Below are 57,671 nucleotides of genomic sequence, written 5' to 3' on the forward strand. Positions count from 1 at the left end.
ACGGTCCGCTGCCGCTCCAGTTCGTCGCCGGGCAGCGCGTCCAGCAGCTCGCAGTAGGTCCGCTTGAAGGCGGCCGGGTTGGGGATCTCCTCGAAGACGTAGAAGCGGACACCGGCGCCCTTCTTCGGGAAACCCCACGTCTTCTCGGCCGTGTCCCGGATGATCTGCCCGCCGGAGAGGTCGCCCATGTAGCGGGTGTAGTGGTGGGCGACGTACCCGGCCGGCCAGCTGCGGGCGCACACGCCGATCCGCTCCGCGTACTCCAGGGTGGCCGGCAGCGCACTGACCGTCGTCCGCCAGCCGGGGCCGCGCAGATGCTCCAGGTCCCGCTCCAGCGCCGCCACGCGGAACAGCTCCGGGCGGACGAAGGGGCCGGCCACCGGGTCCGCGGCCAGGTGCCGGGCGCCGGACTCCAGCGCCCCGTACACGAACCACAGCTGCTCCGTGTAGCGCGCGAACGCTTCCACCCCCAGTTTGCGCCCCAGCAGGTCGCCGATGAAGGACGAGCCCCTGACCTCCTCGTGCTGCTCGCGGGAAGCCGTCCGAAGAAGCGTCGAGAAGGATTCCATGGGCCCACTTTTCCCGACGGGCTGTCGGTAAAAACCCCACGCCGAAAACAAGGGCGGCCCGCCCTCGAAGGAGAGCGGGCCGTGCGGGAGCGTGCCTGGGTGCGGCTACGGGAGGGTGAGGATCTCCGCACCCGAGTCCGTGACCACCAGCGTGTGCTCGAACTGGGCCGTTCGCTTCCGGTCCTTCGTGACGACCGTCCAGCCGTCGTCCCACATGTCGTACTCGTGGGTGCCGAGCGTCAGCATCGGCTCGATCGTGAAGGTCATGCCGGGCTGGATGACCGTCGTCGCGTGCGGGCTGTCGTAGTGCGGGATGATCAGGCCCGAGTGGAAGGACGAGTTGATGCCGTGCCCGGTGAAGTCCCGGACCACCCCGTAGCCGAAGCGCTTGGCGTACGACTCGATGACCCGCCCGATGATGTTGATCTGCCGGCCCGGCTTGACCGCCTTGATCGCCCGCTCCAGCGACTCCCGGGTCCGCTCGACCAGCAGCCGCGACTCCTCGTCGACGTCACCCACCAGGTAGGTGGCGTTGTTGTCGCCGTGCACCCCGCCGATGTACGCCGTCACGTCGAGGTTGACGATGTCGCCGTCGCGCAGGACCGTCGAGTCCGGGATGCCGTGGCAGATGACCTCGTTGACGCTCGTGCACAGCGACTTCGGGAAGCCGCGATAGCCCAGCGTCGAGGGGTAGGCGCCGTGGTCGCACATGTACTCGTGCGCCACCTTGTCCAGCTCGTCCGTGGTCACCCCGGGCGCGATCAGCCTCGCCGCCTCCGCCATCGCCCGGGCCGCGATCCGGCCGGCGACCCGCATCGCCTCGATCGTCTCGGGCGTCTGCACCTCCGGTCCGGTGTACGGCGTCGGCGCGGGCTTGCCGACGTACTCGGGGCGGCGGATGTTTCCGGGCACGGAACGGATGGGGGACAGCTCCCCCGGTACGAGCAGCGACTGGCCAGACATGCCAGCGAGTCTAACCAGCGGCCATGGGGGAACATGACGATGGCGAGAGGAGCTGGTCATGGCCCTGTTCAAGAAGCGCACGGTCGGCAAACCGGGTGAGTGGTACTACTGCCTGGAGCACAAGAAGGTCGAAGAGGGGCCGGAGTGCCCCAACAAGGACCGGTTCGGGCCGTACGCCTCCCGCACGGAGGCCGAACACGCGATGGCGACCGCCCGCGAGCGCAACCTCCAGTGGGAGAACGATCCCAAGTGGCACGACGCTCCGGCGGGCAGCCGGGACGAGGAGAGCTGATCGCCACGGATGCCCCGGGCCGCGACCGTGCGGCCCGGGGCATCCGTGGCGTCCGGGAGCCTGCGTTCACGACCGAACGGCCCGGTGTCACCAGCGGGCCGGTGGCGGGGCCGTCAGGTGCTCCGCCAGCCGCGCCACCCGGTCCCGCAGCCGGCGCCGCCCCCGCGGGGTCGGCAGGAAGTTCTCCCCGGCCGCCGCGCTGACCAGGTGCTGCACCGTGTCGAGGTCCAGTTCCGAGCCGTCGGGGACGGCCAGGGTCTCGTGCGCCATGGACGGCAGCTCGCCCTCGCCCGGGCCGAGGGCCAGGACCGTCGCTCCCGCGCGCCGGGCGTCGGACACCCGTTCCAGGAGTGGCGCCGCGGGCCCCTCGGGGGCGACCACCAGCAGCGTCTCGCCGCGCCGGGCCGCCTCCAGCCGGCCCAGGCCGACCGCCAGATGCGCCGGATCGGAGGGACGCGCGTCGTGCCGTACCAGCGTCGGGGCCAGCTCCGGCGTGCCCGACCACGCGGCCTCGTCCACCAGATGCGCGGCCAGGTGCCACGGCTCGTACTCCCGCGTGCCGACGAGCAGCAGTCCGCCGCCGTGTGACACCGCCGAGCCGCGCAGCGCCCCGGCGAACCGCCGTGTGGCCCCCAGCCACTCCGTCCCGGCGAGCACTTCCCGCAGCAGCGCGACCCGTACCGCATCCATGGGACCGCATCCTGCCCCGCGCGCTCCCCGGTGACGCGGGGTTCGCCGCGCGTTCGCCCGGCCCGGGGAGGCCGACCGGTCACCTGTGCCGCCGTCGAACGACCGGCCGATCCCGGCGCGGCGGCGCGGTCGTAGAGTCGGGGCCATGACCTCTACCGACAGTGCTGCCACCGACAACGCCCAGAAGGCGCCCGCAAAGGACCCCTGGGACCTGCCCGACGTCTCCGGACTCGTGGTCGGGGTGCTCGGCGGAACCGGGCCGCAGGGCAAGGGCCTGGCCTACCGGCTCGCCAAGGCCGGCCAGAAGGTGATCATCGGCTCGCGGGCGGCCGAGCGCGCGCAGGCCGCCGCGGAGGAACTCGGCCACGGAGTCGAGGGCGCCGACAACGCCGAGACCGCGCGCCGCAGCGACATCGTGATCGTCGCCGTGCCGTGGGACGGCCACGGCAAGACCCTCGAGTCCCTGCGCGAGGAACTGGCCGGCAAGCTCGTCGTCGACTGCGTCAACCCGCTCGGCTTCGACAAGAAGGGCGCCTACGCCCTCAAGCCGGAGGAGGGCAGCGCCGCCGAGCAGGCCGCCGCCCTGCTGCCGGACTCCCGGGTCACGGCCGCCTTCCACCACCTGTCGGCCGTCCTGCTCCAGGACCCGGAGATCGACGCGATCGACACCGATGTGATGGTGCTCGGCGAGGTCCGGGCGGACGTGGAGATCGTCCAGGCCCTGGCCGGCCGCATCCCCGGCATGCGCGGCGTCTTCGCCGGACGGCTGCGCAACGCCCACCAGGTGGAGTCGCTGGTGGCCAACCTGATCTCCGTGAACCGCCGGTACAAGGCGCACGCGGGACTCCGCGTCACCGACGTGTGAGCCGCTGAGACACATGGGGGACACTGGACGGCACCAGCAGTGCCAGCAGTGTCCCCCTGACAGGAGCCGACCCTCATGCCCCGCCTCGCCGTCTACGCCCTGATCGTCTGCGTCCTCTCCGTGGCCGCAGCCGTGGTCTCCTTCGTGCGCGGAAGCTTCCTGGGGGTCGTCTGGGTGCTGCTCGCCGGGCTGTCGTCGAACATGGCCTGGTACTACCTCAAGCGCGCCAAGGCGCAGAGGTCGGCCACGCCCTGACCGTTTCCGTCACGGTGCCGCCTGGCAGAACTCGTTCGAACCCTGCCAGAAGCGGTACAGCTCCTGACCGCAGTACGTCTCGAAGTCGCTGATCCCGAGAGACTTCAGGATCGTGTCGATCACGTCGAAGAAGACGCCGTTGACCGCCGGCAGCCACAGCAGCGCGAACACGAACAGCAGGCCGAACGGCGCGAACGGCTCCACCTGGCGCCGGATGTTGTACGACAGCCAGGGCTCGATCACGCCGTAGCCGTCCAGGCCCGGCACCGGCAGGAAGTTCAGCAGCGCGGCCGTCACCTGGAGCAGCGCGAGGAAGGCGAGGGCGAACCGGAAGTCGTCCGGCACGCCGTCCAGCGCGCCCAGCCAGAACGGGGCGGTGCAGACCACGGCGAACAGCACGTTCGTCAGCGGGCCCGCCGCCGAGATCAGGCTGTGCTTCCAGCGGCCCCGGATCCGTCCCCGCTCGATGAACACGGCACCGCCGGGCAGGCCGATGCCGCCCATGATCACGAAGATCACCGGGAGCACGATGCTGAGCAGCGCGTGCGTGTACTTCAGCGGGTTCAGGGTCAGATAGCCCTTCGCGCCGACCGAGATGTCGCCGCTGTGCAGGGCGGTGCGCGCGTGCGCGTACTCGTGCAGGCACAGGGAGACGATCCACGCCGCCGTCACGAACAGGAACACGGCGACGCCGGGCTGCTCGGCGAAGCCGGTCCAGGTCGCCCATCCCGTGACCGCCGTCACGGCGAGGATCCCGACGAACACGGAACTGATCCGCCGCTCGCTGTGGCGGGTGGTGGCGGTGGTCATGGGGCTCCCTGCACTCGTCGACACGGGGTGGGACGGCCCGACGGTACCGGGCGCAGGTGAAAAACGTCTCGCGCGGGGCGGCCGGTTCCGGGGAGGGTGGGGGAATGGGGCTGTGGCACGTGATCTACGAGGACTGGCAGATGGAGTGCTGCGGCACGCCGTTCTCGGTGGGGGACGAGGTGAGTTGGCCCCTGCTCCTGGAGGCCGCCGACCAGGTGTTCGGCGGCGGCTGGCACGACCAGCTCAGCAAGGTGTGCGGGCCGGTGGAGGACGTCGGCGGCGTCCGGGTCGTGCGGGAGGAGACCGACCTCACGGTCGCCCTGGGAGCGGACCCCGACGACGAGGAGGACCGGCGGCCGGAGCAGGGTGACCGGATCCGGTCGGTCGGGCTGCTGTCCGTCGAGCGGCACGGCGCGCGGTGGCACGAGGCCGGCGGCCGGGTGCGGGCCGTGCAGGTGCTCACGCAGGCCTACGCGGAGACCGCGCCCGGCTCGCGCACGTGGGAGCCGGTGCCGGGGGAACGGCGGCTGCGCCTGGTGGAGCGGTGCCCGAAGTGGTTCAGCGACGGGCCCGAGGAACAGGGGCGGCAGTGGAGGGAGTCGGGCGTGGTGGTGACCCTGGAGGTGCCTGGCACGGACTCCTGGCTCTCCCACGCCCTGCGCGAGGCCCGGGGCATCCCGCACCGGGGAGCCGCGCCCGGCACGGAGACGGAGGGTCTGCCCGCGGCGGAACTGGCGCTCCTGCTGGAGAAACTGAGCACGGCGGCGACCCCGCCGAAACACCGCGACCGGCCCAGGCGCCGACATGGGTGAACACGGTGGTCCCCCTTCTCCCGTCGGCCCTGTCGGCCTCACCGGCCGGGTCGCCCGCCCCCGTAGACCGGTCAGTGGTCGCCCGTCATCTACGCCGGAACACGGTGGTCCCCCTTCTCCCGTCGGCCCTGTCGGCCTCACCGGCCGGGTCGCCCGCCCCCGTAGACCGGTCAGTGGTCGCCCGTCGCCTACGCCGGAACACGGTGGCGCCCTCGTTCCCGTCGGTCCTGTCGGCCTCACCGGCCCGGCCCCGCACCCACAGGCCGGTCGACGGCGCCCGCTGCACACCCCCACCAGCCGTCGCCGCGGCGTGGGGCCGTCGTGACCGGCCTCATGCCACCGGAGACAATGGACCCCGTGCGCTACCGCATCCTCGGCACCACGCAAGCGCTCCGCAGTGACGGGACGGCCGTCCCGGTCGGCGGGGCGCGGTTGCGTGCGCTGCTGACCGTGCTCGCGCTGCGGGCCGGACGGACCGTGCCCGCGGCACTGCTCGTCGACGAGGTGTGGGGCGGGCAGCCGCCCGCCGACGCGCCGGGGGCGCTGCAAGCACTGGTCGGACGGCTGCGCAGGGCGCTCGGCGCCGACGCGGTCGCCTCCGTCGAGGGCGGGTACCGGCTCACCGCCGCGCCCGACGACGTCGACCTGCACCGGTTCGAGCGGCTGGCCGGCGAGGGGCTGCGGACGCTGGCGGACGGCGACCCCGCCAAGGCGGCCGAGGTCCTCGACGACGCCCTCGCCCTCTGGCACGGCCCGGTCCTCGCCGACCTGCCCGACCGCACCGCCGAGGCGGCCCGCCGGGATACCCGCCGCCTGGACGTGCTGCGCGCCCGTCACACCGCCGCCCTCGCCCTCGGCAAGGCCGAGCAGTCCCTGCCGGAACTGACCGCCCTGTGCGACATCCACCCCCTGGACGAGCCCCTCCAGACCCTGCGTCTGCGCGCCCTGCGGGACGCCGGCCGTACGGCGGAGGCGCTGGACGCCTACGAGGACGTGCGGCGCCTCCTCGCCGACCGTCTCGGCGCCGACCCGGGGCCGGAACTGCGCTCCCTGCACGCGGAGTTGCTCCGTCTCGGCGACACTCCCGCGCCTTCGCCCGCCGCCCGGAGGCGCAGCGGCCCCGCCGGGAACCTCCGTGCCCGCCTCACCTCGTTCATCGGCCGGGAGAGCGACATCGAGACCATCCGCGGGGACCTCGCGGCGGCCCGGCTGGTCACCCTGCTGGGGCCCGGCGGAGCCGGGAAGACCCGCCTGTCGCAGGAGGCCGCCGAGTCCGTGCGCGAGGCCATGCCCGGCGGCGTGTGGCTGGCCGAACTCGCCCCGGTCGACGACCCCGACGCCGTCCCCGAGGCCGTGCTCACCGCCCTCGGCGCCCGCGAGACCGTGCTGTACGGCGCCGGTGCCGACGGCATCCGCGCCGCCGTCGCCGACCGGCTGGACGACCCCGTCGAGCGGCTCGCCGAGCACTGCTCCCGGCCCCGCATGCTGCTGATCCTCGACAACTGTGAGCACGTCGCCGACGCCGCCGCCCGCCTCGCCGAGGAGCTGCTGGCGCGCTGCCCCGACCTCACCGTCCTGGCCACCAGCCGTGAACCCCTCGGCGTACCGGGGGAGTTGCTGCGCCCGGTGGAGCCGCTTCCCGAGCCGGTCGCGCTGCGGCTGCTCGCCGACCGGGGCGCGGCGGCCCGGCCCGGCTTCCGGACCGAGGAGGACCCGGGGGCGTGCGCCGAGATCTGCCGGCGTCTCGACGGCCTGCCGCTGGCCATCGAACTCGCCGCCGCCCGCCTGCGGATGCTCACCCCCCGCCAGATCGCCGACCGGCTCGACGACCGCTTCCGTCTCCTCACCTCCGGCAACCGCACCGTCCTGCCCCGTCAGCAGACCCTCAGAGCCGTCGTCGACTGGTCCTGGGACCTGCTCGACGAGGACGAACGGGACGTCCTGCGGCGGCTGTCGGTGTTCGCCGGCGGCTGCGACCTGCCCGCCGCCGAGGCCGTGTGCGGACCGACCGCCCTGGAGGCGCTCGGCTCCCTCGTCGACCGCTCCCTGGTCGTGGCCGCCCCGCCCCGCGAGTCCGCCGACGGGGAGATGCGCTACCGGCTCCTGGAGACCGTCGCCGAGTACGCCGCCGAACGGCTGGACGAGTCCGGGCAGCGCGCCGCCGCCGAGCGCGCCCACCTGACGTACTTCCGCGAACTCGCCCGCACCACCGACCCGTTGCTGCGCGGCCGGGACCAGCTCACCGCCATCCGCCGGCTGGAGCGCGAGTACGAGAACCTGCGCACCGCGCTGCGCCACGCCGTCGTCCTGCGCGACGAGCAGGAGGCGCTGTGCCTGGCGCTGTCCCTCGTCTGGTACTGGCAGATGCGCGACCTGCGCATCGAGGCCCGCAACTGGTGCGGCGAGGTCATGGCGCTCGGCCCGGACCCCTTCACCGAGCCCGTCCGCCCCGCCGCCGCGGTGTGGCAGCGCTGCACCGACGCCCCGCCCCCGATGACCGGCGAGGTCCTGCGGGAGGCCCGGCGCGGTATCCACCTGGCCCATCTGGCCTGCATGGACACCGAGCTGGACGCCTGGCAGAACGACCGGTCCCAGCAGAAGCTGCGGACCATCGCCGCCACGTACGAGCCCGGCCTGCCGCAGAACTGCCGCATGCCCGGCCTGCTCTGGTTCTTCGCCGTGATGCTGACCGGCGACATGGACCGGCTGCGCGTGATCATCGACGCGTCCATCCGCACCTGCCGGCAGACCCCGGGCTTCGACTGGGAGCTGGCCTCCGGCCTCCAGATGCGGGCCAACTTCCTCGCCAACCGCTCCGACTGGGCGGGCGACGCCGCCCGTGACGCCGACGAGGCGCTGGAGATCCACCGGCGCCTCGGCGACGCCTGGGGCACCGCCGAGGCGCTCTCCGCCCGTGCCGAGGCCCACGAACGCAAGGGCCACTACGCCCTGGCCGCCGCCGACTACGAGGCGGCCATCGCGCACGCCGAGCAGCTGGGCGCCCGCGCCCAGGCGGCGGTGCTCAGCGCCCGGCTGGGCAGCGCGCTGCTGGAAGCGGGTGAGGGCGAACGCGGTGAGCGGCTGCTGCGCGAGGTGATCGCCCAGCGCGAGGACTCGCACAGCGAGGCCATGCCCGCCGCCCGGCTGTTCCTCGCGGGGCGGCTCGGCATGACGGGCCGTGTCACCGAGGCGCGCGAGCAACTGCGGCGGCTGCGCCAGGACTTCCGTATCGCCCACTTCATCGTCTTCGACACGTTCATCCTGGCGACCGAGGCATGGCTGGACGCCGTGGAGGGACGGTACGAGGACTGCCTGGAGCGGATCCGCAAAGGGATCGAGCGGGCCACCGACCCGCTGTCCGAGGCCATCGCGCCCCATATGCGCTCGGGCTACCTGGTCATCGGAGCCTGGGCGCTGGCCGCCTCCGACGGCGGGCGGCGCGCCGCGGACGCGGCCCGTTGCCTGGGCGCCTTCGACGCCCTGCTGCCGCCCGGCCATGTCTCCCAGTCGCAGGAGCGCGAGACTCGCGAGCAGGCGGAGCGGCACACCAGGGCGTTGCTGGGCGACCAGGCGTACGAGACCGCGTACGCCGAGGGCGGCGGCCTGTCCATCGAGGAGGCCACCGCCCTGCTCTGACGCGGATCGGCCAGGTCCGGCCCGGTCAGCTCTTGGTCCGGAACTTGTGGATCGCGACGGGCGCCATCACCGCCGTGATGGCCACCGACCAGCCGAGCGTCACCCACAGGTCGTGGGCGACCGGCCCGCCCACCATCAGTCCGCGCGCGGCGTCCGCGAGCGTGGACAGCGGGTTGTAGTCGGTGAAGGTCTGCAGCCAGCCCGGCATCGACGTCGTCGGTGCGAAGATCGACGAGCCGAACTGGAGCGGGAACAGCACCAGGAAGCCCATCGCCTGAACGGACTGGGCGTTCTTCATCATCACGCCCAGGGTGAGGAACACCCACATGATCGACGAGGCGAACGCGGTGGACAGGGCCACGGCCGCGAACAGCCCGGGCCAGTCGGTGATGTCGTACCCGACCGCCACGGCGACGATCATCAGCACGGCGGTCGCGAACAGCATCCGCAGCAGTTCCACGGAGATCTTCGCGAACAGGACCGAGCCGCGCCCGATGGGCAGGGACCGGAAGCGGTCCATGACACCGGAGTTGAAGTCCTGGCTGAAGCCGGTGCCGACGCCCTGGGACAGCGTCATGCTCATCATCGCGATCATGCCGGGGATCACGTACTGCACGTAGCGGTCCTGCCCGCCGCCCAGCGCCTGCCCGATCGAGCCGCCGAAGACGAACACGAACAGCAGGGTGAAGATGACCGGCATCAGCAGCGCGTCGGCCATCGACTCCGGGTCCTGGCGGATCCACAGCAGGTTGCGGCGGACGAGGGCACCGGTGTGCCGCAGGTGCCCGCGCAGCGAGATGCGCGCGTCGTCGGTGGTCGCCGGGCTGGGAAGGGTGGTGGCGCTCATACGGCGACCTCCTCGCGGTCCTGGGTGGGCGTGGTGTCCTGCGGGGCACCGGCACGGTGGCCGGTGAGGGACAGGAACACCTCGTCCAGGCTGGGCAGTTCGGTGGTGACTGCGGCGAGCGTGATGCCGCGGGCCGTGACGGCGCCGACGGCGGCGGTCAGCTGCTCGTCGCTGAGGATCGGGACGAGGAGGGTGCCGGAGTCGGTGTCCACGGTGGTGGCCGCGAGTCCGGTGATGCCGAGATCGTCGAGGTGCGCGGCGAGCGGCCGCAGGTGGAGGGCGTCGGCCGGCCGGATCCGCAGGGTCCGCCCGCCGACCTTGGCCTTGAGCTCCTCGATGCCGCCGCCCGCGACGACTTTGCCCTTGTCCACGACCGTGAGCTCGGAGGCGAGCTGCTCGGCCTCCTCCATGTACTGCGTGGTCAGCAGGACGGTCACACCGTCGCCGACCATGGCCTTGACCTCGTCCCACACCTCGTTGCGGGTGCGCGGGTCGAGCCCGGTGGTCGGTTCGTCGAGGAACAGCACGTCGGGCCGCCCGATCATGGAGGCCGCCAGGTCGAGGCGGCGTCGCATGCCACCGGAGTAGGTGCTCGCGGGCCGCTTGGCGGCCTCGGTCAGGGAGAACCGCTCCAGCAGCTCGTCGGCCCGCGCGCGTGCCTCCTTGCGGGGCAGGTCGAGCAGCCGGCCGATCATGTACAGGTTCTCCCAGCCGGGCAGCTTCTCGTCGACGGAGGCGTACTGGCCGGTGAGCCCTATCACCCGCCGCAGCTGCCGCGGCTGCCGTACGACGTCGTACCCGGCCACCGTGGCCTGCCCCGCGTCGGGCGCGAGCAGTGTGGACAGGATCCGCACGAGGGTGGTCTTCCCGGCCCCGTTCGGCCCGAGCACCCCCATCACGGTGCCTTCCCGCACGTCCAGGTCGACCCCGTCCAGGGCCTTGGTCTCCCCGTAGTGCTTCACCAGCCCCCGCACGGTGACAGCGGCGCCGCCGGTTCGTGTGTCGATTCGCGTCATGACACAGACGCTCCCAGGCCCCACCGACAAATCACCGACAAGCCGCCGACAGCCCTCCGACGTACAACGCAACCGTCCGATGACGCACATGGCCACCGTTGATTGAGGAACCCCGACGGCGAGCAACCACCTCCGCGAGAACGGCGCCGGCTCAGGCGCGAAAAAGGACAGCCCGTCGGCTGGGGGAAGGCCGACGGGCTGTCGTGGTACCGCTGTGGCTCTCTAGTGGACGGAGTTCTCCTCCTGCGGGAACGTTCCGCCGACGACCTCGTCCGCGAACGCCTTCACCGCGTCGCCCATGACCTCACGCAGGTTGGCGTACTGCTTCACGAACTTCGGCACCCGCCCGCCGGTCAGGCCCAGCATGTCGGTCCACACCAGCACCTGCGCGTCGGTCTCGGGGCCCGCCCCGATGCCGACGGTCGGGATGTGCAGCACCCGCGTCACCTCGGCGGCCAGCTCCGCGGGAACCAGCTCCAGCACCACCGCGAACGCACCCGCGTCCTGCACGGCCTTCGCGTCCCGCAGCAGCTGCTGTGCGGCCTCCTCGCCCCGCCCCTGCACGCGGTAGCCCATGGCGTTGACCGACTGCGGGGTCAGCCCGATGTGGGCCATGACCGGGATGCCGGACTCGACGAGCAGCCGGATCTGCTCGTGTGACCGCTCGCCCCCCTCCAGCTTCACGGCCTGCACGCCCGCCTCCTTCACCAGCCGGGTCGCCGAGCGCAGCGCCTGCACCGGACCCTCCTGGTAGGAGCCGAAGGGCAGGTCGCCGACGATCAGGGCCCGGGAGGTGCCCCGTACGACCGCCGCCGACAGCATCGTCATCTCGTCGAGGGTGACGGGCACGGTCGTCTCGTACCCGAGGTGGCAGTTGCCCGCCGAGTCGCCGACGAGCATCACCGGGATCCCGGCCTCGTCGAACACGGAGGCGGTCATCGCGTCGTACGCGGTGAGCATGGGCCACTTCTCGCCGCGCTCCTTGGCGGCGGCGATGTCGCGCACGGTGATGCGACGGGTGCCCTTGCCCCCGTACAGCGCCTTGCCGCTGCCGGAGGACTTCTTCTGAGCAGTCTGGGCAGCCGGAAGCTGCGTCATTGCACGGCTCCTATCACGTCATCTCGAGGCGCCCTGACGGCGTCCCCGGACCACGTCCATGGTGGCACCTCGTGCCATCGAGGGCTAGGGGAGCCCCTGTGAGTTCCGCACCCGGGCGCCGACGGGCGGCATCCGGATCACGCCCCCGGGTGCCGCAGGGCGTGACCCGGGCCGCGGCCCCGCGAAGCCCGCACCGCATGAGCCGCGTAAGATCTCGGTAAGAGATTTCCGATACGAGACGGTCTCGTATCGAAAAGGTTCTAGGCTCGCCCCCATGACTACTCCTGCCGACCCGGCCGCCCCCACCGGCCCGCGCGTACCGGAAGCGGTGCACCGGCGCCGCTGGGCGATCCTCGGCGTGCTGATGCTGAGCCTGCTGATCGTCGTGCTCGACAACTCGATCCTGAACGTCGCCATCAAAACGATCTCCACCCCTGCCCCGACCGGCCTGGGCGCCACGCAGAGCGAACTGGAATGGGCGATCAACGCCTACACCCTCGTCTTCGCGGGCCTGCTGTTCACCGCCGGGCTGCTCGGTGACCGGCTGGGCCGCAAGAAGGTCCTGCTCGGCGGTCTCGCCGTGTTCGGCCTCGGTTCGGCTCTCGCCGCGTTCTCCGGCTCGCCGGGCGAGCTGATCACCTTCCGTGCGGTGATGGGCCTGGGCGCCGCGTTCGTGATGCCCGCCACCCTCGCCGTCCTCATGAACGTCTTCGAGCGCGACGAGCAGCCGAAGGCCATCGGTATCTGGGCGGGCGGCGTCGGACTCGCCATCGCCATCGGCCCGATCACCGGTGGCGTACTGCTCGACCATTTCTGGTGGGGCTCGGTCTTCCTCATCAACGTGCCGATCGTGCTGCTCGCGCTCGCGCTGATGCTCTGGCTGGTGCCCGACTCGCGCGACCCGCACCCCGGCCGGGTCGACCCCGTCGGCGTGGTGCTGTCGGTCGTCGGCCTGGTCCTGCTCGTCTACGGCATCATCAAGGGCGGCCAGCTCGCCGACTTCACCGACGCCACCGTGCTGTCCACCATCGGTGCCGGTCTCGCCGTGCTCGTCGCCTTCGTCGTCTTCGAGAAGCGCAGCGACCACCCGTCGATAGACGTCACGTACTTCAAGAACAAGGTCTTCTCGGCCGCCATCGCCGCCATCGCGCTGGTCTTTTTCGCCCTGATGGGCGTGACCTTCTTCTCCGTCTTCTACACCCAGAGCGTGCGCGGCTACTCGCCGCTGCAGACCGGTCTGCTGATGCTGCCGCTGGCCGCCGCCCAGATGATCTTCGCGCCGCGCGCCCGTCTGGTCGTCGACCGCTTCGGCAACAAGGCCACGACCACGGCCGGCCTGCTCGTCATCGCCGCCATGCTGGCCGCCTTCGCCGCCCTGGACGCGGACACCCCCATCTGGATCCTGGAAGTGATCTTCTTCCTGATGGGCGCCGGCATGGCCCACATCATGACGCCCGTCAGCGTCGTCATCATGCAGGCCCTGCCCCGCGAGAAGGCCGGCTCCGCCTCCGCGCTCAGCAACACGTTCCGGCAGGTCGGCGGCGCCCTCGGCATCGCCGTCCTCGGCTCGGTGCTGTCCACGGCGTACCGCACGGGCATCGAGGACGAGCTCGGCGCGCTCCCCCCGGCGCTGCGCCACACCGCGGGCGAGTCCATCGAGGCCACCCTCGGCATCGCGGACAAGCTGGGCCCGCGGGGCGCGTCCCTGGTCGCCCCGGCGCACGACGCGTTCCTGCACGCCATGCACGTCACGGCCCTGTGGGGCGCGGGCGTCGCCGTGCTCGGCGCGGTCGTCGTGGCGCTGTTCCTCCCGGGCAGGCCGCCGGCGGCCCAGGGGGCGCAGGACGGCCAGGAGTTGTCGCACACCAGGTCGTAGGCCTGGGGGACGATTGACGTCCCGCCCGTCAGAGACGGCCGAGACGGTTCAGGAAAGGAAGCAGCGACGTGAGCCTCGCCGAACGGCAGCCCCCGCACGACGGTCCCGCCAGGGGACGTCCCAGAAGCGAGGCCGTCGAGCGCGCCATCATCGAGGGCGTGATGAAGCTCCTGGAGGAGGGCGTGCCCCTCGCGGAGCTGTCCATCGAGCGCATCGCCCGCACCGCGGGCGTCGGCAAGGCCACCATCTACCGCCGCTGGAGCGGCAAGGAGGAACTCTTCGTCGACGTCGTGCGCGCCGCCGAGCCCCCGGACCCGCCGCTGCCCGGCACCTCCATGCGCGACGACCTGGTGGTCCTGCTGGAGCAGGTGCGCCGGCGCGGCCTGGCCAACCGCTCCTCGGCGATCCTGCACAGCGTCCAGGCCCAGATGAAGAGCAGCCCGAAACTCTGGGAGGCGTACCACGCCACCGTCGTCGCGCCGCGCCGGCGGCTCGGCCTGGAGATCCTCCGCCGCGGCCGGCAGAACGGCGAACTGCGCACGGACCTCGACCTGGAGCTGCTCAACGACCTGTTCGTCGGCCCGATGCTCGTGCGGGCCGTGCTGCGCACCGACGCCGACCTCCCCGACGACCTCGCCGAACAGGTCGTCGACACTCTGCTCGAAGGGCTGCGGCCGACCGGCTCACCCTCTGTCAGTTCGGCTCCGCACGGCTCCTAGTGCCGCGGCAGGCACCGTTCGCCATGCCTGCCGCGGCACCAGTGTGCGCGTTTCGTCACAGAGGGCGCTTTCGCCGGGGCTGATCGGAACTCGACGCGGGGACTCGAACGTCATCGCCCCCGTACGGCCGTCGAGGGACGGCAGGAACGGAACGGATCATCCCCTAGGGTCGTAAGGACACGGGGGCGATGGTGTGCACAGCAGGCAGTGAGGCGACGGTATGGCGCAGCAGGCGTACATGACGGAGACGGACAACGGCGGCTCGGGGCCCGAGCACCGGGGGACCCGGCTTCGGCGCCTGTTCGACCGGCTGGCGGGCCCCTGGCGGGGCGACCCACGGATCTGGCGGCGCGGACTGATCGTCGCGACGTGCGCGGTGCTGCTGGGCCTGGTCATGCTGGTGCACTCGCACATCCCGAACACCATCGGCAACCTGGGCAGCCTCACCGAGACGTTCCTGCCCTGGCTGGGCCTCCTCGTCCCGGTGCTGCTCGCCCTCGCCCTGGTGCGCAGGTCCGCGACCGCGCTGATCGCCGTGGTGCTGCCGTCCGTGGTCTGGCTGAACCTCTTCGGCGGCCAGCTCAGTGACAAGACCGCGGCCGGCGGCGACCTCACGGTGGTCACGCACAACGTCAACGCCGAGAACCCGGACCCGGCCGGCACCGCCCGTGACGTGGCCGCCTCCGGGGCGGACGTCCTGGCCCTGGAGGAGCTGACGCCGGCCGCGGTGCCCACCTACGAGAGGGCGCTGGCGTCGACGTACCGCTACCACTCGGTGCAGGGCACGGTCGGGGTGTGGAGCAAGTACCCGCTGACCGGGGTGCGGGACGTCGACCTCGACATGGGGTGGACGCGCGCGATGCGCGCCACCGTGACCGCCCCGGCCGGGCAGGTCGCCGTCTACGTCGCCCATCTGCCGTCGGTGCGCGTGAAGATGGAGGCCGGCTTCACGGCCCGGCAGCGCGACCGCAGCGCCGACTACCTCGGTGAGGCCATCGCCCGTGAACCGCTGAAGAACGTCGTCCTGCTCGGCGATCTGAACGGCACGATGAACGACCGCGCGCTCAACGCCGTCACCTCGCAGATGCGTTCCACGCAGGGCGCGGCCGGCAACGGCTTCGGCTTCAGCTGGCCGGCGTCGTTCCCGATGGCCCGCATCGACCAGATCATGGTGCGGGGCCTGAAGCCGGAGAGCTCGTGGAACCTCCCGCAGACGGGGAGCGACCATCTGCCGGTCGCGGCCCGTGTGAGTGTCACCACAAGCGGTTCCTGAAACCCCCTGGTCACAGCCCTGCCGCCAGAAATGCGCGCCGGAGGCGGCAGGGCGTGGAATAGTGCGCCTGAGAGACTTTGTTCCGTACTTGAACATACGCGTACGGATCTCCCAGCAAGTCTCGAAAGGCTCACTCATGCCCCTGGCCCTGCTCGCCCTTGCCGTGGGCGCCTTCGGCATCGGTACGACCGAGTTCGTGATGATGGGGCTGCTGCCCGACGTCGCGGACGACCTGAACATCTCGATACCCGGCGCCGGCCATCTGGTGTCGGCGTACGCGCTGGGCGTCGTCATCGGCGCCCCGCTGCTGGCCGCGGTCACCGCCAAGATGTCCCGGCGAACGGTCCTGATCGGCCTGATGGGCCTGTTCGTCGTGGGCAACGCCCTGTCGGCCCTCGCGCCCGACAACGGCTGGCTGCTGGCCGCCCGCTTCCTGAGCGGCCTGCCGCACGGCGCCTTCTTCGGCGTGGGCGCCGTCGTCGCGACGAACATGGTCGCCCCCGAACGCAAGGCGCGCTCGGTCTCGCTCATGTTCCTCGGCCTGACGGTCGCGAACGTCGCGGGTGTGCCGGTCGCGACCCTGATGGGCCAGCACCTCGGCTGGAGGGCGACCTTCCTCGGCGTCAGCGCCATCGGCCTGGCGGCCATCGCCGCGCTCGCGCTCCTCATCCCGCACGACCACGAGCACACCACCGCCAAGGGCCTGCGCGGTGAACTCGCCGCCCTGCGCTCGCTGCCGGTCTGGCTGTCGCTCGGCACGACCGTCGCGGGCTTCGGTGCCCTCTTCGCGGCCTACAGCTACATCACGCCGATGCTCACGGACGCCGCCGGTTACGCCGGCGCCAGCGTCACCCTGCTGCTGGCGCTGTTCGGCGTCGGCGCGACCGCGGGGAACCTGCTGGGCGGCCGCCTGGCCGACCACTCCCTGCGCGGCACGCTGTTCGGCGGACTCTCCTCGCTGGTGGCGGTCCTGGCGCTGTTCCCGCTGCTGATGCGCACGGAGATCACGGCCGCGGTGGCCGTGATCCTGCTCGGCATGGCGGCTTTCGCCACCGGCTCCCCGCTCCAGCTGATGGTCATGGAGAAGGCGTCCTCGGCCCCTTCCCTGGCCTCCTCGGCCAACCAGGCCGCCTTCAACCTGGCCAACGCGGGCGGCGCCTGGATCGGCGGCCTCGCCCTGGCCGCGGGCTTCGGCGTCACCTCCCCGGCCCTGGCCGGTGTGGCCCTGGCCGTCCTCGGCCTGGCCGTGGCGTCGCTCGCCTACGCGGTGGACCGGCGCCGTGCTCCCGTGGCCGGGCACGAGCGGATTGTGGCGAGCCATGTCCCGCAGGAGGCGGAGGCGGTGCGCCACTGACGCCTTCCGGCACGCGGCAGCCCGTGGGTCACCGACCCACGGGCTGCCGTTTGTCTTCTAGCGGGACCCCTGCCGCCGCGCCGCGACGACCGCCGAACTGGTGGGCGTGGTGAGGACTTCGGACGCGTCCAGCTCCGGATGGGTCAGGTGGAACGGGCGCAGCTCGTCCACCTCGCCCTCGAACCGGGGCGGCCACTCGGCCGAGGGGGTGAAGTCGTCCAGGACGAGGATCCCGCCGGGGGCGGGCAGTTCGACGACCCGGCGCGGACCGTCCCGCTTGCCGCCGCCGTCGCAGAAGAACACGTCGAAGGGGGCGTACTGTTCGAGCAGCCGCCAGTCCCCGGTCAGCATGCTGACGCGACCGTCGTCGGCGAAGAGCCCGGCCGCGCGACGGGCCGGCTCCTCGTCCCGCTCGACGGTCACCAGCCGCGCACCGTCCCCGAGGCCGCTGTGCAGCCAGGCGGTCCCCACCCCCGACCCGGTGCCGCTCTCTGCGACGACCCCACCGGGCTTGGCGGCGGCCGCCCTCCTCAGCAGCCTGCCGACCTCGGCGATGCAGCTCTTCTCGAACCCCGCCTCGGCGGCGAGGCGTTCGGCGGCGAGAACACGCGCCGGAACCACGCGCTCACTCATGAGCAACCCCCTGCACGGTGGGCCCGACGCTGTCCGATCATCCGTCAGTACGTCAGCGGATTGATGGCGTCCTGCGAAACCGCCGTGCCCGCGGCCTGCTCCCGGGGCTGGGTCGCGAGCTGGATCAGGTTGCCGCAGGTGTCGTCGAAGACGGCCGTGGTCACCGGGCCCATGTCCACGGGCTCCTGGGTGAAGCGGACGCCGAGGCCGCGCAGGCGCTGGTACTCCGCGCGGACGTCGTCGACGGCGAACTGGGCCACCGGGATGCCGTCGGCGGCGAGTGCGTCGCGGTAGGGCTTGACGGCCGGGTGTCCGGCGGGCTCCAGGAGCAGTTCCGTACCGCCGGGGTTCTCGGGGGAGACGACGGTCAGCCAGCGTTCCGTCTCGCCCACCGGGACGTCGTACTTCTTCACGAAGCCGAGGACCTCGGTGTAGAAGCGCAGGGCCTTGGCCTGGTCGTCGACGAAGACACTGGTCAGATGGATCCTCATGGCGGGCTCCCGGGTAGCGGTCGTGGAGGCCGGGTCCGGCGAGTCCGGCGGTCTCCCGCGCCTCACGGTGCGGGAGACCGCCGGACTCGCCGATGCCGGGCCGGGCCGTCCCTGACGACCCTGGCCCGTCAGAGCGACTCGCGCCACCCGTTCGTGATCGGCAGCCGCCGGTCCTTGCCGAAGCCCTTCGGGGAGATCTTCGTGCCCGGCGGGTACTGGCGCCGCTTGTACTCGGCCGTGTCGACCATGCGCAGCGTCTTCGCGACCAGCTCCGCGTCGAACCCGGCCGCCACGATCTCGTCGGCGCCGCGGTCCCGGTCGACGTACAGCTCCAGGATCGCGTCCAGCACCGGGTAGTCGGGCAGCGAGTCCGTGTCGACCTGGCCCGGGCGCAGTTCCGCGCTCGGGGGCTTGGTGATGGAGTTCTCCGGGATCGGCGGGGTCTGGCCACGTTCCCGGGCGGCCCGGTTGCGCCACTCGGAGAGGCGGAAGACCGACGTCTTGTACACGTCCTTGATGGGCCCGTACGCCCCGACCGAGTCGCCGTACAGCGTCGAGTAGCCGACCGCCAGTTCCGACTTGTTGCCCGGGGCCAGGACGATGTGGCCCTCCTGGTTGGAGATCGCCATGAGCAGCGTGCCGCGCAGGCGCGACTGGAGGTTCTCCTCCGCCAGCCCCGTCAGGCCCAGCGCGCCCATGTACGCGTCGAACATCGGCTCGATCGCCACGGTCCGGTAGTTCAGACCCGTACGGCGGGCCAGTTCGGCCGCGTCGTCCCGGGAGTGGTCCGAGGAGTACTTGGACGGCATCGACACGCCGTACACGTTCTGCGCGCCCACCGCGTCACACGCGATCGCGGCCACCAGCGAGGAGTCGATGCCGCCGGACAGGCCGATCAGGACCGACGAGAAGCCGTTCTTCGCGACGTACGCCCGCAGGCCGACGACCAGCGCCGAGTAGACCTCCTCGTCGTCGTCCAGCCGGTCCGCGTAGCCGCCCGTGAGCTCGGGTTCGTACGCGGGCAGCGGCTCCTCCGACAGCACCACGCGGTCGATGCGCAGCCCGTCGTCGACCACGCCGGTGGGGGCGTCCGGCGAGGCCGCCGGCAGGTCCAGGTCCAGGACCACGCAGCCCTCGGAGAACTGCGGGGCCCGCGCCACGACCTCGCCGTCCTTGTCGACCACGATCGAGTCGCCGTCGAACACCAGCTCGTCCTGGCCGCCGATCATGGCCAGGTACGCCGTGGTGCAGCCGGCCTCCTGGGCCCGCTTGCGGACCAGCTCCAGGCGTGTGTCGTCCTTGTTGCGCTCGTAGGGGGAGGCGTTGATCGAGACCAGCAGGCCCGCCTGCGCCGAACGGGCGGCGGGGACGCGGCCCCCGTCCTGCCAGAGGTCCTCGCAGATGGCCAGGGCGACGTCCACGCCGTGCACCCGCAGCACCGGCATGCTGTCGCCGGGCACGAAGTAGCGGAACTCGTCGAAGACGCCGTAGTTCGGCAGGTGGTGCTTGGCGAAGTTCAGGACCACCTCGCCGCGGTGGAGCACCGCCCCGGCGTTCTGCGGCGCGCCGGCCGGCTGGCCGTACTTCGGCTGAGCCGTGGCGCTGCGGTCGAGGTAGCCGACGATCACCGGCAGCTCTCCGAAGCCCTCCGCGGCCAGACGCGCGGCGAGAGCGCGCAGCGCCGCGCGGGAGGCCTCGACGAAGGACGACCTGAGCGCCAGGTCCTCGACGGGATACCCGGTCAGCACCATCTCCGGGAACGCCACGAGATGCGCTCCCTGTTCGGCGGAGTGCCGGGTCCAGCGGACGATCGACTCGGTGTTACCGGCGAGGTCGCCCACGCCGGCGTCGATCTGGTTCAGGGCGAGACGTAGTTGAGGCACGCCGCCCAGTGTAATCGTCAGTGCGACACAATGGGGTGGTGCGGGTCACCCCACACCACCCCATGTCCCCTTGCGGAGGTCAGCGGCGCCGGTACGACTCGACGTAGCCGTTCGCGGGCGAGCCCACGCCGGTGACGTCGTCATATCCCTTCACGGCCGCGAGCGAGCTGTCCTTGCCGAGGCTGCGCACGGACGTGGACAGACCGCCGGTGGCGTCGTAGCCGTTCACGAAGTCGACCCGGGCCACGGCGAGGCCGGAGCCCGTCGGGTTGTCGGTGACGTCGTGGTAGACCTTCGAGCCGTACTTCGCGTAGATCGCCGGGTCGGCGAAGCCGAGCGCCCTGCCCCGGGCCACCTGGGCCAGGGCCTGGACGGCCGCGATCGTCGGGGCCGCGAGCGAGGTGCCGCCGATGCGGTACTCGCTGTACGCCTGCGTCTTCCCGTCCGGCCCGGTCTGCGTCTGGCCGACCAGGAACCCGGTGTTCTGGTCGGCGATCGCCGCGATGTCCGGGACGACCCGGTTGCCGCCCGCGCTGTTGGCCTTCGCCAGCGCGTCCGGCACGACGCCCCGCTGGCAGGAGGGCTCGGCGACGGTCCTGCTGGTGCCGCCGCCCGCGCCGGAGGTGAAGGCGCCGGGGAAGTCGGTCCAGCTCCTGCCGTCGGCCGACAGGTTCGCCTTGTCGGTGCCCCAGCCGGTCTCCCACAGGTACGTGTCGTTCTTGCCGACGGCCAGCGAGGTGCCGCCGACCGCGGTGACCCACGCAGAGTTGGCGGGGGAGCCGACCTGCTTCGTCCCGGAGCTCGCGACCTCGTCGCCGTCGTCGCCGGAGGAGAAAGTAGAAGCCGATGCCCTCGACCGCGCCCAGCTGGAAGACCTGGTCGTAGGCGGCCGCGAGGTCGGGGGTCTGCGCGGCCTCGACCTCGCCCCACGAGTTGGAGACGATGTCGGCCAGGTGCTGGTCGACGACCTTGCCGAGCGCGGGAACCCCCTGTGCGGTTCGTCGCGAGTGGATCACTCGACGGTCGCCACTCTCGCGATGAACCGTTCATGCCAGGGAATGGCGCAGCCCAAGAACCGCCCCACGCAGGCCAAGAAGAGCCCAAGAAGACAAGCTCCAGGGCGATTTGAGGCTTACGCGCCGGGTGTCCCTAGGCCCGCGGTGCCGCGCCCCGCTCCTTGAGCATGTCCGCCATCAAGGAGATCTCCGACTGCTGCGCGTCCACCATGCCCTGGGCCAGCCGCTTCTCCACGCCGACCGTGCACCTGTCCACACACCCCTCGGCCATGTGGACGCCGCCCTGGTGATGGTCCGTCATCAACCGGAGGTAGAAGACCTCCGCCTGCTTCCCGCTGAGCTCGCCGAGCTTCTTCATCTCGGAGTCGGTCGCCATGCCCGGCATCAGCGCGCCGTCCTTGCCGGAGGCCATGCCGCCCATGTCCATCCAGGTCATCGGCGGTTTGGAGGACACCTTGGGCAGACCCCACAGGTCGAGCCAGCCGAGCAGCATGCCGCGCTGGTTGGCCTGCGTCTGCGCGATGTTGTACGCGAGACGCCGGACCGCCTCGTCCTTCGTGCGGTCGCGCACGATGTACGACATCTCCACGGCCTGCTGGTGGTGCACCGCCATGTCCCGCGCGAAACCGGCGTCCGCGGACTCGGCGGACGGCGTCCTGCCGCCGCCGTCGTCCCCCGCGACGGCGTAGGTGATCGCACCGGCGGCGACCAGCGCCGCCGCCGCGGCCCCGGCGATCAGGCCGACATGCCTCACTTGGACAGCCCGTTCGTACAGGCGGCCCCCGGCTCGGGGGTCTGCGCGCCCTGGACGAACTTCTCGAAGAACGCGTCCACGTTCGGGTCCTTCGCGCCCGTCACCGAGCGCTGGTGGCCCCAGGCCGACAGCATGATCGGGTCCTTCTGGTCGTCCATCGGGCTCATCAGCGTGTACGGCGTCTTCTTCACCTTCGCCGCGAGCGCGTCGACGTCGGCCTTCTTCGCCTCGGCGTTGTACGTCACCCACACCGCGCCGTGCTCCAGCGAGTGCACGGCGTTGGTGTTCTTCAGCGGCTCGGTGTAGACGTCGCCGTTGCAGTTCATCCAGACCGGGTTGTGGTCCCCGCCGACCGGCGGTTCGGAGGCGTACTTCACGGCCTTGGTGACGTGGTTGCGGGCCAGCTTGCCCTCCCACGTCCGCACGCCGTCCTTGCCCGTCACGAACTTGCCCTTGCCCGAGGAGTCGCTCGCCGCGGTGGCGCTGCCCTTGTCGTCCTGGGACCGCACGAGCACGACGCCGCCGGCCACGAGCCCGGCGACGACCACCACACTGGCCCCGACGACGAGGACCCGGTTGCGGCGCTCACGGGCCTGCTCGGCGCGCCGCATCTCCTCTATCCGCGCCTTGCGTGCCGTGCTGCTCTTGTTGGCAGAGCCCATGAGGTGTCCTTCGTGGGAAAAGTGACGGTCGGGTGAGCTGATCGTAATGGGGGAGACGGGGCGCCTCGTAGGGCAGGCGAGGAATGAGCCGAATCGATACGGCACCGACAGCGGGACGACAGCTTCGGCGGTCCCGGCGCCGGTCTGCGGCCCGATGGCCCGCTCCTGGATCAGCGATAATTTGAACCGCGCATTCGCATTACCTACGCTGCCCGTATGCGGCTGCTGCGCTCCACCGACCTCGCCCTGCGGGTCCTGATGCGGCTCGCCGTCGCGGGCGGGTCGAGTCCGACGACCCGGGACGTCGCGGACGGCATGCACGTGCCGTACACCCACCTGGCGAAGGTCGTCGCCGAGCTCCAGCACATGGGCCTGCTCGAGGCCCGCCGAGGACGCGGCGGCGGCCTCACGCTCACCGAGGAGGGCCGTACGACCTCGGTGGGCGCCGTGGTCCGCGCCTTCGAGGGCGGCGGCGACGTCGTCGACTGCGAGGGCCCGACGCCCTGCCCCCTCAACTCCGCCTGCCGCCTGCGCGGCGCCCTGCGCCGGGCCCAGGAGGCGTTCTTCACCTCACTGGACCCGGTCACGGTGGAGGACATCGTGGCGGAACCGACCGGTGCGCTGCTCCTGGGGATCTCCCGGGGCCCCGGTCGTCCCGCTCCCTAGTCCTGCCCCGCCAGCCACAGGTCCGGGCCGAACACCTCGTAGTGGATGTCGGCGGGGGCCACGCCCTTCGCGATCAGCTGGGTCCGTACCGCCCGCATGAAGGGGAGCGGGCCGCACAGATACGCGTGCGTGCCCGGGGCGACCGCGACGCCGGTGAGGTCGACCAGCCCGGAGTGCGCGTCCGCCGGGGCGTCGTGCTCGTACCAGAAGTGGACGGCCGCGTCGGGCAGCTTGCCGGCGTAGGCCTGGTGGTCGGTGCGCAGGGCGTGCGCGGCGGGTGAGCGGTCGCCGTGCACGACGGTGACCGGGGCGCGGTGCCCGGAGTCGGCCAGGTGCGCGAGCATCGCGGTCATCGGGGTCACGCCGATACCGGCCGAGGCCAGCAGCAGCGGCGTGCCGGACGCGGCGTCCAGGACCAGGTCGCCGTACGGCTCGGACAGCTCCAGGACGTCACCCACCCGCACGCGCGCGTGCAGGTGGTTCGAGACCTCGCCCGCGGGGGCGCCGGGCTCGCGTACGCGCTTGACGCTGATCTGCCGCAGGTCCGGGCCGGGCACTCCGGACAGGCTGTACTGCCGTATCTGGTGGGCGCCGTCGGCGAGGGCGACGCGGACGGAGACGTACTGGCCCGCGAGGAACTCGCGCACCGGGCCGCCGTCGGCCGGCCGCAGCCGGAACGTGGCGACGTCATCGGTCTCGGCGACCCGCTCGACGACCTCCCAGGTCCGCCAGGTGTGCCCGCCGCGCTCCTCGCGCAGCCGCTGCTCCACGGCGATCAGGGCGTTCGCCATCAGCCAGTAGACCTCGTCCCAGGCGGCGGCGACCTCGGGCGTGACGGCGTCCCCGAGCACCTCGGCGATCGCGGCGAACAGGTGCTCGTGGACGACGGCGTACTGCTCCGGCGTGACCCCGAGCGAGGCGTGCTTGTGGGCGATGCGCCGCAGCATCGCGTCCGGCCGCTGGCCGGGGTGCTCCAGCAGGTGGGTCGCGAACGCGGCGACGGATCCGGCGAGCGCCTGGCGCTGGGTGCCGGAGGCCTGGTTCCCCCGGTTGAACAGGTCCCGCAGCAGCTCCGGGTGGGCCGCGAACAGCCCGGCGTAGAAGCGCTCGGTGATCGTGCCGAGGGCAGCCCCTACGGCGGGGAGCGTGGCACGGACGGTGGCGGCGGACTGCTCGGACAGCATCAGGCCTCCTCAAGGCTCGGCTGCGCGCACGCTATTAAAACTTGCATATGAGATGCAAATTAAGTGGCCGGGCGACGCCGGGAACCGGCCGTTACGGATGTCGGTGCGAACAGGCACTATGGGCGTCAGAGCAGTTCACCCGCCGGACGTGAGGCGTTCGACCCCGGATCAGCCGGGCGATCATGGTCCGCAACGCGTTCGAAACGGTGGTGTGGTGGGATGCTCAGGTGCCCGACCGCCTCCCGTGGTACGGAAGACAGGCGGCCTGACCAGCAAGGATGGGGAAGCGGAAGATGGACAAGCAGCAGGAGTTCGTGCTCCGGACATTGGAGGAGCGCGACATCCGGTTCGTACGCCTGTGGTTCACGGACGTGCTGGGCTTCCTCAAGTCCGTCGCCGTGGCCCCGGCCGAGCTGGAGCAGGCCTTCGACGAGGGCATCGGCTTCGACGGCTCCGCGATCGAGGGCTTCGCCCGGGTCTACGAGTCCGACATGATCGCCAAGCCGGACCCGTCGACCTTCCAGATCCTGCCGTGGCGCGCGGAGGCCCCGGGCACGGCCCGGATGTTCTGCGACATCCTCATGCCGGACGGCTCCCCGTCCTTCGCGGACCCGCGCTACGTCCTGAAGCGCGCCCTGGCCCGCACGAGCGACCTGGGCTTCACCTTCTACACGCACCCGGAGATCGAGTTCTTCCTGCTGAAGGACCGGCCGCTCGACGGCAGCCGCCCGACGCCCGCGGACAACTCCGGCTACTTCGACCACACCCCGACCAACGTCGGCATGGACTTCCGCCGCCAGGCGATCACCATGCTGGAGTCGATGGGCATCTCGGTCGAGTTCTCCCACCACGAGGGCGCGCCGGGCCAGCAGGAGATCGACCTCCGCTACGCCGACGCGCTCTCCACGGCCGACAACGTCATGACGTTCCGCCTCGTCATGAAGCAGGTGGCCCTGGAGCAGGGCGTGCACGCCACGTTCATGCCGAAGCCCTTCTCCGAGCACCCGGGCAGCGGCATGCACACCCACCTCTCCCTCTTCGAGGGCGACCGCAACGCCTTCTACGAGTCGGGCTCGGAGTACCAGCTCTCCAAGGTGGGCCGCTCCTTCATCGCGGGCCTGCTGCGGCACGCGGCGGAGATCTCCGCGGTCACCAACCAGTGGGTGAACTCCTACAAGCGCATCTGGGGCGGCGCGGAGCGCACGGCGGGCGCGGGCGGCGAGGCCCCGTCCTACATCTGCTGGGGCCACAACAACCGCTCGGCGCTGGTCCGCGTCCCGATGTACAAGCCCGGCAAGACGGGCTCGGCCCGGGTCGAGGTCCGCTCCCTCGACTCCGGCGCGAACCCGTACCTCGCGTACGCGCTGCTGCTGGCGGCCGGCCTGAAGGGCATCGAGGAAGGCTACGAACTCCCTCCGGGTGCCGAGGACGACGTCTGGGCCCTCTCCGACGCGGAGCGCCGCGCGATGGGCATCGAACCCCTCCCGCAGAACCTGGGCGAGGCCCTGACCCTGATGGAACGCAGCGACCTGGTCGCCGAGACCCTCGGCGAGCACGTCTTCGACTTCTTCCTGCGCAACAAGCGGCAGGAGTGGGAGGAGTACCGGTCCGAGGTGACCGCGTTCGAGCTGCGGAAGAACCTGCCGGCGCTGTAGGCGCAGGTCGGAGCGGGTTTCCCGCTGACTCGGCGGACGGGGCCGACGGTCGTGGACCGTCGGCCCCATGGCGTTGCCGAGGAAAGCGCCCGGACAGGGGTGGTTCACCCAGCACGGCTGTCACTCGCTGCGGCACGCGTCCGAGGAGCCCCTTCCGGGCATGGCGCGGGATGCGGCCAACGTGCTCACGGCAGGTCCGCCCGGAGCGTACGTTCGTACCTTTCGGAGCGTACGATCGTACGCATGCCCGCCGACTACTTCGCCGACGACCCCCGGACCCACCTCGAGCGCATGCTCGCCGGTGATCTCTACATCGCCGGCGACCCCGAGATCGCCCGGCGGCAGCAGCGGGCGATGCGGCTTGCCGCGCGGTATCTGGCCGCCTACACCGAGGACGCCGAGTCGGCGCGCGCGATGCTGCACGAGCTGTTCGGTGCCGTGGGGGAGGGGGTCGACCTGCGGCCGCCGGTGTACGTCGACTACGGGAGCAACATCTCCATCGGGGCCCGGACCTTCGTCAACTACAACCTGACCGCGCTGGACGTCGCCCGGATCACCATCGGCGAGGACTGCCAGATCGGGCCCAACGTCCAACTCCTCACGCCCACCCACCCGGTGGAGCCGGAGCCCCGCCGGGACAAGCTGGAGGCGGCGCGGCCGATCGTGATCGGGGACAACGTCTGGCTGGGGGGCGGGGTCATCGTGTGCCCGGGCGTCACCATCGGCGACAACGCCGCCGTCGGCGCGGGCGCCGTCGTCACCAGGGACGTCCCCGCCAACGTCGTGGCCGTCGGCAATCCCGCCCGGCCCGTCCGCAACCTCTGACCCGCCGGAGTCGACCGCCATGGCCACCGGGCACGCCGATCCGCGGCGCCGCGAGCGCATCATCGCCGCCACGCTCGACCACATCGCGGACGAGGGAGTCGCCGGTGTCTCCCACCGCAGGATCGCCGCCCGGGCCGGGGTGCCGCTCGGCTCGATGACCTACCACTTCAGCGGCATCGACGAGCTGCTGCGGGAGGCCTTCACCCGGTTCGCCGATCACATTGTGGCCGAGTTCGGGCGCTACCTCGGCCGTGCCGAGACACCCGAGCAGGTCCGTGAAGCCGTCACGGACCTCGTCCACGCCCTGTCCGAGGGACCCCGGCGTGACCTCGTCCTCGCCCACGAGCTGTACACCCTGGCCGCCAGGCGGCCCGAGTACCGCGAGCTGACACAGGCCTGGATGCGCCGCAGCCGCCTGCTCCTGGAGCAGCACTTCGACCCGGTCACGGCACGTCAGCTGGACGCGCTGATCGAAGGGCTGACCCTGCACCGCTCCCTCGACGGCGAACCGCACAGCCGCGAGCTGACACGGCTGGCGGTGACCCGCCTGACGGCGGTGCCGTCCTAGGCCCGCCTCCGGTCACACCGACGCGCTCTCCGAAGCCGTCGTCCATGTGAAGCCGTCCGGGTCGGTGAACGGCCCGGTGTCGCCGCCGATGGTGAGGCGGTGGGAGCCCGTGCCGTCGGGGGCGACGCCGGCGACCTTGGCGAGGCCCCGGCGCTTGTACAGGGCCAGTTTGACGGGGCCGTCGGCGGCGAACTCCACGTACTTGGAGCCGAAGCTCTTGCCCACGGCCAAGCCGTGATCGACGTAGAACTGCTTGCTGGCCTTCACGTCCTCCACACCGAGCAGGAGCACGAAGTCGTCGACCTGCCCGGTCGCCGGGCCGGTGTTCTTCTTCGACGACGACGCCAGCTGCCAGATCGTGCCGTCGGGGGCCTGCACCACACCCCCGTAGCCCCACAGCGACTTGGCGGCGGGCTTCAGCGTCGTCGCCCCCGCCCGCACCGCCGCCTCCACGAGGGCGTCCACGTCGGCCGGCTGGGGGACCACGAGCGACAGCGTGAACCCGCGGAAGCCGGAGGTCGGTGCCTCCGACGCCCGCAGGTGCAGCCGGTCGCCCAGACCGAAGGCGGCGGAGTAGAAGCGGTCGGCGGCTGCGGGGTCGGCCACCTCGAGGGTGACGGATGCGATGGAAGTCATGACAACGACGCTAATCGCGCCCCGCGAGACGTGCTTCTTGATTCCTGACCGGGTTCTCTCCGGGCCCTCAGGCCTGCTTCCGCTTCAGGTCCGCCAGCAGCTGGTGCAGCGGCTCGGTGGCCCGGCGCCGGTACTCCTGCACCGCCCAGCCGTTGCCGTCCGGGTCCTGGAAGTGCATGAACGTGGCACCGTCGTCCGGGGAGTACTGGACCGGTTCCGATACGTCGAGGCCACGGGCGACCAGCTCCGCGTGGGCCGCCTTGATGTCGGCGACGCACAGCTGCAGGCCCTGGTAGGTACCGGGTGCCGGGGTGGGGCCGGGCGTCATCTCCCAGATCGACGCGCCCAGGGCGATCGAGCAGCCGGAACCCGGAGGGGTCAGCTGCACGATCCGCATCCCCGGCATGACCTCCTGGTCGATGTCCACGTGGAAGCCGACCTTGTCCCGGTAGAAGTCCCGGGCACGGTCGATGTCGGACACGGGCAGCGGGATGACTTCGAGGGTGATGTCCATGGCATGACTCCTTCGTCCGGCCTGATGAGAACCGCCACCTCGTCCGGCCGCAGCCGACTGACACCGGTTGAATCCGGGTCTCGCCGACCGACGCCGGACGGCAGATGGCGACCGACGCCGACCGAAGGCGACTGGCGCCGACCGAAGCCGGCTGAACGGCTCCCCCTCACCGAAGCCGAAAACACCCGGCGGCGCCACCGAGTAGACGGCCGCCGGACCCGTGCCGTGGCGGAAATGGCCCTCGCGTCCCCGCAAACGCCGCCAACCGCCGTACCCGCGCCCACCCCCGGCGGCCAGCCCGCGTAGCCACGCCCGTCCGCCCCCGGTGGTCAGCCTGCGTAGCCACGCCCGCCTGCCCCCGGGCGGCCAGCCCGTGCAGTCACGCCCGCCCGCCGCCGGCGGCCACCCCGTCCAGGTCGCCACCGCAGTCGCCGCCTCCGCAGCCTTCCCCGTCCTGCTGCCGGCCCTGGAACGCACCTGGCGTAGCCACGCCCCCCGGGCGGCCAGCCCGTGCAGTCACGCCCCCACCCCCCGGGCGGCCAGCCCGTGCAGTCACGCCCCCACCCCCCGGGCGGCCAGCCCGGGCGGCCACCCGCGTAACCACGCCCACCCGCTCACCCCCCCCGGGTGCCCGCCCCTGCAGCCACGCCCGTACACCCCCGCCCAAGACAGCCACGCCCCCACCCCGTCCACCCGCCGTATCCCCCGGCACCGCCCAGCCCGCGCGACCCGGCCCGCCCCCCGTCCGCCTGCCGAACTCCCCGGCGCTTCCCCCGGCCCGGGCGGTTAGGCTCAAAGCCGTACGACCTTGATCCGATGCATGTCCGAGGAACAGTGCGAGGGAGGCCCGGATGACGGCGGTGCCGGGGCGCAGGAGCAGCACCTTCACACGACTGCTGCGGCACGGCTTCACGGACGCCTCCGCCGCCGAGCGGCTCCTGGACAGTCCCGAGCTGGCCCCCCTGCGCGACGACCCGGTCCTGCTGGAGGCGCTGGGCGCCACCGCCGACCCCGATCTCGCCCTGCTCGGACTGGTCCGGCTCCTGGAGGCCCAGCAGGGCAACGGCGCCCGCCGGGAACTGCTCGACACGCTGATCTCCTCCAAGCCGCTGCGCGACCGCCTCCTCGGCGTCCTCGGCGCCTCCACCGCCCTGGCCGACCACCTCGCCCGGCACCCGGACGACTGGCAGGCCCTCGTCATGTACGAGGCGTACGACCTGCACCCCGGGGTGGAGGAGTTCGAGGCCGGACTCGCGGAGGCCACCGACCCGGTCTCCCTGCGCGTCGCCTACCGGCGCTGCCTGCTGTCCATCGCCGCCCGGGACGTGTGCGGCACCACCGGCGTCGCCGAATCCGCCGCCGAGCTGGCCGACCTCGCCACCGCCACGCTGCGCGCCGCCCTCGGGATCGCCGAGGCGGCCGCGCCCGAGGACGCCGCCCTGTGCCGCCTCGCGGTCATCGCCATGGGCAAGTGCGGCGGCCACGAGCTGAACTACGTCTCGGACGTGGACGTCATCTTCGTCGGGGAGGCCATCGAAGGGGCCGACGAGACCAAGGCCGTACGCGCCGCGACCCGGCTCGCCTCGCACATGATGCGGATCTGCTCGGAGACCACCGTCGAGGGCTCCATCTGGCCCGTCGACGCCAACCTCCGGCCCGAGGGCCGCAACGGCCCCCTCGTACGGACCCTCTCCAGCCACCTCGCCTACTACCAGCGCTGGGCCAAGACCTGGGAGTTCCAGGCGCTGCTCAAGGCCCGCCCGGTGGCCGGCGACCTCGACCTCGGCGAGGAGTACGTCGCCGCCGTCCAGCCCCTGGTGTGGAAGGCCGCCGAGCGCGAGAACTTCGTCCCCGACGTGCAGAAGATGCGCCGCCGGGTCGTGGAGAACATCCCCGCCGGCGAGGTCGACCGCCAGCTGAAGCTGGGACCGGGCGGCCTCAGGGACGTCGAGTTCGCCGTGCAGCTGCTCCAGCTGGTGCACGGCCGGGCCGACACCTCCCTGCGCAGCGGTACGACCCTGGACGCGCTCGAGGCCCTCGCCGCCGGGGGCTATGTCGGCCGGGCCGACGCGGCCCAGCTCGACGAGGCCTACCGGTTCCTGCGCTCGATGGAGCACCGCATCCAGCTGTTCCGGCTGCGCCGTACCCACCTCGTCCCCGAGGACGAGGCCGAGCTGCGCCGCATCGGCCGTTCCCTCGGCATGCGCAAGGACCCGGTCGCCGACCTGCACCGCGAGTGGCGGCGGCACGCGGGCGTCGTCCGCCGTCTGCACGAGAAGCTCTTCTACCGGCCGTTGCTCGACGCGGTCGCCCAGCTCGCCACCGGGGAGGCCCGGCTGAGCACCGAGGCGGCCCGGGAACGCATGGTCGCCCTCGGCTACGCCGACCCCGCCTCCGCCCTGCGCCACCTGGAGGCGCTGGCTTCCGGCGTCACCCGCAAGGCCGCCATCCAGCGCACCCTGCTCCCGGTGCTGCTCGGCTGGTTCGCCGACTCGGCCGACCCGGACGCGGGCCTGCTGGGCTTCCGCAAGGTCTCGGACGCGCTCGGCAAGACCCCCTGGTACCTGCGGCTGCTGCGGGACGAGGGCGCCGCCGCGCAGAACCTCGCGCGGGTGCTGTCCGCCGGCCGGCTCGCGCCCGACCTGCTGATGCGTGCCCCGGAGGCGGTCGCGCTGCTCGGCGACGGGGACGGCGGCGGGCTGGAGCCCCGGCCGCGCGACCACCTCGAGCAGGAGATACTCGCCGCGGTGCGGCGCGCCGACGGGGTCTCCCAGGCGGTCACGGCCGCCCGCGGTGTGCGCCGCCGCGAGCTGTTCCGCACGGCCGCAGCGGACATCGTCGGCTCCTACGGCACCGAGGAACAGCCCGCGGAGGCCGACCAGGGCGCCCTGGTGGACCGGGTCGGCGGCGCCGTGTCGGACCTGACCGCCGCGACCCTGGCCGGCACACTGCGCGCGGTCGTGCGGGACGGCTGGGGCGACGACCTGCCCACCCGGTTCGCGATCATCGGCATGGGCCGGTTCGGCGGCCACGAGCTGAGCTACGGCTCGGACGCGGACGTGCTGTTCGTGCACGAACCGCGCGACGGCGTCGACGAACGGGAAGCGTCCCGGGCTGCCAACAAGGTCGTCTCCGAGATGCGCCGCCTGCTGCAGATCCCCAGCGCCGACCCGCCCCTGCTCATCGACGCCGACCTGCGCCCCGAGGGCAAGTCCGGGGCGCTGGTGCGCACCCTCACCTCGTACGAGGCCTACTACCGCCGGTGGGCCCAGACCTGGGAGTCGCAGGCACTGCTGCGGGCCGAGCCCGTCGCCGGCGACGAGGACCTGGGCCGTCGCTTCATCGAGCTGATCGACCCGCTGCGCTACCCGGCGGCCGGGCTCGCCGACGAGGCCGTACGCGAGATCCGGCGGCTGAAGGCCCGCATGGAGTCCGAGCGGCTGCCGCGCGGCGCCGACCCCAAGCTGCACGCCAAGCTCGGGCCGGGCGGCCTGTCCGACGTGGAGTGGACCGTGCAGCTCATGCAGCTGCGGCACGGCTCGTCGGAGCCGGGCCTGCGCACCACCCGCACCCGTGAGGCCCTGGCCGCCGCCCGCGCCGCCGGGCTCATCACGGACGAGGACGCGGCGACCCTGGACGAGGCCTGGGTCCTCGCGACCCGGGTCCGTAACGCGGTGATGCTGGTCCGCGGCCGGGCCGGCGACACGTTCCCGACGGAGCCCCGGGAGCTGGCCGCCGTCGGCAGGTACCTGGGGTTCGGCCCGGGCCACGCGGGCGACATGCTGGACGCGTACCGGCGCACGGCCCGCCGGGCGCGGGGGGTGGTGGAGGAACTGTTCTACGGCATCACCGAGCGCTAGGGGGGTGTCCGCGAAGTCGCGCCGTTCGCCCGGCGGGGCAGGCGGGACTTCGCGGACACAGGCCCTCGGGGTGCCAGGGATCTATACCCCGGCCGGGGAACGGGACCTGCCGCGCCCGCGCTGCGGTGCCGTCCTCGGCAGCGCGTAAGGCTGCCGCCCGTACCAGAGCCGTGCGACCGCGAATCCGAAGGCCAGGCACAGCACGCCGCCCACCGCGTCCAGCCAGAAATGGTTGGCCGTCGCGACGATGACCACCAGCGTCAGCGCCGGGTACAGCAGGCCCAGCACCCGCACCCAGGGGACGGTGGCCAGAGCGAAGATCGTCAGCCCGCACCACACGGACCAGCCGATGTGCATCGACGGCATCGCGGCGTACTGGTTGGACATGTGCTTCAGATCGCCCGAAGCCATCGAGCCCCACGTCTGGTGGACCATGACCGTGTCGATGAAGTCGCCGCCGTTCATCAGCCGCGGGGGCGCCAGCGGATACAGGTAGTAGCCGAGCAGGGCGACCGCGGTCGTCGCGAACAGCACCAGGCGTGTCGCCGCGTAACGGCCGGGGTGGCGACGGAACAGCCACACCAGCACACCCAGCGTCACCACGAAGTGCAGCGTCGCGTAGTAGTAGTTCATCCCGACGATGACCCAATGCACCGAGTTCACCGTGTGGTTGACGGCCTCCTCGACGGCGATGCCCAGATGGTGCTCGACCCGCCAGATCCAGTCGGCGTTGCGCAGCGCCTCGGCCTTCTGTTCGGGGACTGCGTTGCGGACGAGCGAGTACGTCCAGTAACTCACCGCGATCAGCAGGATCTCGAACCAGAACCGGGGCCGGCGCGGGGTGCGCAGCCGGCGCAGCGGGCCGCGCCCCGCATCAGCCGCAACGGGGTCCGGGAGGGCCGCTTCCAGGCCCTCCGGCTTCGTTACGGTCGTTTCACCCATAGGCGCAAAGTCTGCCAGAAAAGGACTTACCCACCGATCATCCCGCGGCTCCGTCCGGGCCGCATGTCCTATGGCGACTTCAGGCCGAGGACTTCAGGAACGACCACGTTCCCCGGGGGCCGAAGCGGTCGATCCGCGCACCACCAGTTCGGGCATGAACACGAACTCGCTGTGCGGCGCGGGCGTCCCGCCGATCTCCTCCAGCAGCGTGCGCACGGCCGCCTGCCCCATGGCCGGGACCGGCTTGCGGATCGTGGTGAGGGGCGGGTCGGTGAAGGCGATCAGCGGGGAGTCGTCGAAGCCCACCACGGAGATGTCCTTCGGCACGTCCAGACCGAGCTGCCGGGCTGCCCGGATCGCGCCCAGCGCCATCATGTCGCTGGCGCACACCACGGCCGTGCAGCTGCGGTCGATCAACGCCGTGGCCGCCGCCTGACCGCCCTCAAGGGTGTACAGCGAGTGCTGCACCAGCTCCGACTCGACGGTCTCGGCGCGCAGACCCAGCTGGTCCTGCATCGTGCGCACGAACCCCTCGATCTTGCGCTGCACCGGCACGAACCGCTTGGGTCCGAGGGCCAGACCGATCCGGGTGTGCCCCAGGGACGCCAGATGCGTGACCGCCAGGCTCATCGCCGCACGGTCGTCGGGGGAGATGAACGGCGCCTGCACCTTCGGCGAGAAACCGTCGACCAGCACGTAGGGCACGCCCTGGGCGCGCAGCCGGTCGTAGCGCTGCATGTCGGCGGTGGTGTCGGCGTGCAGCCCGGAGACGTAGATGATGCCGGCGACCCCGCGGTCGACGAGCATCTCGGTGAGTTCGTCCTCGGTCGAGCCGCCCGGGGTCTGGGTGGCCAGCACCGGCGTGTAGCCCTGCCGTGTCAGCGCCTGGCCGATGACCTGCGCGAGGGCCGGGAAGATCGGGTTCTCCAGCTCCGGGGTGATCAGGCCGACCAGGCCCTCGCTGCGCTGGCGCAGGCGCACCGGGCGTTCGTAGCCCAGGACGTCGAGAGCGGCCAGTACGGACTGGCGGGTCGTGGCGGCGACGCCAGGCTTCCCGTTGAGGACGCGGCTGACGGTCGCTTCGCTCACCCCCGCCTGCAACGCGATGTCCGCAAGCCGTGTGGTCACAGCACTGGACTGTAGCGGCCGGGGTTCCCCTTGCACACCGACGGGACGCCTGATGCGCGCCGTCGCACGGCCCGCTGCGGGTGGCTTGGTCATCGCGGTCCCTCAAAACTCGTGGTCGGCGTCCGATCCGCAACGGATGATCCCCCCGGCGGATACGGATGGCAAGTGCTTGCAGAGTCTTGCACAACCGTCCGACTGCCCGCCTGGCAGGCGGATCAAGGCCTCGGGTCGATCGAGGGGAGGTCACGGCGGGATAACCATCCGCACCCCTTGCAACTTTTTGCTGCAAGGTCTTTCGCAACTCGTTGCAGCGCGGCTAATGTCACCGACGCCCGGCGGCCAACGGCGCAGTCGGCAGCACGAAACGGGCTTCACCCTCAAGGAGAACTCATGCGGCGTGGCATAGCGGCCACCGCGCTGGTGGCGTCCCTCGCCCTGGCAGCGACGGCGTGCGGCGGAAGCGACAGCGGCGACAAGGCCGACGGCCCCGTCACCATCACCTGGTGGGACACCTCCAACGCCACCAACGAGGCGCCGACCTACAAGGCCCTGGTCAAGGAGTTCGAGGCCGCCAACAAGGACGTCAAGGTCAAGTACGTCAACGTCCCCTTCGATCAGGCGCAGAACAAGTTCGACACCGCCGCCGGTTCCAAGGGTGCTCCCGACGTGCTGCGCTCCGAGGTCGGCTGGACGCCCGCCTTCGCCAAGAAGGGCTTCTTCCTGCCGCTGGACGGCACCGACGCCCTCGCCGAGCAGGACAAGTTCAAGCCGAACCTGATCAAGCAGGCCCAGTACGAGGGCAAGACCTACGGCGCGCCGTTCACCACGGACACCCTCGCCCTGGTCTACAACAAGGCCCTGTTCAAGAAGGCCGGCGTCGAGGCTCCCAAGACCTGGGACGACCTGAAGAAGGCCGCGGCCACCGTCAAGAGCAAGACCGGCGTCGACGGCTACTGGGGTTCGACCCAGTCCTACTACGCCCACTCCTTCCTCTACGGCGAAGGCGCCGACACCGTCGACGTCGACGCCAAGAAGATCACGGTCACCTCGCCCGCGGCCAAGAAGGCCTACGGCACCTGGCTGAGCCTGTTCAAGGGCAAGGGCCTGCACAAGGCCGACACCACCGCCGACGCCTACGCCCACATCCAGGAGGCGTTCGTCAGCGGCAAGGTGGCCTCGATCATCCAGGGTCCGTGGGAGATCACGAACTTCTACAAGGGCTCGGCGTTCAAGGACAAGGCCAACCTGGGCATCGCCACCGTCCCGGCCGGATCCTCCGGCAAGGCGGGCGCCCCGACCGGCGGCCACAACCTCTCGGTGTACGCGGGCTCGGACAAGGCCCACCAGGAGGCCTCGCTGAAGTTCGTGAAGTTCATGACCTCGGCCAAGGCCCAGGAGACCATCGCGCTGAAGAACAACACGCTGCCGACGCGCGACGACGCCTACACGGGCCAGGTCAAGGCGGACCCGGGCATCGCCGGCTACCAGGGCGTGCTCGCCGCCGCCCAGCCGCGGCCTGAGCTGCCCGAGTACAGCTCGCTGTGGACGCCCCTGGACGACGAGCTCCTCGCGATCGCCGGTGGCAAGAAGTCCCTGGACCAGGGGCTGAGCAGCGCCGAGACCTCCATCGCCAAGCTGCTCCCGGACTACAGCAAGTAGGCCCGTGTGGCCGCCGGATCCTCCAGTACAGAGGGGGAAGGATCCGGCGGCCATCGGCCTGTGTGCCGTACCCCCTGATCTCCAGCTGATCTCCAGTTCGTGAAGAAGGTTGTCGAACATGACAGTCGCCATCGACCGAGCGACCGGCAAGCGGAGCGGTGACCGCGGTCCCCGGTCCGGGCTGGGCCGGCGCCTCAAGCACAGCTACCAGAAGCACTGGTACGCCTACGCGATGATCGCGCCCGTGGCCGTCGTGCTCGGCGTCCTCGTGCTGTACCCCCTGGCCTACGGCCTCTACCTGACGCTGACCGACGCGACCAGCCTCAACACGGCCCGGACGATCGGCGTCAACGAGATCGAGGCCACCTACAAGTTCATCGGCTTCGACAACTACGCCGACATCCTGTGGGGGGAGACCGCCTACGACCGCTTCTGGTCGCACTTCATCTGGACGATCGTGTGGACGGCCCTGTGCGTCGCCCTGCACTACTCCATCGGCCTGGGGCTGGCGCTGCTGCTCAACCAGAAGCTGCGCGGGCGCACCTTCTACCGGCTGATCCTCATCCTGCCGTGGGCCGTGCCGACCTTCGTCACCGTCTTCGGCTGGCGCTTCATGCTCGCCGACTCCGGCATCATCAACTCCGCCCTGGAGATGCTGCACCTGCCGAGCCCGGCGTGGCTGGAGGACACCTTCTGGCAGCGCTTCGCCGCGATCATGGTCAACACCTGGTGCGGTGTGCCGTTCATGATGGTCTCGCTGCTGGGCGGCCTGCAGTCCATCGACTCCTCCCTCTACGAGGCCGCCGAGATGGACGGCGCCAGCCGCTGGCAGCAGTTCCGCTACGTCACGCTGCCGGGCCTGAGGTCGGTCAGCTCCACCGTGGTGCTGCTCGGCGTGATCTGGACGTTCAACCAGTTCGCCATCATCTTCCTGCTGTTCGGCAACACCGCCCCGGACGCGCAGATCCTCGTCACCTGGGCCTACCAGCTCGGCTTCGGACAGCAGCCGCGCGACTTCGCGCAGTCGGCCGCCTACGGCATCCTGCTGCTCGGCATCCTGATCGTCTTCACCTCCTTCTACCGCCGCTGGCTGAACCGCGATGAGCAGCAGCTCGCGATCTGAGGCAGGAGTCCCCATGAGCACCACGACCGTCCAGCAGTCCGCGGGCGGGGCGCCGGTCCCCGCGATCGCCTCCGTGTCCGCCCCCGCGCGCCGGCGCGGCCGGCGCGGCGCGGCCGGGAGCATCGTCTCCCACGGCCTGCTGATCCTCGCGAGCCTGATCGCGCTCTTCCCGATCGTCTGGCTGGTCTTCCTTTCCCTGGGGCCGGACAAGGACGACTACCTGCACCCCGGGCGCATCTGGTCGAAGATGACCCTGGACAACTACAGCTTCGTGCTCCAGGAGACCGCCTTCTTCCACTGGCTCCAGAGCACGCTGATCGTGTCCCTGGGAACCACGGTCGTCGGAGTGGTCATCGCCGCCACGACCGGGTACGCGGTGTCCCGCATGCGCTTCCCGGGCTACAAGAAGTTCATGTGGGTGCTGCTGTGCACCCAGATGTTCCCCATCGCCGTGCTGATCGTGCCGATGTACCAGATCCTTTCGAGCCTGCAGCTCGTCGACACCTACGTCGGTCTGATCCTGGTCTACTGCTCGACCGCGGTGCCCTACTGCGCCTGGCTGCTGAAGGGCTACTTCGACACCATCCCGTTCGAGATCGACGAGGCCGGCCGCGTCGACGGACTGACGCCCTTCGGCACGTTCTTCCGGCTGATTCTGCCGCTCGCCCGGCCGGGTCTGGCGGTGGCCGCCTTCTACAGTTTCATCACCGCCTTCGGCGAGGTCGCCTTCGCCACCGTTTTCATGCTGGACGACGAGAAGTACACCTTCGCCGTCGGCCTGCAGAGCTTCATCAGCGAGCACGACGCCCAGCGCAACCTGATGGCCGCGACCGCGGTGCTCATCGCCATACCCGTCTCCGCGTTCTTCTACCTCGTGCAGAAGAACCTGGTCACCGGGCTCACCGCCGGTGGCACGAAGGGGTGACCTTCGCCGAGCGATCGGCCGCGGCGCCGTCGTGGTCGCTCGCGTAGTTCCCCGCGCCCCTTCGGGGCGCGGGTGTGGCGGCCGTGGTGCCCATCCGACCCCGCTGTACCGCGGCCGCCCCCATCTCCCCACCCTCGCTTCCATGACCGACATCCTGTTACGCATCAAGGACGACATGAGCCAGCACTCAGCTGCACCTGCCCCCACCCCCGCGTCCGCCGTCACCGTCGCCAAGCGCCGCGACTGGTGGCGGGACGCGGTGATCTACCAGGTGTACCCGCGCAGCTTCGCCGACAGCAACGGCGACGGCATGGGCGACCTGGAGGGTGTCCGCACCCGTCTTCCGTACCTGCGCGACCTCGGCGTGGACGCCGTGTGGCTCAGCCCCTTCTACGCTTCGCCGCAGGCCGACGCCGGCTACGACGTCGCCGACTACCGTGCCGTCGACCCCATGTTCGGCAACCTCCTGGACGCCGACGCGCTGATCCGCGACGCCCACACGCTGGGCCTGCGCATCATCGTGGACCTGGTGCCCAACCACTCCTCCGACCAGCACGAGTGGTTCAAGCGGGCCGTCGCCGAGGGCCCGGGCTCCTCGCTGCGGGACCGCTACCACTTCCGCCCCGGCAAGGGCGAGAACGGCGAACTGCCGCCCAACGACTGGGAGTCGATCTTCGGCGGCCCGGCCTGGACCCGCGTCACCGAACCCGACGGCACGCCCGGCGAGTGGTACCTGCACCTCTTCGCCCCCGAGCAGCCCGACTTCAACTGGGAGCACCCGGCGGTCGGCGACGAGTTCCGCTCGATCCTGCGCTTCTGGCTGGACATGGGCGTCGACGGCTTCCGGATCGACGTCGCCCACGGCCTGGTGAAGGCGCAGGGGCTGCCCGACCTTGGATCTCACGACCAGGTGAAGCTGCTGGGCAACGATGTCATGCCGTTCTTCGATCAGGACGGCGTGCACGAGATCTACCGGCAGTGGCGGCTGATCCTCGACGAGTACGCGGGTGAGCGCATCTTCGTGGCGGAGGCCTGGACCCCGACGATCGAGCGCACCGCGAACTACGTCCGCCCCGACGAGCTGCACCAGGCCTTCAACTTCCAGTACCTCAGCACCCACTGGGACGCCGCGGAGATGCGCGAGGTCATCGACCGCACCCTGGAGGCCATGCGGCCCGTCGGCGCCCCCGCCACCTGGGTGCTGTCCAACCACGACGTGACCCGCCACGCCACCCGGTTCGCCAACCCGCCCGGCCTCGGCACCCAGATCCGCCTGGCCGGCGACCGTGCCCTGGGGCTGCGCAGGGCCCGGGCCGCGAGCCTGCTCATGCTGGCGCTGCCCGGCTCGGCGTACGTCTACCAGGGCGAGGAGCTCGGCCTGCCCGACGTCGTCGACCTGCCGGACGAGGTGCGCCAGGACCCGGCGTACTTCCGGGGCGCCGGTCAGGACGGCTTCCGCGACGGGTGCCGGGTGCCGATCCCCTGGACCCGTACGGGTACGTCGTACGGCTTCGGCGACGGTGGCAGCTGGCTGCCGCAGCCCGAGGGCTGGGGTGAGCTGAGCGTCGAGGCGCAGAGCGGCGAGGCCGGTTCGACCCTGGAGCTGTACCGGGCCGCGCTCCGCGTGCGGCGCGAGCAGCCCGACCTCGGCGCCGGCAGCGCCGTGGAGTGGCTGCGCGCGCCCGAGGGCGTGCTCGCCTTCCGCCGCGGGGAGTTCGTGTGCGTCGCCAACACCACCGGGGAGTCGGTGGCGATGCCGGCGTACGGCCGGGTGCTGGTCGCGAGCAGCGAGATCGTGCAGGTCGACGACGAGGCGAAGGTGCCGGCCGACACCACGGTGTGGTGGACCACGGTGAGCGCGGAGGCCCGCGCCTGATTTCCTTTGAATTTCGTACGGCCCGCTGCCCATTCGGGCGGCGGGCCTTTACTATCTGCGTCACCGCAAGGTTTCTGAACCTTGCAGCAAGAACCTTCAACGAAGAAGGAAACCCCACATGGCACGCAGATACCTCGCCACCGCCGTCGCGCTCGCAGCTTCGGTTGTCATGAACCCGACTGGTGCGCAGGCCTCCCCACCTGGCACCAAGGACGTCACCGCCGTCCTCTTCGAGTGGAACTTCGCCTCGGTCGCCCGCGAGTGCACCACCACCCTCGGACCCGCCGGGTACGGCTACGTCCAGGTCTCCCCGCCCGCCGAGCACATACAGGGTCCGCAGTGGTGGACCTCGTACCAGCCGGTCAGCTACAAGATCGCAGGGCGGCTCGGTGACCGATCGGCCTTCCAGAACATGGTGAACACCTGCCACGCGGCCGGGGTGAAGGTCGTCGTCGACACCGTCGTCAACCACATGGCGGCGGGCGGCGGCACCGGCACCGGCGGTTCGTCGTACAGCAAGTACACCTACCCCGGCCTGTACTCGTCGTCCGACTTCGACGACTGTACGAGCCAGATCAGCAACTACCAGGACCGCTGGAACGTCCAGCACTGCGAACTGGTCGGCCTCTCCGACCTCGACACCGGTGAGAGCTACGTCCGCGGCGCGATCGCCGGGTACATGAACGACCTGCTCTCCCTCGGTGCCGACGGTTTCCGCATCGACGCGGCCAAGCACATCGACGCGGCCGACCTGGCGAACATCAAGTCGCGGCTGTCGAACCCCTCGGTGTACTGGAAGCAGGAGGTCATCCACGGCGCCGGCGAAGCCGTCCAGCCCACCGAGTACACCGGCAACGGCGACGTCCAGGAGTTCCGCTACGCCTACGACCTCAAACGGGTCCTCAACAACGAGAACCTCGCCTACCTGAAGAACTACGGCGAGGGCTGGGGCTACATGAACAGCGGCGTCTCCGGCGTCTTCGTCGACAACCACGACACCGAGCGCAACGGCTCGACGCTCAGCTACAAGGACGGGGCCAACTACACGCTGGCCAACGTCTTCATGCTGGCCTGGCCCTACGGCGCCCCCGACATCAACTCCGGGTACGAGTTCAGCGACCACGACGCCGGGCCGCCCAACGGGGGCCGGGTGAACGCCTGCTGGCAGGACGGCTGGAAGTGCCAGCACAACTGGCCCGAGATCAAGTCCATGGTCGGCTTCCGCAACGCCACCCGGGGCCAGTCCGTCACCAACTGGTGGGACAACGGCGGCGACGCCATCGCCTTCGGCCGGGGCAGCAAGGGCTTCGTGGCCATCAACCACGAGTCCGGCTCACTGACCCGGACGTACCAGACCTCACTGCCCGCCGGGACGTACTGCAACGTGCAGAACAACACGCCGGTGACGGTGAACTCGAGCGGGCAGCTCACGGCCACCCTGGGCGCGAACACCGCCCTGGCGGTCCACGCGGGCAAGTCGGGCTGCTGAGCGGCTCGCTGAAAGTTTTTGCCGATGGTTTCAAGCCTCTTGCTGTAAGTGTTGCGGCGGCGATACGGTCGCGCGGGGTCGGACCCGAAGAGCCGTAATCGCAAGGAGCCCATCTGTGATACCGAGATGGCCGACGCCGTCGAGGCGCCGAACCACCCATGCCGGACGGGTCGCTGCGGTCACCGTGACCGCGCTGGCCGCAGCGCTCGTCCAGCCCCTCGCGGCGCGGGCCGACACACCGCCTCCGCCCCCCTCCGACGCCAAGCTGGCCACCCAGCCCGCCCGGCACGACGCCACCCGTGAGCAGTTCTACTTCGTCCTGCCGGACCGTTTCGCCAACGGCGACCCGCGCAACGACAAGGGCGGCCTGACCGGTTCACGCCTGTCGACCGGCTACGACCCGACCGACAAGGGCTTCTACCAGGGCGGCGACCTCAAGGGCCTGACCAAGCGGCTCGACTACATCAAGGGCCTGGGCACCACCGCCCTCTGGATGGCCCCCATCTTCAAGAACCAGCCCGTACAGGGCACCGGCGCCAACGCCTCGGCCGGCTACCACGGCTACTGGATCACCGACTTCACCCAGGTCGACCCGCACTTCGGCACCAACGAGGACCTCGAGACCCTCATCGACAAGGCCCACGACAAGGGCATGAAGGTCTTCTTCGACGTCATCACCAACCACACCGCCGACGTCGTCGACTACGAGGAGAAGTCCTACGACTACCTCTCCAAGGGCGCCTTCCCGTACCTGACGAAGGACGGCGTGCCCTTCGACGACGCCGACTACGCCGACGGGCGGCGCGGCTTCCCCGCGGTCGACCGGGACTCCTTCCCGCGCACACCGGTCGTCACCAGGAAGAACAAGGTGCCGTCGTGGCTCAACGACCCGACGATGTACCACAACCGCGGCGACTCCACCTTCGCCGGTGAGAGCTCCACCCACGGCGACTTCTCCGGACTCGACGACCTGTGGACCGAGCGGCCCGAGGTCGTCCACGGCATGGAGAAGATCTACCAGCGCTGGGTGCGGGACTTCGACGTCGACGGCTTCCGGATCGACACCGTGAAGCACGTCGACATGGAGTTCTGGACGCAGTGGGCCACCGCCCTCGACGCCTACGCCGCCAAGCGCGGCCGGGACGACTTCTTCATGTTCGGCGAGGTCTACTCGGCCGACACGAACATCACCGCCCCGTACGTCACCCGGGGCCGGCTCGACGCCACCCTCGACTTCCCCTTCCAGGAGGCGGCCCGCCAGTACGCCTCGCAGGGCGGCAGCGCCCGCAAGCTCGCCGGCGTCTTCGGGGACGACTACAAGTACACGACCGGCAAGGCCAACGCGTACGAGCAGGTCACCTTCCTCGGCAACCACGACATGGGCCGCATCGGGTCGTTCCTGAAGCAGGACGACCCCAAGGCCACCGACGCCGAGATCCTCGCCAAGGACGAGCTCGCCAACGAGCTGATGTTCCTCAGCCGCGGCAACCCCGTCGTCTACTACGGCGACGAGCAGGGCTTCACCGGCCCGGGCGGCGACAAGGACGCCCGGCAGAGCATGTTCGCCTCGCGCACCGCCGACTACCTCGACGACGACCGCATCGGCACCGACGCCACGCACGCCAAGGACGCCTACGACACCAAGGCGCCCCTCTACCGGCAGATCAGAGCCCTCGCCAAGCTCCGCAAGGCCAACCCGGCGCTCACCGACGGCGTCCAGCAGGAGCGGTACGCCGCCGACGGCCCGGGCGTCTACGCCTTCTCCCGCACGGACGCCAGGACCGGCACCGAGTACGTCGTCGCCTTCAACAACGCCGGCGAGAAGAAGTCCGCGACCTTCCCGACCGGCTCGGCCGGCATGACCTTCAAGGGCATCCACGGCACCGACGCGACCCTGAAGAGCGACAGCGACAAGAAGATCACGGTCACCGTCCCGGCCGGCTCGGCGATCGTCCTCAAGGCAGCCGGAAAGCCCGCCAAGCCCGCCACCGCGCCCACGCTCACCCTGAAGGCCCCGGCGGCCGGCGCGACCGGCACGGTCGAGGTCACCGCCGACGTCGACGGCGGGCAGCTCAACCGGGTCGTCTTCGCCGCCCAGACCGGCAACGGCAAGTGGCGGGTCCTCGGCTCCGCCGACCACGCCCCCTACAAGGTCACCCACGCCATCGGCAAGGACGTGGCACCGGGCACGGCCCTGCGCTACAAGGCCGTCGTGGTCGACTCGGCCGGCCGCACCGCGAGCGCCCTGGCCGCCTCCACCACCGGCACCCCGCCCGCCCCGGAGCCGCCCACCGCGTCCTCCCGCGACTACGCGATCGTCCACTACAAGCGCACGGACGGCGACTACGCCGACTGGGGCCTGTACGCCTGGGGCGACCTCGCCGAGGGCGAGGCCACCGAATGGCCCAAGAGCCACCCCTTCACCGGCCGGGACGCCTACGGCGCCTTCGCCTGGGTCAAGCTCAAGCCCGGCGCCTCGAACGTCGGCTTCCTCGTCATCGACAAGGACGGCACCAAGGACGTCGCCGCCGACCGCACGATCGACGTCACCAAGACCGGCGAGATCTGGATCGAGCAGGGCAAGGACACCGTCACCACCGAGCGGCCCGACTCTCCGGCGCCCGACAAGACCAAGGCGGTCCTGCACTACCTCCGGGCCGACGGGAACTACGACGGCTGGGGACTGCACGTCTGGACCGGCGCCGCGAACCCCACCGACTGGTCGAACCCCCTGAAGCCGGTCAAGACTGATGGCTATGGCGCAGTCTTCGAGGTACCGCTCACCGCCGGGGCCACCAGTCTCAGCTACATCCTCCACAAGGGCGACGAGAAGGACCTGCCCACCGACCAGTCGCTCGACCTCAAGGCGAACGGCCACGAGGTGTGGCTCGTGAACGGCCAGGAGAAGTACCTGCTCCCGCAGCCCGCGGGCAGTGCCGCCGCCCTGGACCTCACGACGTCGAAAGCGGTCTGGATCGACCGGAACACCCTCGCCTGGAACGGCTCCGACGCCGCCGCATCCACCCAGCTGCTGTACTCACGCGACGGCTCGATCAAAGCCGAGGACGGTGCCCTGACCGGCGACGCCAAGTGGCTGCGCCTGTCGAAGAACGAGCTCACCGACGCCCAGAAGGCGAAGTTCCCGCACCTCAAGACGTACGACGCCTGGACCGTCGACCCCCGCGACCGCGACCGGGTCCGTGAGGCCCTGCGCGGCCAGGTCGTCGCCACCCAGCACGCGGCCAACGGGGCCGTGCTCGCGGCGACCGGCGTCCAGATCGCCGGAGTCCTCGACGACCTGCACCCCGGCGCCACCAAGGCCGACCTCGGACCGACGTTCGCCAAGGGCCGCCCCACCCTGTCGGTGTGGGCGCCGACCGCGCAGTCCGTCGCCCTGGAGCTCGACGGCAAGGCCGTCCCCATGCGCCGCGACAGCGCCACCGGCGTCTGGTCCGTCACCGGCCCGGCCTCCTGGAAGGGCAAGCCCTACCGCTACGTCGTGAAGGTCTGGGCGCCCGGCGTCCGCAAGGTCGTCACCAACAAGGTCACCGACCCCTACGCTCTCGCCCTCACCACCGACTCGAGGCGCAGCCTGGTCGTCGACCTGGACGACAAGGCCCTCGAGCCCGCCGGCTGGTCGTCGTACACCAAGCCCAGGGCCGTGCCGCTGCGGGACGCGCAGATCCAGGAGCTGCACATCCGGGACTTCTCCGTAGAGGACCGCACGGCCGAGCACCCCGGCACCTACCTCGCCTTCACCGACAAGACGAGCGACGGCAGCAAGCACCTGCGCCGGCTGGCGAAGGCGGGCACCTCCTACGTCCACCTCCTGCCCGCTTTCGACATCGCCACCATCCCGGAGAAGAAGGCCGACCAGGCGAAGACCGACTGCGACCTGGCATCCTTCCCGGCCGACTCGGACAAGCAGCAGGAGTGCGTCGGCAGGATCGCCGCCAAGGACGCCTACAACTGGGGCTACGACCCGTACCACTACACGGTCCCCGAGGGCTCCTACGCCACCGACCCGGACGGCACCGCCCGCACGGTCGAGTTCCGCAGGATGGTGAAGGCCCTCAACGACGACGGGCTGCGGGTCGTCATGGACGTCGTCTACAACCACACCGCCGCGAGCGGCCAGGCCGGCACCTCCGTCCTGGACCGGATCGTGCCCGGCTACTACCAGCGGCTCCTCGCCGACGGCTCGGTCGCCAACAGCACCTGCTGCGCCAACACGGCCACCGAGAACGCCATGATGGGCAAGCTGGTCGTCGACTCGATCGTCACCTGGGCCAAGGAGTACAAGGTCGACGGCTTCCGCTTCGACCTCATGGGCCACCACCCCAAGGCCAACATCCTCGCGGTCCGCAAGGCCCTCGACGAGCTGACCCCCGCCAAGGACGGCGTCGACGGCAAGAAGATCATCCTGTACGGCGAGGGCTGGAACTTCGGCGAGGTCGCCGACGACGCCCGGTTCGTCCAGGCCACGCAGAAGAACATGGCCGGCACCGGCATCGCCACCTTCTCCGACCGGGCCCGTGACGCCGTGCGCGGCGGCGGTCCCTTCGACGAGGACCCCGGCGTCCAGGGCTTCGCGTCCGGCCTGTACACCGACCCCAACTCCTCCAAGAACAACGGCACGCCCGCCGAGCAGAAGGCCCGGCTCCTGCACTACCAGGACCTGATCAAGGTCGGCCTCTCCGGCAACCTCGCCGGCTACCGGTTCACCGACACCGGCGGCAAGGAGGTCAAGGGCTCCGACGTCGACTACAACGGCACCCCCGCCGGATACGCCGACGCCCCGGGCGACGCCCTCGCCTACGCCGACGCGCACGACAACGAGTCCCTGTTCGACGCCCTGGCCTTCAAACTGCCCGCCCCGACCAGCGCGTCCGACCGGGCCAGGATGCAGGTCCTCGCCATGGCGACGGCCACCCTCTCCCAGGGGCCGGCCCTCTCCCAGGCGGGCACCGACCTGCTGCGCTCCAAGTCCCTGGACCGCAACTCCTACGACAGCGGCGACTGGTTCAACGCCGTCCACTGGCGGTGCGCGGACGGCAACGGCTTCGGCCGCGGACTGCCCATGGCGGCCGACAACACCGACAAGTGGCCGTACGCCAAGCCCCTGCTGACCACCGTCAAGGTGGGCTGCGAGCAGATCGAGGGCACCTCGGCCGCCTACCGCGACCTGCTGCGGATCCGGAGCACCGAGAAGGACTTCTCCCTGGGCACGGCCGCACAGGTGCAGTCCCGGCTCTCCTTCCCGCTGTCCGGCACGGACGAGACACCCGGCGTGATCACCATGCGGCTCGGTGACCTGGTCGTCGTGTTCAACGCCACGCCCGAGCGGCAGGAGCAGCGCGTGTCCGCACTCGCCGGGACCGGCTACCGGCTGCACCCGGTGCAGGCGGCGGGCGCGGACGCCACCGTGAAGTCCTCCGCCTACGCGCAGGAGTCCGGCACCTTCGCCGTGCCGGCGCGCACGGTCGCGGTCTTCACCCGGACCGCGGGGTAACGCACCCGCCGCGGGCGGGATGGACCGCGACCGGCGGCCCGCCCCGCCCGCGGCTAGGGTGAGCACACCGACCTGGAACAGGAGTGCTGATGCCGCAGATCACCGTCGACTATTCCGCCGACCTCGCCGGCGGCTTCGACCGGCCCGGATTCGCCAAGGCGCTGCACGAGGCGACGGTCGAGATCGCGGCCGCCAAGCCGCCCGCGTGCAAGACCCGGTTCCGCCCGACCGAGGACATCGTGGTCGGCCCCGAGACCGAGGGGCACGCCCACGTCCACATCCACATCGCGCTGCTCGCCGGCCGCACCGACGAGACCAAGGCCCGGCTGACCGAGGCCGCGCTGGAGCTGCTGTGGACGTATCTGAAGCAGCCCGAGGGCCTCGCCCTGCATGCCTCCGCCGAGGTCCGCGACCTCGATGCGTCGTACGCGAAGTACGAAAGCTGAGACCGCTCAGCTCGCCAGGGCGATGAGCCGGCCGACCAGGTGCGCGAACGGGCCGTCGGCCGGCTCGTCCTTGAGGGCGCCGCGCAGCAGCTCCGCCATCTCCTCGTCGTAGGCGGCGCTGACGGCGGCGAGCGCGGCGAAGTCGTTGACGAGCTGGGGCTCCAGCTCCTCGCGCGGGATGCGCCGGCCGTCCAGCCAGATCAGCGCCGTCGACTCGGCCAGCGAGATCCAGGAACGGACGACCAGTTCGAGACGCGCGGGCGGATCGGTCACGCCCAGGTGCGAAAGGATCTGGACATACGCGGCCTGCCGTACGGAGTCGACGAGCGCGTTGGTCGTCGAGATGGTGCTCATTGAGCAGGCTCCGCCCGCGGAGACCGCCGGACCGCCGCGCATCAGGGCGGAGAAACCCGGCCCGTGCTCGTCCACGAAGTCGAAGTAGCGGCGCATCACGCGCAGCAGCCGCGCCCCCAGCGGACCCTCGTGGGGCTCCACGAAGCGGGCCGCCAGATCGTCCGAGGCCCGCTGCAACGCGGCCTCGTACAGGCTGAGTTTGCCGGGGAAGTAGTGGTAGACCAGCGGGCGCGAGATGCCCGCGGCCGACGCTATCTCGTCGATGGACACGTCGTCGGGCGAGCGGCGGCTGAACAGTTCGAGGGCGACGCCGATCAACTGCTGCCGCCGCTCCTCGACTCCCATTCTGCGGCGAACCCCGGTAGTCATACGAACACCTTACCGATCGTTTCCAGCCTCGAACGGGCCGGATCGATCAGCGGATCCCACCGGCCGCACCGGACGGGCCCGGAATCCGCCCCGGTCAGCGCAGCCCGCGGAGCGAACGCCCGTCCTTCAGCGACCCCTTGAGCTGAGCCTGCGCCCCCTGCTCGGCCGGCACGGTCAGCAGACTGCTCCGCGCCTGCCCGTTCACTCCCCCCGTCGCGCGGACCGACGCCGTCTCCCGGCCGCCGGCGGCGAGCAGGTACCAGTCGCCGGCCTTCGACTTCCACAGCACCCCGGCCAGCACATGCGGATCACGAGCCCCGCAGGCCGGCACGTTCTCCGCCTGCGCCGCGGCCGCCCCGTACGCCCCGCCCGGTGTGTGGAACTGCGCCAGCACCCGCGCCCCGCCGCCCCGCCAGGTCTCGGCCCGCGTGCACACCCACGCCGCCGAGCCGCTCCCGTCGGGCAGCGGCTGTTCGTTGAACGCCCACGCGTTGACGCTGCGCACCCCCGCCGAGCGCATCGTGCCCAGCGAACAGGCGAACGGCTGCCAGGCGCGCAGTGCCGAAGCCCCCGCCACATCGCCCGGGGAGCCCGGCCGCCCGGTGGTGAGCCTGGCCGGGACCAGCTCGCCGAGGTCGGTCAGCATCCGGGTCCGGCCGCCTTCGGTCACCTCCAGCACGTTCCACGAGGTGCACGGGCCGGCCCGCAGGGCCGGGCTGGCCAGCGGCGTGGTCACACCGTCGGTGAGCGTGAGGTCCATCGCGCCGGAGCCCGGCTTCACCAGGTCCCGCTCGGCGGCCTTCTCCACCCAGGGCGCCATCAGGTAGCGGACGTTGCCGTCGGACCGGCCCAGGACCACCGCGGCCGCCTCGGCCCGCCCGGCCCCGTCGACCCGGGCGAAGTCGAGGGCGGCGCCCTGCGTGCCGTCCTTCGGCTCCGCGTACCGGGCGATGCGCAGACCGTCGTAGAGGATCACCACACGGGCCGCGTCGAGCGTCCCCGCGTACAGCAGCTGGGGCGGTCCGGCCGGGCCGCCGGAGAGGGTGCCGGGGGTCACCGACACCTGGACCGTCTCGCCGGGACGGGCCCACACGGCCAGGGCGCGGCGCAGCAGGGCCCGGTCGTCGGTGAGGTCGCCGCGAGCCGGCCACACGGAGAAGTCGGTGCGCGCCGAGCTGCGCCACGCGGTGGGCGGCATCCGGGTCAGCTTCGTCGGGTCCAGGGCGGCCTGCGCGGCCGGGTTCCGGGCGTACGGCGGTGCCGCGGCGCCCTCCGGTCCCCAGCCCTCACCGGGCAGGCCGAGCAGTGCCCCGCACACCAGCAGGGCGGCACCGGCGGTCAGCGCGGCCTTCAGGTGCTGGCGGCGGCGCATCAGATCGGTGGGCCGGGCCTGGAGCGAGCAGGGGTCGAACTCGGGGGAGCCGAGCAGCCCGTACTGGGCGGGGATCCCGCCAGCCTCCAGCACCGCTCCCTCCGGGTCGGCGACGCCCGCCGCGGCGAGGACCTCGCACACCCCGTCGTCCGTGAGCCGCTCCAGGCCGCGCAGCGCGTAGGCGGCCCGGGCCGGGCCGGACAGGGTCGACAGCCGCTGGTCCAGGGCGAGTTCGTCGGCACCGCCGGAGCGCGGGAACAGCTTCAGGCCCCACACGTGCGGCAGCAGCGGCGGCAACTGTGCCCGCTTGGGCCAGGCCTTCGCCTTCAGTGGAAGCCCCGCCTCCAGTGCCGTGCGCAGCACCTTCAGACGGACCAGTGCGTAGCCGGGGTCGCCGTCCCGCCCGGTGGACTGCGCCGGGATCACCGGGGCCGGGGTGCGGTTGCGGGGGAGCGCCCGCTGGGCGAGGGAGTGTGCGGTCAGGACGCGGCGGCTGCGGCCCAGCCCGGGGGGCAGGACCAGGTAGGCCAGCCGGACGAGCCGCGGGTAGTGCTCGACGAGCGCGGCCTCGGCCTGCTCGACGTCGACGACCGGGCCGGTGGGGGAGAAGGGTGCGGGGCGCTGGGCGACATCCTGTGACTGCACGTTCAGCAGAACGAGCGAATCATGGGTTGGTCACCTGGCCCCCGAGCGTCACGCCCCCGGGGGCACCCCGGGCTCCACGAGCAGCCGGGCGTAGTTCGCCATGGACCGCTGGTAGCGCGGCAGGTGCGGGGCCAGGGCGCCCAGGGCCAGCGCCAGCGCCTCCCGGTCGCGGCCGAGACTCGACAGGCACAGCGCGAGGCAGGCGCGTACGGGGTCGTCCAGCTCGTCGGACGGGGCGAGAAGCTCGGGCGTCAGCAGCGCGACGCCCTCCTCGGCCCGGCCGATGTTCCGCAGCGAGCTGGCCAGCTGGATCTTCGTCCGGCGGGCCTTGTAGGGGCTGACGTCGGCGAGGCCGTTCCCCAGTGCCTCCTGGTACAGGGGGACCGCCTTGTCGCTGCGGCCCGTGGAGTCCCACGCGCAGGCCCGCTCGAACGAGCCGTGTGGACTGCCCTCGGGCAGCTCGGCGACGAGGGCGTCGACCTCGGCGCGGAAGCGGGCCTCGTCCTCCTCCGTCTCGGCGTAGTCGTCGAAACGCTCCCACAGGGCGGCCACACGGTCTTCCCAGTCCTGATCCACCTGTCCACCCTCGCACAGGAGTGCCCACCGGGGCAGCGGGATTTTGAGCACGGCGGGCTCCGCAGCCGTATCGAAGGCGAGAGCCTCTTGCCGGGGCTCCGTGCGGCATGCGTCCGGATCGTGCCGTGACAGGGACCGTGCCGACAAGGACCGGAGGAACAGATGAGGGTGACCCGACCGATGCTCGCGCTGAGCGGCGCGGTGGCGATACTGGCGCTGGCCGGCTGCGGCGGATCCGGCGACAAGGACGAGGCGGCCGTTCCGAAGGAGGTGAGCGGCAGCCTTGAGCACATCGCGGCCGAGGCCGACTGCAAGCCGAACATGCAGACCGACGCGGACACCATCCGCCAGGCGCTGTGCAAGAAAGGCAAGGAGAAGTACGTCCTCGCGACCTTCTCCACGGACCGCGGCCAGCGCGAGTGGCTGAACAGCGCGAAGGACTACGGCGGTTACTACCTCGTCGGCCGCAAGTGGGTCGCCGTCGGCCAGCAGAAGACGGTCACGGCACTGCAGGGCACCCTCGGCGGCACCATGGAAGAGGGTTCCGAGCACATGAACCCCGGCGGCAGCCACAACAAGAACGGTCACGGTGGCAGCGGCCACCACGGCTGAGCACGAAGGCCCGAGCAGCAGAAGGCCGGCGGTGGGAGTTCCCACCGCCGGCCTTTCGCACAACCGGTTCAGGACTACTGGCAGTCCTGGCCCCCGTTGATGCACTGGACCATCTTGTTCATCACGTTCTCGTCGAAGAAGTTGATGAAGTCGTTGTGGTCGGTGATCGCCTTGTGCAGCTGCTCCGGAAAGGAGTCGACCGCGAAGGCGTTCTGCACCTGCCCGTTGTTGATCTGCGGCGCCTGTACGTCGTAGACCAGTCGGACCTGGAGCTGCGGGATGGCCTTGAAGCCGTTCGAGCAGCTGCCGTCCGCCTCCACGAAGTCCACGTGGGTGCGGTGGTTGGCGCTGTCGATGTTCTGCCCGTCCCAGCAGCTCTGGAAGTTGGACGTCCGCACCACGGAGCTGCCCTGGGGGCAGAGCGGGTACTTGTCCGTCACCTGACGGTCCTCGAAGCCGGTGCAGCTCCACGAGGTGTTGGCGTTGTTCAGGCCGTTGGTGAGGGACTTGGCGTCACCGGTGATGATGCGCAGGGCCTTCGGCATCGCGACGACGTCGCTGGTGCGGTTGCCGACGAACTTCAGCTGGGCCTCGGCCGGCTCGACGATCTTGCCGACGTTGCCGTCCTGGCCACCGCCGGGCTGACCCGCGTCGATGTCGTCCGAGCCGTCCTGGATCCGGAGGACCGGCCAGAAGTACGAGGACTTGTCGCCCTGGTTCTGGCAGGACGTCTCGGCGTTGGCCAGGTCCTCGTCGCTCGCGAAGGCGTTGTTGCTCTGGTTGCCGACGTAGTCGTGCTGGTGCTGCGCACCGTTGGACACGCCGGGCGCCACGATCACGTTGTCCGAGTTGCGGTTCTCGTTCTGGTTGGTGCCGCAGTTCGTGGTGAACGTACCCGTCGAACCGCCGTCGCCGTTCGCGGCGAGGCCGTTCGGCAGGTTGCGGGAGTTGGGCTGGACGTCCTCGATGTTGATGAAGTCGTCCGCCGCCGGGCCGTTGCCGGCCTGCCCGCCGTTGCCGCCCTGCCCGTTGTCCTGGCCGCCGTTGTCCTGGCCCTGGTCCTGACCGCCGTCGTTCTGACCGCCGTTGTTCTGGCCGTCGTTGTTCTGGCCGTCGTTGTTCTGGCCATCGCCGGCCTGGCCGTCGGTGGTGTCGGCGTCGGCGGCCATGCCCTGGCACGAGGCCAACTGCTCGAGGCTGGCAGGGGCCTTGCCGCCGACCCGCCGGATGTTGATGCCGATCCGGTCGATGACCGCGGTCCGCTTCGACTTCAGCGGGCCGAGGATGGCGTTGTCGACGAAGCCCGAGTCACCGGCCTGGGCCTGGCGGGTGGAGGCGAGCCGGGTGTAGGCCTCGCTGATCTGCTTGTCGAGGTTGGCCAGCTCCTTGTCCACCCCCTGGCGAGCACGGTCCGGCACATCGGTCAGCTTCTGTCCGACGTCCGGGCACTGGATCGTGGCGATCTGTGCGCCCGCGGACTTCGTCTGGTTCGCCGAGTTCTCCTCGTGCGCCGAGGCGTAGAAGTTTGCCCAGATCAGCCCGCCCCCACCGAGCGCTAGGGCCGCCGATGCGGCAATGGCCTTGGTGGCCAGCGGCGTACGGCGTTTTCTTGTGTTGCGTCCCATGGAACTCCTCTGACTTCCTTTTTCGGGGGCATCGAGGCGCCCGACAGGAGTGAAGCGGCTCCCTTCCATACGGAGCGCGTCCCACGGGTGTTCAGCGGTCTCGGAAATTGATGCGAGATTCGTGAGGACTCTGTGTCCTCAACAGCCGCTCAGGCACCGGGAGTTGCTGATCCCCCACGAGGGGTGAAAGCCATCATCCGGTTTCACCGGCCGTGGTCGAGATAGGCGAGAACCGCCAGCACGCGACGGTTGTCGTCGTCCGAGACCTCCAGCCCCAGTTTGGCGAAGATGTTGGCGGTGTGCTTGGCGATCGCCCGTTCCGTCACGAGCAGTTTCCCGGCGATCGCCGTGTTGGACCGGCCCTGCGCCATCAGCTCCAGCACCTCCGTCTCCCGGGGCGTCAGCCGTGCCAGCGGCCGGTCGTCGCCCGAACGGCGGGCCAGCAGCTGCTGGATGACCTGAGGGTCCATCGCCGTGCCCCCGGCGGCGACCCGCCGTACCGCGTCCACGAACTGCTCGGCATCGAACACCCGGTCCTTCAGCAGGTACCCGACCCCGCCGGTGCCGTCGGCGAGGAGCTCACGCGCGTACAGCTGCTCCACGTGCTGGGAGAGCACCAGCACCGGCAGTCCGGGCCGCTTCCGGCGGGCGTCGAGCGCGCACTGCAGGCCTTCGTCGGTCTGCGTGGGCGGCAGGCGCACGTCGACGACGGCGACGTCCGGGTGCAGCTCGTCCAGCGCGGCGGCCAGTTCGGGTCCCGTCTCGACGGCCGCCGCGATCTCGAAGCCGTGCGCCCGCAGCAGCCGGACGAGTCCGTCACGCAGCAGGAAGAGGTCTTCGGCCAGGACTACGCGCAAGGGATCTCCATGGTGACCATGGTGGGGCCGCCCGCGGGGCTGCTGACGGCCAGGACGCCGTCGAATGTACCCAGTCGCCGTTCCACCCCGGCCAGCCCCGACCCCGCACCGATCACCGCGCCGCCCTTGCCGTTGTCCGTGACGGTCGCCCGCAGCATGCCGTCCGCCTGGTGCAGGTCGACCCAGATCCGGTCGGCGCCCGCGTGTTTCACGGCGTTGGTGAGCACCTCGCTCACGGCGAAGTACGCGCCCGACTCCACGGGCGCCTCGGCCCGCCCGGACAGCTCCACGCTCACTTCGGTGGCCACCGGCAGCCGCAGTGCCAGCGCCCGCACCGCGTCGCCCAGGCCTCGCTCGGCGAGGACCGGCGGGTGGATGCCGCGCACCAGCTCGCGCAGCTCGGTCAGTGCCTCCACCGAGGACTTGCGGGTCTGCGCGATCAGCTCCTTCGCCTGCGCCGGGTCCTTGTCGAGGAGCGCCTCGATGGTGCCCAGGTCCATGCCGACGGCGACCAGCCGGGCCTGGGCCCCCGTCGTGCAGGTCCCGCTCGATGCGCCGCAGTTCGGCGGCGGAGGCGTCGACGGCGTCGCGCCGGGTCTCGGTCAGGACCCGCACCCGCTCGGCCAGTTCCCCCTGGTTCGAGCCGAGCACGGCGCGGGTGAGCCGGAAGTGGACGTGCAGCAGGCGCGGGGTCAGGAAGTGTGCGAGGAACAGCAGCACCAGCCCCAGGGCCCCCGCACCCAGCGCGGACGCCTGCCCGGTCACCGGCACGAACCCGTACCAGTACCCGTCGGGGAAGACCCGCCACAGCCCGAGCGCGAGGGCGAACCCCTCCAGCGGGTAGAGCAGCAGCACGGCCGGCAGCAGCGCGGTGACGAACCCCGCGGTCATGTCGGCCGGCAGCCAGAGCAGGTCCCGCCAGGTCGCCGGGTCGCGCAGCATCCCGAAGGTGCGCGCCCAGGGGTTGGCGTCCTTCGGCAGCGGCCGGTACGCCGGGGGGATCCGCACCCCGCCCCACTCCGCCGCGAGCACCCGGCGGGCGTTCGCGAACGCCCGCACCCCCGTCAGTGCGTACGGCGTGGTGACGAGCCCGACCCCGATCGGGATCAGCGCGATCGAGACCAGGGACAGGCAGAAGCACAGCACCGCCCCCGGCAGGGAGACGAGGGCCAGCACGAGCCCCCGCACCGCGGCGAGCCCGATGCCCCGTCCTGTCGTCCGGCCGGTGCCGTTCTTCGTGTCCATGGTCATGGCGTCAGTCTCGCCGAGCGGGCCTGCCCGGTCACGGGGCCGGGCACCCTGCCCGGAGGTGGTGCTACCTACACCTCGGCCGGAACGAGGGGTGGTTACGAGGGGTGGTTACGAGGGCTGGTTACGAGGGGCGTTTCACGAACCGGCGCCGGACGCGAGGACCTTCGCCTCCACCTCAGGATCGAGGCCCGAGCGCGGCCGGTCCGGCCGCTGGGGCGCCACGCCCCCGACGTCCTTCAGCCACCGCCAGGTGTCCGTCACCGTCTCCTCGACCGGCCTGCAGACCAGTCCGGCCCCGACCGCCCGGGAGGCGTCCGCGCTGTGCAGGGCCCCGTACAGGTCGCTGTCCGGCGGCACCCACACCGGCAGCTCGGTCCACGGCTCGATGCCCGCCTCCAGGATCACCCCCGGCTCGGTCCAGCGGAGTTCGGCGGCGCCGCCGGTGACCCGCACGCAGGCGTCGAGCAACGCGCCCATGGTGGTGTGCCCCTGCGGACTGACCAGGTTGTACGGGCCGCTCAGCTCCCGCTCGGCCGCGAGCACGGTCCACTCGGCCAGGTCACGGACGTCCACGTACTGCAGGGGCAGTTCACGCGGGCCCGGCGCCAGCACCGGACCGCCGCGCGCCGTGCGGCCCAGCCACCAGGGCAGCCGGCCGATGTTCTCGTACGGGCCGAGGATCAGCCCGGCCCGTACGAGCACCGACCGGTCCGCGCCGAAGGCGTCCAGTACGGCCAGTTCACCGCCCCGCTTGTCCTGCGGGTACGCGGTCTGCTCGGCGTCGGCCGACGCCCCCTCCACCAGGGGCGCGTCCTCGTCGTACCCGGCGGGCGGGGCCCACGCGTACACCGAGCAGCTCGACACGTACACGTACCGGCCGGCGCGGCCCCGCAGCAGCCGCGCCGTGTCCCGCACCGCGCGCGGCGCCGCCGACCAGGTGTCGACGACCACGTCCCACTCTCCCGGGTCGTCGGCGAGGGCGGCCAGGCCGCCGGACGCGGTGCGGTCGCCCCGCAAAGACCGCACGCCGGGCGGCGCGTCGTGCCGCCCGCGGTGGAAGACCGTCACCTCCCAGCCCCGCCCCAACGCCGCCTCCACGACGGCCCGCCCCACGAACTCCGTACCGCCCAGCATCAAAAGCCTCATGCCGGTGACTCTGCCTGGTGGGGCGAGAGGACGGAACGGAGATCTGCTCTCAGCAGACGGGCCCGACGAGCCCGACGAGTCCGACGAGCCCGTCGGGCCCGACGAGCCGGACGGGCGGGACGGGCGGGATGAGCCGGACGGGCGGGATGAGCCGGACAGGGCAGAGGGCCTGGGCGGAGCCGGCGGCGCGGACCGGACCGGCGGCGCGGACCGGACCGGCGGCGCGGACCGGACCGGCGGCGCGGACCGGACCGGCGGCGCGGACCGGACCGGCGGCGCGGACCGCCGACGGCGCGGACCGGACCGGCGGCCCGGCCGGGCAGGAGGTACGGGCGAGACCTACGGGGCGGTGCAGGGCGGGGCGCGCCTCAGTCCGCCGTCGGCGGCACGTACTTGTAGCCCACGCGGCGCACGGTGCGGATCGCGTCGCGGTGCTCCACGCCCAGCTTGCGGCGCAGGCGGGCGATGTGGACGTCGACCGTGCGGCCGTCGCCCACGTGCCCGTAGCCCCACACCGTGCCGACCAGCTGGTCGCGGGTGTGGACCCGGCTCGGGTGCGCCACCAGGTGGGCCAGCAGCTCGAACTCCAGGTAGGTGAGGTCGAGCGGCCGCCCGGCCACCCGGGCGGTGCGCTGCACGGTGTCGACCCGGATCAGCGGCTCGCCGCCCGGCTCGGCACCGGGCCGCGGGTCCGCGTCCTGCGGCAGGTCGGGCACCGCCACCGGGAACGGCGGCTGCTGGTCGGCCGGGACGAGCACCAGGTAGCCGACCATCGGCGGCTGCCCCGGCAGCGTCGGCAGGGTGTGCTGCGGGGCCGGCAGCCAGGTGGCACCCGGCGGCAGCAGGTCCGCGACCGTCACCACTTCGTCCCGGTCGACGGCACGCAGCCGATGCCGGGGGCCGTGCGGCGCGGGGGCGTTGAGAGGGGCGGCGGTGGACAGGGAACGAGTGGTCGCCATGAGAGGTCAGCTCTTTCGCGCGAGGAGTTCGTCGGGGAGGTCGACGGCCGCGATTCGTGGTCGGGCTCGCCGAGGACGTACGCGGTTCGCGCTGGCCGAAGGCCGGGGTGTACGGCGTTAGAGGGCCGGCGCGTTCGTCGCGCGGCAACACACCCGGTCGAAGTCGTGGTCCTGGCGGGACGGCCAGAAGGGCTCGAGGTCATGGCGACCCGTCGCGGTGTACTTCTGGTGGCTGGCCATGACCCCATTGAAGCAGAGCCGATCGCGCACCGGGACCCTCCTCTCACTGCTTGGACAATTCACTGCCCGGTCAAGCGCGCCCCGTCAAGGGCACGGGGACCCGCGCGACCAGCCATGGCGTCGCGGCAGACGCACCGAGGCGC

At 71.4% G+C, this 57,671-nt stretch carries 47 protein-coding genes and 2 pseudogenes (1 of these 49 only partly in view); 22 read left to right on the forward strand and 27 right to left on the reverse strand.

The annotated features are described in order from the left end of the window. Positions 1-569: the 5' portion of a biliverdin-producing heme oxygenase gene (locus AB0937_RS19955; protein ID WP_366713342.1), read on the reverse strand. Its footprint begins 79 nt before the window's first position; only the first 569 of its 648 coding nucleotides appear in the window; the start codon lies at positions 567-569; its stop codon lies beyond the left edge, outside the window. Positions 570-674: 105 nt separating this feature from the next. Further along, the gene (gene map, locus AB0937_RS19960; RefSeq protein ID WP_366713344.1) at positions 675-1,532 is read right to left on the reverse strand and encodes a type I methionyl aminopeptidase; all 858 of its coding nucleotides are present in this window, start codon (positions 1,530-1,532) and stop codon (positions 675-677) included. Positions 1,533-1,590: 58 nt separating this feature from the next. On the opposite strand from map, the gene AB0937_RS19965 reads away from it, so the two are divergent. Further along, positions 1,591-1,824, forward strand: coding sequence for a hypothetical protein (locus AB0937_RS19965; RefSeq protein WP_366713345.1), 234 nt, complete (start codon positions 1,591-1,593; stop codon positions 1,822-1,824). Between the two features lie 87 nt (positions 1,825-1,911). Here AB0937_RS19965 and AB0937_RS19970 read toward each other — a convergent pair whose 3' ends face one another. Next, on the reverse strand, positions 1,912-2,514 hold the full coding sequence (locus AB0937_RS19970; protein WP_366713346.1) for a hypothetical protein: 603 nt from the start codon (positions 2,512-2,514) through the stop codon (positions 1,912-1,914). Between the two features lie 145 nt (positions 2,515-2,659). Between AB0937_RS19970 and npdG the strand changes: the two genes are divergently transcribed. Together npdG and AB0937_RS19980 are read left to right on the forward strand one after the other, a co-directional pair. Continuing rightward, a complete protein-coding gene (gene npdG / locus AB0937_RS19975; protein WP_366713347.1) occupies positions 2,660-3,379 on the forward strand; it encodes an NADPH-dependent F420 reductase in 720 nt (239 codons plus the stop codon). Between the two features lie 75 nt (positions 3,380-3,454). Then, positions 3,455-3,634: a hypothetical protein gene (locus AB0937_RS19980; protein ID WP_366713349.1), complete on the forward strand. Its 180-nt coding sequence runs from the start codon at positions 3,455-3,457 to the stop codon at positions 3,632-3,634. A gap of 9 nt (positions 3,635-3,643) precedes the next feature. Here AB0937_RS19980 and AB0937_RS19985 read toward each other — a convergent pair whose 3' ends face one another. Beyond that, positions 3,644-4,444 (reverse strand): site-2 protease family protein, encoded by an 801-nt coding sequence (locus tag AB0937_RS19985; RefSeq protein WP_366713351.1) that lies wholly within the window; start codon positions 4,442-4,444, stop codon positions 3,644-3,646. 104 nt (positions 4,445-4,548) lie between these two features. On the opposite strand from AB0937_RS19985, the gene AB0937_RS19990 reads away from it, so the two are divergent. Continuing rightward, positions 4,549-5,256 (forward strand): DUF6578 domain-containing protein, encoded by a 708-nt coding sequence (locus AB0937_RS19990; protein WP_366713353.1) that lies wholly within the window; start codon positions 4,549-4,551, stop codon positions 5,254-5,256. A 348-nt stretch (positions 5,257-5,604) separates the two neighbouring features. Then, complete coding sequence (locus AB0937_RS19995) at positions 5,605-8,892, forward strand: BTAD domain-containing putative transcriptional regulator (RefSeq protein ID WP_366713430.1); 3,288 nt, start codon at positions 5,605-5,607, stop codon at positions 8,890-8,892. Positions 8,893-8,917: 25 nt separating this feature from the next. Here the strand turns inward: AB0937_RS19995 and AB0937_RS20000 are convergent, their stop codons facing one another. The 3 genes from AB0937_RS20000 to panB form a co-directional block, all read right to left on the reverse strand. Further along, positions 8,918-9,739, reverse strand: a complete 822-nt coding sequence (locus tag AB0937_RS20000; RefSeq protein ID WP_366713354.1) for an ABC transporter permease — start codon at positions 9,737-9,739, stop codon at positions 8,918-8,920. Beyond that, positions 9,736-10,755, reverse strand: coding sequence for an ATP-binding cassette domain-containing protein (locus AB0937_RS20005; protein ID WP_366713356.1), 1,020 nt, complete (start codon positions 10,753-10,755; stop codon positions 9,736-9,738). The genes AB0937_RS20000 and AB0937_RS20005 overlap by 4 nt, the downstream gene beginning before the upstream one ends. Before the next feature lie 222 nt (positions 10,756-10,977). After that, entirely contained in the window at positions 10,978-11,853 is an 876-nt protein-coding gene (gene panB / locus AB0937_RS20010) for a 3-methyl-2-oxobutanoate hydroxymethyltransferase (RefSeq protein WP_366713358.1), read from the reverse strand. A 274-nt stretch (positions 11,854-12,127) separates the two neighbouring features. Here panB and AB0937_RS20015 point away from each other — a divergent pair, with 274 nt between their 5' ends. The 4 genes from AB0937_RS20015 (at position 12,128) to AB0937_RS20030 (ending at position 17,075) form a co-directional block, all read left to right on the forward strand. Then, positions 12,128-13,729, forward strand: a complete 1,602-nt coding sequence (locus AB0937_RS20015; RefSeq protein WP_366713359.1) for an MFS transporter — start codon at positions 12,128-12,130, stop codon at positions 13,727-13,729. Between the two features lie 68 nt (positions 13,730-13,797). Further along, complete coding sequence (locus AB0937_RS20020) at positions 13,798-14,448, forward strand: TetR/AcrR family transcriptional regulator (protein ID WP_366713360.1); 651 nt, start codon at positions 13,798-13,800, stop codon at positions 14,446-14,448. Positions 14,449-14,668: 220 nt separating this feature from the next. Next, a complete protein-coding gene (locus AB0937_RS20025; RefSeq protein ID WP_366713362.1) occupies positions 14,669-15,721 on the forward strand; it encodes an endonuclease/exonuclease/phosphatase family protein in 1,053 nt (350 codons plus the stop codon). A 136-nt stretch (positions 15,722-15,857) separates the two neighbouring features. Further along, positions 15,858-17,075, forward strand: a complete 1,218-nt coding sequence (locus AB0937_RS20030) for an MFS transporter (protein ID WP_366713364.1) — start codon at positions 15,858-15,860, stop codon at positions 17,073-17,075. 57 nt (positions 17,076-17,132) lie between these two features. Here AB0937_RS20030 and AB0937_RS20035 read toward each other — a convergent pair whose 3' ends face one another. From AB0937_RS20035 to AB0937_RS20060, 6 genes and pseudogenes are all read right to left on the reverse strand, one after another. Next, complete coding sequence (locus AB0937_RS20035; protein ID WP_366713366.1) at positions 17,133-17,714, reverse strand: transferase; 582 nt, start codon at positions 17,712-17,714, stop codon at positions 17,133-17,135. 38 nt (positions 17,715-17,752) lie between these two features. Further along, entirely contained in the window at positions 17,753-18,199 is a 447-nt protein-coding gene (locus tag AB0937_RS20040; protein WP_366713368.1) for a VOC family protein, read from the reverse strand. 128 nt (positions 18,200-18,327) lie between these two features. Further along, positions 18,328-20,082 carry an NAD+ synthase gene (locus tag AB0937_RS20045; protein ID WP_366713370.1) on the reverse strand — a complete coding sequence of 585 codons (1,755 nt, stop codon included), beginning with the start codon at positions 20,080-20,082 and terminating at the stop codon, positions 18,328-18,330. Between the two features lie 79 nt (positions 20,083-20,161). Then, positions 20,162-21,062 (reverse strand): annotated as a pseudogene (locus AB0937_RS20050) (S8 family serine peptidase); the annotation flags it as partial. 169 nt (positions 21,063-21,231) lie between these two features. Continuing rightward, entirely contained in the window at positions 21,232-21,852 is a 621-nt protein-coding gene (locus tag AB0937_RS20055; RefSeq protein WP_366713372.1) for a DUF305 domain-containing protein, read from the reverse strand. Next, positions 21,849-22,514, reverse strand: coding sequence for a DUF3105 domain-containing protein (locus tag AB0937_RS20060; protein ID WP_366713374.1), 666 nt, complete (start codon positions 22,512-22,514; stop codon positions 21,849-21,851). The genes AB0937_RS20055 and AB0937_RS20060 overlap by 4 nt, the downstream gene beginning before the upstream one ends. 216 nt (positions 22,515-22,730) lie before the next feature. Here AB0937_RS20060 and AB0937_RS20065 point away from each other — a divergent pair, with 216 nt between their 5' ends. Continuing rightward, entirely contained in the window at positions 22,731-23,180 is a 450-nt protein-coding gene (locus tag AB0937_RS20065; RefSeq protein WP_366713376.1) for an Rrf2 family transcriptional regulator, read from the forward strand. Here the strand turns inward: AB0937_RS20065 and AB0937_RS20070 are convergent. Next, positions 23,177-24,364: a globin domain-containing protein gene (locus tag AB0937_RS20070; protein WP_366713377.1), complete on the reverse strand. Its 1,188-nt coding sequence runs from the start codon at positions 24,362-24,364 to the stop codon at positions 23,177-23,179. The two genes, AB0937_RS20065 and AB0937_RS20070, sit on opposite strands and share 4 nt — an antisense overlap. A 293-nt stretch (positions 24,365-24,657) precedes the next feature. Between AB0937_RS20070 and glnA the strand changes: the two genes are divergently transcribed. The 3 genes from glnA to AB0937_RS20085 all read left to right on the forward strand — a co-directional run bounded on the left by glnA (position 24,658) and on the right by AB0937_RS20085 (position 27,412). Beyond that, entirely contained in the window at positions 24,658-26,019 is a 1,362-nt protein-coding gene (gene glnA, locus AB0937_RS20075; RefSeq protein ID WP_033312643.1) for a type I glutamate--ammonia ligase, read from the forward strand. A gap of 243 nt (positions 26,020-26,262) precedes the next feature. Beyond that, positions 26,263-26,844: a sugar O-acetyltransferase gene (locus tag AB0937_RS20080; protein WP_366713378.1), complete on the forward strand. Its 582-nt coding sequence runs from the start codon at positions 26,263-26,265 to the stop codon at positions 26,842-26,844. 19 nt (positions 26,845-26,863) lie between these two features. After that, positions 26,864-27,412: a TetR family transcriptional regulator gene (locus AB0937_RS20085; protein WP_366713380.1), complete on the forward strand. Its 549-nt coding sequence runs from the start codon at positions 26,864-26,866 to the stop codon at positions 27,410-27,412. Between the two features lie 12 nt (positions 27,413-27,424). Here the strand turns inward: AB0937_RS20085 and AB0937_RS20090 are convergent, their stop codons facing one another. Continuing rightward, on the reverse strand, positions 27,425-28,048 hold the full coding sequence (locus AB0937_RS20090; protein WP_366713382.1) for a glyoxalase: 624 nt from the start codon (positions 28,046-28,048) through the stop codon (positions 27,425-27,427). A 67-nt stretch (positions 28,049-28,115) separates the two neighbouring features. After that, positions 28,116-28,562 carry a VOC family protein gene (locus AB0937_RS20095; RefSeq protein WP_366713383.1) on the reverse strand — a complete coding sequence of 149 codons (447 nt, stop codon included), beginning with the start codon at positions 28,560-28,562 and terminating at the stop codon, positions 28,116-28,118. An 851-nt stretch (positions 28,563-29,413) separates the two neighbouring features. Between AB0937_RS20095 and AB0937_RS20100 the strand changes: the two genes are divergently transcribed. Beyond that, positions 29,414-32,422 carry a bifunctional [glutamine synthetase] adenylyltransferase/[glutamine synthetase]-adenylyl-L-tyrosine phosphorylase gene (locus tag AB0937_RS20100; protein ID WP_366713385.1) on the forward strand — a complete coding sequence of 1,003 codons (3,009 nt, stop codon included), beginning with the start codon at positions 29,414-29,416 and terminating at the stop codon, positions 32,420-32,422. An 81-nt stretch (positions 32,423-32,503) separates the two neighbouring features. On the opposite strand, the gene AB0937_RS20105 is transcribed toward AB0937_RS20100, so the two are convergent. Together AB0937_RS20105 and AB0937_RS20110 are read right to left on the reverse strand one after the other, a co-directional pair. After that, positions 32,504-33,364 (reverse strand): phosphatase PAP2 family protein, encoded by an 861-nt coding sequence (locus AB0937_RS20105; RefSeq protein WP_366713386.1) that lies wholly within the window; start codon positions 33,362-33,364, stop codon positions 32,504-32,506. A gap of 93 nt (positions 33,365-33,457) precedes the next feature. Beyond that, on the reverse strand, positions 33,458-34,492 hold the full coding sequence (locus AB0937_RS20110; protein WP_366713388.1) for a LacI family DNA-binding transcriptional regulator: 1,035 nt from the start codon (positions 34,490-34,492) through the stop codon (positions 33,458-33,460). A gap of 390 nt (positions 34,493-34,882) precedes the next feature. Between AB0937_RS20110 and AB0937_RS20115 the strand changes: the two genes are divergently transcribed. From AB0937_RS20115 to AB0937_RS20145, 7 genes are all read left to right on the forward strand, one after another. Beyond that, positions 34,883-36,151, forward strand: coding sequence for an extracellular solute-binding protein (locus AB0937_RS20115; protein ID WP_366713390.1), 1,269 nt, complete (start codon positions 34,883-34,885; stop codon positions 36,149-36,151). A gap of 118 nt (positions 36,152-36,269) precedes the next feature. Then, a complete protein-coding gene (locus tag AB0937_RS20120) occupies positions 36,270-37,274 on the forward strand; it encodes a sugar ABC transporter permease (protein WP_366713392.1) in 1,005 nt (334 codons plus the stop codon). Positions 37,275-37,287: 13 nt separating this feature from the next. After that, on the forward strand, positions 37,288-38,199 hold the full coding sequence (locus AB0937_RS20125; protein ID WP_366713393.1) for an ABC transporter permease subunit: 912 nt from the start codon (positions 37,288-37,290) through the stop codon (positions 38,197-38,199). Between the two features lie 175 nt (positions 38,200-38,374). After that, the gene (locus AB0937_RS20130) at positions 38,375-40,075 is read left to right on the forward strand and encodes a glycoside hydrolase family 13 protein (protein ID WP_366713432.1); all 1,701 of its coding nucleotides are present in this window, start codon (positions 38,375-38,377) and stop codon (positions 40,073-40,075) included. Positions 40,076-40,193: 118 nt separating this feature from the next. After that, on the forward strand, positions 40,194-41,564 hold the full coding sequence (locus tag AB0937_RS20135; protein WP_366713394.1) for an alpha-amylase family protein: 1,371 nt from the start codon (positions 40,194-40,196) through the stop codon (positions 41,562-41,564). A 115-nt stretch (positions 41,565-41,679) separates the two neighbouring features. Then, complete coding sequence (gene pulA / locus AB0937_RS20140; protein WP_366713395.1) at positions 41,680-47,076, forward strand: pullulanase-type alpha-1,6-glucosidase; 5,397 nt, start codon at positions 41,680-41,682, stop codon at positions 47,074-47,076. An 89-nt stretch (positions 47,077-47,165) separates the two neighbouring features. After that, complete coding sequence (locus AB0937_RS20145) at positions 47,166-47,522, forward strand: 5-carboxymethyl-2-hydroxymuconate Delta-isomerase (RefSeq protein ID WP_366713397.1); 357 nt, start codon at positions 47,166-47,168, stop codon at positions 47,520-47,522. Positions 47,523-47,528: 6 nt separating this feature from the next. Here the strand turns inward: AB0937_RS20145 and AB0937_RS20150 are convergent, their stop codons facing one another. The 3 genes from AB0937_RS20150 to AB0937_RS20160 all read right to left on the reverse strand — a co-directional run bounded on the left by AB0937_RS20150 (position 47,529) and on the right by AB0937_RS20160 (position 50,838). Continuing rightward, positions 47,529-48,245, reverse strand: coding sequence for a TetR/AcrR family transcriptional regulator (locus AB0937_RS20150; RefSeq protein WP_366713399.1), 717 nt, complete (start codon positions 48,243-48,245; stop codon positions 47,529-47,531). Between the two features lie 94 nt (positions 48,246-48,339). Continuing rightward, on the reverse strand, positions 48,340-50,262 hold the full coding sequence (locus AB0937_RS20155) for a hypothetical protein (protein ID WP_366713401.1): 1,923 nt from the start codon (positions 50,260-50,262) through the stop codon (positions 48,340-48,342). Positions 50,263-50,310: 48 nt separating this feature from the next. Then, positions 50,311-50,838 carry a tetratricopeptide repeat protein gene (locus tag AB0937_RS20160; protein WP_366713403.1) on the reverse strand — a complete coding sequence of 176 codons (528 nt, stop codon included), beginning with the start codon at positions 50,836-50,838 and terminating at the stop codon, positions 50,311-50,313. Between the two features lie 162 nt (positions 50,839-51,000). On the opposite strand from AB0937_RS20160, the gene AB0937_RS20165 reads away from it, so the two are divergent. Next, positions 51,001-51,450 carry a hypothetical protein gene (locus AB0937_RS20165; protein WP_366713405.1) on the forward strand — a complete coding sequence of 150 codons (450 nt, stop codon included), beginning with the start codon at positions 51,001-51,003 and terminating at the stop codon, positions 51,448-51,450. Positions 51,451-51,524: 74 nt separating this feature from the next. On the opposite strand, the gene AB0937_RS20170 is transcribed toward AB0937_RS20165, so the two are convergent. The 6 genes and pseudogenes from AB0937_RS20170 to AB0937_RS20195 all read right to left on the reverse strand — a co-directional run bounded on the left by AB0937_RS20170 (position 51,525) and on the right by AB0937_RS20195 (position 57,528). After that, entirely contained in the window at positions 51,525-53,075 is a 1,551-nt protein-coding gene (locus AB0937_RS20170; protein WP_366713406.1) for a DUF1996 domain-containing protein, read from the reverse strand. Positions 53,076-53,278: 203 nt separating this feature from the next. Continuing rightward, positions 53,279-53,932, reverse strand: coding sequence for a response regulator transcription factor (locus AB0937_RS20175; protein ID WP_366713407.1), 654 nt, complete (start codon positions 53,930-53,932; stop codon positions 53,279-53,281). Continuing rightward, a pseudogene (locus AB0937_RS20180) lies at positions 53,923-55,183 on the reverse strand (sensor histidine kinase). Before AB0937_RS20180 ends, AB0937_RS20175 begins: the two are co-directional and overlap by 10 nt. 135 nt (positions 55,184-55,318) lie before the next feature. Beyond that, positions 55,319-56,329, reverse strand: coding sequence for an SDR family oxidoreductase (locus AB0937_RS20185; RefSeq protein WP_366713409.1), 1,011 nt, complete (start codon positions 56,327-56,329; stop codon positions 55,319-55,321). Positions 56,330-56,697: 368 nt separating this feature from the next. Then, entirely contained in the window at positions 56,698-57,288 is a 591-nt protein-coding gene (locus tag AB0937_RS20190) for a winged helix-turn-helix domain-containing protein (RefSeq protein WP_366713411.1), read from the reverse strand. 117 nt (positions 57,289-57,405) lie between these two features. Continuing rightward, entirely contained in the window at positions 57,406-57,528 is a 123-nt protein-coding gene (locus AB0937_RS20195) for a hypothetical protein (RefSeq protein WP_366713413.1), read from the reverse strand. Positions 57,529-57,671: the final 143 nt, after the last annotated feature.

It is taken from the genome of Streptomyces sp. NPDC047880, from assembly GCF_040706515.1.
Lineage (GTDB): Bacteria > Actinomycetota > Actinomycetes > Streptomycetales > Streptomycetaceae > Streptomyces.

Excerpts from the sequence above, each read along its gene's own strand:
- map (WP_366713344.1), bottom strand. The coding sequence starts at position 1,532 with ATGTCTGGCCAGTCGCTGCTCGTACCGGGGGAGCTGTCCCCCATCCGT.
- AB0937_RS19965 (WP_366713345.1), top strand. The coding sequence starts at position 1,591 with ATGGCCCTGTTCAAGAAGCGCACGGTCGGCAAACCGGGTGAGTGGTAC.
- AB0937_RS19970 (WP_366713346.1), bottom strand. The coding sequence starts at position 2,514 with ATGGATGCGGTACGGGTCGCGCTGCTGCGGGAAGTGCTCGCCGGGACG.
- npdG (WP_366713347.1), top strand. The coding sequence starts at position 2,660 with ATGACCTCTACCGACAGTGCTGCCACCGACAACGCCCAGAAGGCGCCC.
- AB0937_RS19980 (WP_366713349.1), top strand. The coding sequence starts at position 3,455 with ATGCCCCGCCTCGCCGTCTACGCCCTGATCGTCTGCGTCCTCTCCGTG.
- AB0937_RS19985 (WP_366713351.1), bottom strand. The coding sequence starts at position 4,444 with ATGACCACCGCCACCACCCGCCACAGCGAGCGGCGGATCAGTTCCGTG.
- AB0937_RS19990 (WP_366713353.1), top strand. The coding sequence starts at position 4,549 with ATGGGGCTGTGGCACGTGATCTACGAGGACTGGCAGATGGAGTGCTGC.
- AB0937_RS19995 (WP_366713430.1), top strand. The coding sequence starts at position 5,605 with ATGGACCCCGTGCGCTACCGCATCCTCGGCACCACGCAAGCGCTCCGC.
- AB0937_RS20000 (WP_366713354.1), bottom strand. The coding sequence starts at position 9,739 with ATGAGCGCCACCACCCTTCCCAGCCCGGCGACCACCGACGACGCGCGC.
- AB0937_RS20005 (WP_366713356.1), bottom strand. The coding sequence starts at position 10,755 with ATGACGCGAATCGACACACGAACCGGCGGCGCCGCTGTCACCGTGCGG.
- panB (WP_366713358.1), bottom strand. The coding sequence starts at position 11,853 with ATGACGCAGCTTCCGGCTGCCCAGACTGCTCAGAAGAAGTCCTCCGGC.
- AB0937_RS20015 (WP_366713359.1), top strand. The coding sequence starts at position 12,128 with ATGACTACTCCTGCCGACCCGGCCGCCCCCACCGGCCCGCGCGTACCG.
- AB0937_RS20025 (WP_366713362.1), top strand. The coding sequence starts at position 14,669 with ATGGCGCAGCAGGCGTACATGACGGAGACGGACAACGGCGGCTCGGGG.
- AB0937_RS20030 (WP_366713364.1), top strand. The coding sequence starts at position 15,858 with ATGCCCCTGGCCCTGCTCGCCCTTGCCGTGGGCGCCTTCGGCATCGGT.
- AB0937_RS20040 (WP_366713368.1), bottom strand. The coding sequence starts at position 18,199 with ATGAGGATCCATCTGACCAGTGTCTTCGTCGACGACCAGGCCAAGGCC.
- AB0937_RS20060 (WP_366713374.1), bottom strand. The coding sequence starts at position 22,514 with ATGGGCTCTGCCAACAAGAGCAGCACGGCACGCAAGGCGCGGATAGAG.
- AB0937_RS20065 (WP_366713376.1), top strand. The coding sequence starts at position 22,731 with ATGCGGCTGCTGCGCTCCACCGACCTCGCCCTGCGGGTCCTGATGCGG.
- AB0937_RS20070 (WP_366713377.1), bottom strand. The coding sequence starts at position 24,364 with ATGCTGTCCGAGCAGTCCGCCGCCACCGTCCGTGCCACGCTCCCCGCC.
- glnA (WP_033312643.1), top strand. The coding sequence starts at position 24,658 with ATGGACAAGCAGCAGGAGTTCGTGCTCCGGACATTGGAGGAGCGCGAC.
- AB0937_RS20080 (WP_366713378.1), top strand. The coding sequence starts at position 26,263 with ATGCCCGCCGACTACTTCGCCGACGACCCCCGGACCCACCTCGAGCGC.
- AB0937_RS20085 (WP_366713380.1), top strand. The coding sequence starts at position 26,864 with ATGGCCACCGGGCACGCCGATCCGCGGCGCCGCGAGCGCATCATCGCC.
- AB0937_RS20090 (WP_366713382.1), bottom strand. The coding sequence starts at position 28,048 with ATGACTTCCATCGCATCCGTCACCCTCGAGGTGGCCGACCCCGCAGCC.
- AB0937_RS20095 (WP_366713383.1), bottom strand. The coding sequence starts at position 28,562 with ATGGACATCACCCTCGAAGTCATCCCGCTGCCCGTGTCCGACATCGAC.
- AB0937_RS20100 (WP_366713385.1), top strand. The coding sequence starts at position 29,414 with ATGACGGCGGTGCCGGGGCGCAGGAGCAGCACCTTCACACGACTGCTG.
- AB0937_RS20105 (WP_366713386.1), bottom strand. The coding sequence starts at position 33,364 with ATGGGTGAAACGACCGTAACGAAGCCGGAGGGCCTGGAAGCGGCCCTC.
- AB0937_RS20115 (WP_366713390.1), top strand. The coding sequence starts at position 34,883 with ATGCGGCGTGGCATAGCGGCCACCGCGCTGGTGGCGTCCCTCGCCCTG.
- AB0937_RS20120 (WP_366713392.1), top strand. The coding sequence starts at position 36,270 with ATGACAGTCGCCATCGACCGAGCGACCGGCAAGCGGAGCGGTGACCGC.
- AB0937_RS20125 (WP_366713393.1), top strand. The coding sequence starts at position 37,288 with ATGAGCACCACGACCGTCCAGCAGTCCGCGGGCGGGGCGCCGGTCCCC.
- AB0937_RS20130 (WP_366713432.1), top strand. The coding sequence starts at position 38,375 with ATGAGCCAGCACTCAGCTGCACCTGCCCCCACCCCCGCGTCCGCCGTC.
- AB0937_RS20135 (WP_366713394.1), top strand. The coding sequence starts at position 40,194 with ATGGCACGCAGATACCTCGCCACCGCCGTCGCGCTCGCAGCTTCGGTT.
- AB0937_RS20145 (WP_366713397.1), top strand. The coding sequence starts at position 47,166 with ATGCCGCAGATCACCGTCGACTATTCCGCCGACCTCGCCGGCGGCTTC.
- AB0937_RS20150 (WP_366713399.1), bottom strand. The coding sequence starts at position 48,245 with ATGACTACCGGGGTTCGCCGCAGAATGGGAGTCGAGGAGCGGCGGCAG.
- AB0937_RS20165 (WP_366713405.1), top strand. The coding sequence starts at position 51,001 with ATGAGGGTGACCCGACCGATGCTCGCGCTGAGCGGCGCGGTGGCGATA.
- AB0937_RS20170 (WP_366713406.1), bottom strand. The coding sequence starts at position 53,075 with ATGGGACGCAACACAAGAAAACGCCGTACGCCGCTGGCCACCAAGGCC.
- AB0937_RS20185 (WP_366713409.1), bottom strand. The coding sequence starts at position 56,329 with ATGAGGCTTTTGATGCTGGGCGGTACGGAGTTCGTGGGGCGGGCCGTC.
- AB0937_RS20190 (WP_366713411.1), bottom strand. The coding sequence starts at position 57,288 with ATGGCGACCACTCGTTCCCTGTCCACCGCCGCCCCTCTCAACGCCCCC.
- AB0937_RS20195 (WP_366713413.1), bottom strand. The coding sequence starts at position 57,528 with ATGGCCAGCCACCAGAAGTACACCGCGACGGGTCGCCATGACCTCGAG.